The sequence below is a fragment of the Bradyrhizobium sp. MOS003 genome, assembly GCF_003020125.1.
In the GTDB taxonomy this organism is placed as follows: domain Bacteria; phylum Pseudomonadota; class Alphaproteobacteria; order Rhizobiales; family Xanthobacteraceae; genus Bradyrhizobium.
The window spans coordinates 1-54,121 of the sequence record NZ_PYFW01000014.1 but is presented as its reverse complement, the minus strand read 5'-3'; the positions used below and the strand labels follow the sequence as shown (position 1 = coordinate 54,121).

General features: G+C 64.1%; 57 protein-coding genes and 1 pseudogene (1 of these 58 cut by a window edge). 26 read left to right on the top strand and 32 right to left on the bottom strand.

The window, feature by feature from the left end; translation table 11 throughout:
• From C7G42_RS32910 to C7G42_RS32895, 4 genes are all read left to right on the top strand, one after another.
• Window positions 1–661: the 3' portion of a 3-hydroxybutyryl-CoA dehydrogenase gene (locus tag C7G42_RS32910; protein WP_106952993.1), read on the top strand. Its footprint begins 251 nt before the window's first position; 661 of the gene's 912 nt are visible here — the last part of the coding sequence; its start codon lies beyond the left edge, outside the window; its stop codon occupies window positions 659–661.
• A gap of 238 nt (window positions 662–899) precedes the next feature.
• Entirely contained in the window at window positions 900–1,364 is a 465-nt protein-coding gene (locus tag C7G42_RS32905) for a group III truncated hemoglobin (protein WP_106952992.1), read from the top strand.
• 263 nt (window positions 1,365–1,627) lie between these two features.
• Window positions 1,628–2,281: a QcrA and Rieske domain-containing protein gene (locus tag C7G42_RS32900; RefSeq protein ID WP_106953027.1), complete on the top strand. Its 654-nt coding sequence runs from the start codon at window positions 1,628–1,630 to the stop codon at window positions 2,279–2,281.
• A gap of 138 nt (window positions 2,282–2,419) precedes the next feature.
• A complete protein-coding gene (locus C7G42_RS32895; RefSeq protein WP_106952991.1) occupies window positions 2,420–4,144 on the top strand; it encodes a methanol/ethanol family PQQ-dependent dehydrogenase in 1,725 nt (574 codons plus the stop codon).
• Window positions 4,145–4,226: 82 nt separating this feature from the next.
• Here C7G42_RS32895 and C7G42_RS32890 read toward each other — a convergent pair whose 3' ends face one another.
• The 7 genes from C7G42_RS32890 to xoxF5 all read right to left on the bottom strand — a co-directional run bounded on the left by C7G42_RS32890 (window position 4,227) and on the right by xoxF5 (window position 12,181).
• Window positions 4,227–4,487, bottom strand: coding sequence for a hypothetical protein (locus tag C7G42_RS32890; RefSeq protein ID WP_106952990.1), 261 nt, complete (start codon window positions 4,485–4,487; stop codon window positions 4,227–4,229).
• 72 nt (window positions 4,488–4,559) lie between these two features.
• Entirely contained in the window at window positions 4,560–6,887 is a 2,328-nt protein-coding gene (locus C7G42_RS32885; RefSeq protein ID WP_106952989.1) for a xanthine dehydrogenase family protein molybdopterin-binding subunit, read from the bottom strand.
• Window position 6,888: 1 nt separating this feature from the next.
• Window positions 6,889–7,341 (bottom strand): (2Fe-2S)-binding protein, encoded by a 453-nt coding sequence (locus tag C7G42_RS32880; protein WP_094891237.1) that lies wholly within the window; start codon window positions 7,339–7,341, stop codon window positions 6,889–6,891.
• Between the two features lie 669 nt (window positions 7,342–8,010).
• Window positions 8,011–8,574, bottom strand: coding sequence for an S-(hydroxymethyl)glutathione synthase (gene gfa / locus C7G42_RS32870; protein WP_106952988.1), 564 nt, complete (start codon window positions 8,572–8,574; stop codon window positions 8,011–8,013).
• Between the two features lie 32 nt (window positions 8,575–8,606).
• Window positions 8,607–9,716, bottom strand: coding sequence for an S-(hydroxymethyl)glutathione dehydrogenase/class III alcohol dehydrogenase (locus C7G42_RS32865; protein WP_106952987.1), 1,110 nt, complete (start codon window positions 9,714–9,716; stop codon window positions 8,607–8,609).
• A gap of 57 nt (window positions 9,717–9,773) precedes the next feature.
• Window positions 9,774–10,295: a c-type cytochrome, methanol metabolism-related gene (locus C7G42_RS32860; RefSeq protein WP_502694246.1), complete on the bottom strand. Its 522-nt coding sequence runs from the start codon at window positions 10,293–10,295 to the stop codon at window positions 9,774–9,776.
• Window positions 10,296–10,375: 80 nt separating this feature from the next.
• The gene (gene xoxF5, locus C7G42_RS32855; protein ID WP_106952985.1) at window positions 10,376–12,181 is read right to left on the bottom strand and encodes a lanthanide-dependent methanol dehydrogenase XoxF5; all 1,806 of its coding nucleotides are present in this window, start codon (window positions 12,179–12,181) and stop codon (window positions 10,376–10,378) included.
• Between the two features lie 512 nt (window positions 12,182–12,693).
• Between xoxF5 and C7G42_RS32850 the strand changes: the two genes are divergently transcribed.
• Window positions 12,694–13,662 (top strand): helix-turn-helix domain-containing protein, encoded by a 969-nt coding sequence (locus tag C7G42_RS32850; RefSeq protein ID WP_106952984.1) that lies wholly within the window; start codon window positions 12,694–12,696, stop codon window positions 13,660–13,662.
• Between the two features lie 54 nt (window positions 13,663–13,716).
• Here C7G42_RS32850 and C7G42_RS32845 read toward each other — a convergent pair whose 3' ends face one another.
• The 5 genes from C7G42_RS32845 to C7G42_RS32825 all read right to left on the bottom strand — a co-directional run bounded on the left by C7G42_RS32845 (window position 13,717) and on the right by C7G42_RS32825 (window position 18,476).
• A complete protein-coding gene (locus tag C7G42_RS32845) occupies window positions 13,717–14,142 on the bottom strand; it encodes a hypothetical protein (protein ID WP_106952983.1) in 426 nt (141 codons plus the stop codon).
• Between the two features lie 124 nt (window positions 14,143–14,266).
• Entirely contained in the window at window positions 14,267–15,256 is a 990-nt protein-coding gene (locus C7G42_RS32840; RefSeq protein ID WP_106952982.1) for a Bug family tripartite tricarboxylate transporter substrate binding protein, read from the bottom strand.
• Between the two features lie 261 nt (window positions 15,257–15,517).
• Window positions 15,518–16,447 (bottom strand): type 2 periplasmic-binding domain-containing protein, encoded by a 930-nt coding sequence (locus tag C7G42_RS32835; RefSeq protein WP_106952981.1) that lies wholly within the window; start codon window positions 16,445–16,447, stop codon window positions 15,518–15,520.
• A complete protein-coding gene (locus tag C7G42_RS32830) occupies window positions 16,444–16,800 on the bottom strand; it encodes a c-type cytochrome (RefSeq protein WP_106953026.1) in 357 nt (118 codons plus the stop codon). The genes C7G42_RS32835 and C7G42_RS32830 overlap by 4 nt, the downstream gene beginning before the upstream one ends.
• An 11-nt stretch (window positions 16,801–16,811) precedes the next feature.
• Complete coding sequence (locus tag C7G42_RS32825; protein ID WP_106952980.1) at window positions 16,812–18,476, bottom strand: methanol/ethanol family PQQ-dependent dehydrogenase; 1,665 nt, start codon at window positions 18,474–18,476, stop codon at window positions 16,812–16,814.
• 326 nt (window positions 18,477–18,802) lie between these two features.
• Between C7G42_RS32825 and lanM the strand changes: the two genes are divergently transcribed.
• The 4 genes from lanM (at window position 18,803) to C7G42_RS32805 (ending at window position 20,899) form a co-directional block, all read left to right on the top strand.
• On the top strand, window positions 18,803–19,195 hold the full coding sequence (gene lanM / locus C7G42_RS32820; RefSeq protein WP_199581264.1) for a lanmodulin LanM: 393 nt from the start codon (window positions 18,803–18,805) through the stop codon (window positions 19,193–19,195).
• Between the two features lie 214 nt (window positions 19,196–19,409).
• Entirely contained in the window at window positions 19,410–19,490 is an 81-nt protein-coding gene (gene pqqA / locus C7G42_RS32815; protein WP_012029362.1) for a pyrroloquinoline quinone precursor peptide PqqA, read from the top strand.
• Window positions 19,491–19,723: 233 nt separating this feature from the next.
• The gene (locus C7G42_RS32810) at window positions 19,724–20,593 is read left to right on the top strand and encodes a DUF6662 family protein (RefSeq protein ID WP_245428104.1); all 870 of its coding nucleotides are present in this window, start codon (window positions 19,724–19,726) and stop codon (window positions 20,591–20,593) included.
• Window positions 20,594–20,689: 96 nt separating this feature from the next.
• Window positions 20,690–20,899, top strand: coding sequence for a hypothetical protein (locus tag C7G42_RS32805; RefSeq protein ID WP_094891247.1), 210 nt, complete (start codon window positions 20,690–20,692; stop codon window positions 20,897–20,899).
• Between the two features lie 148 nt (window positions 20,900–21,047).
• On the opposite strand, the gene C7G42_RS32800 is transcribed toward C7G42_RS32805, so the two are convergent.
• Genes C7G42_RS32800 through C7G42_RS32785 form a run of 4 tightly spaced genes read right to left on the bottom strand, consistent with a single transcriptional unit; the run spans window position 21,048 to window position 23,883 of the window.
• On the bottom strand, window positions 21,048–21,401 hold the full coding sequence (locus tag C7G42_RS32800; protein ID WP_106952978.1) for a hypothetical protein: 354 nt from the start codon (window positions 21,399–21,401) through the stop codon (window positions 21,048–21,050).
• 44 nt (window positions 21,402–21,445) lie between these two features.
• The gene (locus C7G42_RS32795) at window positions 21,446–22,156 is read right to left on the bottom strand and encodes an ABC transporter ATP-binding protein (RefSeq protein WP_106952977.1); all 711 of its coding nucleotides are present in this window, start codon (window positions 22,154–22,156) and stop codon (window positions 21,446–21,448) included.
• A complete protein-coding gene (locus tag C7G42_RS32790; protein WP_106952976.1) occupies window positions 22,146–22,883 on the bottom strand; it encodes an ABC transporter permease in 738 nt (245 codons plus the stop codon). The genes C7G42_RS32795 and C7G42_RS32790 overlap by 11 nt, the downstream gene beginning before the upstream one ends.
• A 1-nt stretch (window position 22,884) precedes the next feature.
• A complete protein-coding gene (locus C7G42_RS32785) occupies window positions 22,885–23,883 on the bottom strand; it encodes an ABC transporter substrate-binding protein (RefSeq protein ID WP_199581267.1) in 999 nt (332 codons plus the stop codon).
• Window positions 23,884–23,970: 87 nt separating this feature from the next.
• On the opposite strand from C7G42_RS32785, the gene C7G42_RS32780 reads away from it, so the two are divergent.
• Complete coding sequence (locus tag C7G42_RS32780; RefSeq protein ID WP_199581263.1) at window positions 23,971–24,330, top strand: hypothetical protein; 360 nt, start codon at window positions 23,971–23,973, stop codon at window positions 24,328–24,330.
• A 192-nt stretch (window positions 24,331–24,522) separates the two neighbouring features.
• On the opposite strand, the gene C7G42_RS32775 is transcribed toward C7G42_RS32780, so the two are convergent.
• A complete protein-coding gene (locus tag C7G42_RS32775) occupies window positions 24,523–25,341 on the bottom strand; it encodes a quinoprotein dehydrogenase-associated SoxYZ-like carrier (protein WP_199581262.1) in 819 nt (272 codons plus the stop codon).
• Window positions 25,342–25,424: 83 nt separating this feature from the next.
• Complete coding sequence (locus C7G42_RS32770) at window positions 25,425–26,351, bottom strand: quinoprotein relay system zinc metallohydrolase 2 (protein WP_106952973.1); 927 nt, start codon at window positions 26,349–26,351, stop codon at window positions 25,425–25,427.
• Between the two features lie 128 nt (window positions 26,352–26,479).
• On the opposite strand from C7G42_RS32770, the gene C7G42_RS32765 reads away from it, so the two are divergent.
• Together C7G42_RS32765 and C7G42_RS32760 are read left to right on the top strand one after the other, a co-directional pair.
• Window positions 26,480–27,361: a substrate-binding domain-containing protein gene (locus C7G42_RS32765; protein ID WP_106952972.1), complete on the top strand. Its 882-nt coding sequence runs from the start codon at window positions 26,480–26,482 to the stop codon at window positions 27,359–27,361.
• Window positions 27,358–27,915, top strand: a complete 558-nt coding sequence (locus tag C7G42_RS32760; protein WP_106952971.1) for a PQQ-dependent catabolism-associated CXXCW motif protein — start codon at window positions 27,358–27,360, stop codon at window positions 27,913–27,915. Before C7G42_RS32765 ends, C7G42_RS32760 begins: the two co-directional genes overlap by 4 nt.
• 139 nt (window positions 27,916–28,054) lie before the next feature.
• On the opposite strand, the gene C7G42_RS32755 is transcribed toward C7G42_RS32760, so the two are convergent.
• The 6 genes from C7G42_RS32755 to C7G42_RS32730 form a co-directional block, all read right to left on the bottom strand.
• Window positions 28,055–28,354: a copper-binding protein gene (locus C7G42_RS32755; protein WP_106952970.1), complete on the bottom strand. Its 300-nt coding sequence runs from the start codon at window positions 28,352–28,354 to the stop codon at window positions 28,055–28,057.
• Window positions 28,355–28,486: 132 nt separating this feature from the next.
• On the bottom strand, window positions 28,487–29,095 hold the full coding sequence (locus tag C7G42_RS32750) for a BAR domain-containing protein (protein ID WP_106952969.1): 609 nt from the start codon (window positions 29,093–29,095) through the stop codon (window positions 28,487–28,489).
• Window positions 29,092–29,940, bottom strand: a complete 849-nt coding sequence (locus C7G42_RS32745; protein WP_106952968.1) for a lanthanide ABC transporter permease protein PedC — start codon at window positions 29,938–29,940, stop codon at window positions 29,092–29,094. The genes C7G42_RS32750 and C7G42_RS32745 overlap by 4 nt, the downstream gene beginning before the upstream one ends.
• Entirely contained in the window at window positions 29,937–30,743 is an 807-nt protein-coding gene (locus C7G42_RS32740) for a lanthanide ABC transporter ATP-binding protein PedB/LutE (RefSeq protein WP_106952967.1), read from the bottom strand. The genes C7G42_RS32745 and C7G42_RS32740 overlap by 4 nt, the downstream gene beginning before the upstream one ends.
• The gene (locus tag C7G42_RS32735) at window positions 30,740–31,708 is read right to left on the bottom strand and encodes a YVTN family beta-propeller repeat protein (protein ID WP_199581261.1); all 969 of its coding nucleotides are present in this window, start codon (window positions 31,706–31,708) and stop codon (window positions 30,740–30,742) included. Before C7G42_RS32735 ends, C7G42_RS32740 begins: the two co-directional genes overlap by 4 nt.
• Before the next feature lie 8 nt (window positions 31,709–31,716).
• On the bottom strand, window positions 31,717–32,898 hold the full coding sequence (locus C7G42_RS32730) for a lanthanide ABC transporter ABC transporter substrate-binding protein PedA1 (RefSeq protein WP_106952966.1): 1,182 nt from the start codon (window positions 32,896–32,898) through the stop codon (window positions 31,717–31,719).
• Between the two features lie 60 nt (window positions 32,899–32,958).
• On the opposite strand from C7G42_RS32730, the gene C7G42_RS32725 reads away from it, so the two are divergent.
• Window positions 32,959–33,525: a DUF3280 domain-containing protein gene (locus C7G42_RS32725; RefSeq protein ID WP_106952965.1), complete on the top strand. Its 567-nt coding sequence runs from the start codon at window positions 32,959–32,961 to the stop codon at window positions 33,523–33,525.
• A gap of 183 nt (window positions 33,526–33,708) precedes the next feature.
• Here C7G42_RS32725 and fghA read toward each other — a convergent pair whose 3' ends face one another.
• Together fghA and C7G42_RS32715 are read right to left on the bottom strand one after the other, a co-directional pair.
• On the bottom strand, window positions 33,709–34,554 hold the full coding sequence (gene fghA / locus C7G42_RS32720; RefSeq protein ID WP_106952964.1) for an S-formylglutathione hydrolase: 846 nt from the start codon (window positions 34,552–34,554) through the stop codon (window positions 33,709–33,711).
• Between the two features lie 70 nt (window positions 34,555–34,624).
• On the bottom strand, window positions 34,625–35,245 hold the full coding sequence (locus C7G42_RS32715; protein ID WP_094971803.1) for a response regulator: 621 nt from the start codon (window positions 35,243–35,245) through the stop codon (window positions 34,625–34,627).
• Window positions 35,246–35,386: 141 nt separating this feature from the next.
• On the opposite strand from C7G42_RS32715, the gene C7G42_RS32710 reads away from it, so the two are divergent.
• The 5 genes from C7G42_RS32710 (at window position 35,387) to C7G42_RS32695 (ending at window position 40,608) form a co-directional block, all read left to right on the top strand.
• Entirely contained in the window at window positions 35,387–36,745 is a 1,359-nt protein-coding gene (locus C7G42_RS32710; protein WP_106952963.1) for a histidine kinase, read from the top strand.
• 163 nt (window positions 36,746–36,908) lie between these two features.
• Window positions 36,909–39,383, top strand: coding sequence for a TonB-dependent receptor (locus C7G42_RS32705; RefSeq protein WP_199581260.1), 2,475 nt, complete (start codon window positions 36,909–36,911; stop codon window positions 39,381–39,383).
• Window positions 39,384–39,460: 77 nt separating this feature from the next.
• Window positions 39,461–39,823, top strand: a complete 363-nt coding sequence (locus tag C7G42_RS32700; RefSeq protein WP_106953022.1) for a hypothetical protein — start codon at window positions 39,461–39,463, stop codon at window positions 39,821–39,823.
• Between the two features lie 150 nt (window positions 39,824–39,973).
• Complete coding sequence (locus C7G42_RS35585) at window positions 39,974–40,141, top strand: hypothetical protein (RefSeq protein ID WP_199581259.1); 168 nt, start codon at window positions 39,974–39,976, stop codon at window positions 40,139–40,141.
• Window positions 40,142–40,200: 59 nt separating this feature from the next.
• Window positions 40,201–40,608, top strand: a complete 408-nt coding sequence (locus tag C7G42_RS32695) for a hypothetical protein (RefSeq protein WP_106952961.1) — start codon at window positions 40,201–40,203, stop codon at window positions 40,606–40,608.
• Window positions 40,609–40,674: 66 nt separating this feature from the next.
• Here C7G42_RS32695 and C7G42_RS32690 read toward each other — a convergent pair whose 3' ends face one another.
• A complete protein-coding gene (locus tag C7G42_RS32690; RefSeq protein ID WP_106952960.1) occupies window positions 40,675–41,250 on the bottom strand; it encodes a Cif family virulence factor in 576 nt (191 codons plus the stop codon).
• An 82-nt stretch (window positions 41,251–41,332) separates the two neighbouring features.
• Here C7G42_RS32690 and C7G42_RS32685 point away from each other — a divergent pair, with 82 nt between their 5' ends.
• The 4 genes from C7G42_RS32685 (at window position 41,333) to C7G42_RS32670 (ending at window position 46,000) form a co-directional block, all read left to right on the top strand.
• On the top strand, window positions 41,333–42,286 hold the full coding sequence (locus C7G42_RS32685; RefSeq protein ID WP_106952959.1) for a LysR family transcriptional regulator: 954 nt from the start codon (window positions 41,333–41,335) through the stop codon (window positions 42,284–42,286).
• Window positions 42,287–42,399: 113 nt separating this feature from the next.
• A complete protein-coding gene (locus C7G42_RS32680) occupies window positions 42,400–43,863 on the top strand; it encodes a GH1 family beta-glucosidase (protein WP_106952958.1) in 1,464 nt (487 codons plus the stop codon).
• 259 nt (window positions 43,864–44,122) lie between these two features.
• Entirely contained in the window at window positions 44,123–45,358 is a 1,236-nt protein-coding gene (locus tag C7G42_RS32675; RefSeq protein ID WP_106952957.1) for an acetyl-CoA C-acetyltransferase, read from the top strand.
• Between the two features lie 339 nt (window positions 45,359–45,697).
• Window positions 45,698–46,000, top strand: coding sequence for an HU family DNA-binding protein (locus tag C7G42_RS32670; RefSeq protein ID WP_025037698.1), 303 nt, complete (start codon window positions 45,698–45,700; stop codon window positions 45,998–46,000).
• 72 nt (window positions 46,001–46,072) lie between these two features.
• Here the strand turns inward: C7G42_RS32670 and C7G42_RS35580 are convergent, their stop codons facing one another.
• The 4 genes from C7G42_RS35580 to C7G42_RS32655 all read right to left on the bottom strand — a co-directional run bounded on the left by C7G42_RS35580 (window position 46,073) and on the right by C7G42_RS32655 (window position 49,730).
• On the bottom strand, window positions 46,073–46,228 hold the full coding sequence (locus C7G42_RS35580) for a hypothetical protein (protein WP_162859497.1): 156 nt from the start codon (window positions 46,226–46,228) through the stop codon (window positions 46,073–46,075).
• A 5-nt stretch (window positions 46,229–46,233) separates the two neighbouring features.
• Complete coding sequence (gene lon / locus C7G42_RS32665) at window positions 46,234–48,618, bottom strand: endopeptidase La (protein WP_106952956.1); 2,385 nt, start codon at window positions 48,616–48,618, stop codon at window positions 46,234–46,236.
• 8 nt (window positions 48,619–48,626) lie between these two features.
• Window positions 48,627–49,010: an Hsp20/alpha crystallin family protein gene (locus C7G42_RS32660; protein WP_094891270.1), complete on the bottom strand. Its 384-nt coding sequence runs from the start codon at window positions 49,008–49,010 to the stop codon at window positions 48,627–48,629.
• 153 nt (window positions 49,011–49,163) lie between these two features.
• Window positions 49,164–49,730, bottom strand: a complete 567-nt coding sequence (locus C7G42_RS32655) for a YciE/YciF ferroxidase family protein (RefSeq protein ID WP_106952955.1) — start codon at window positions 49,728–49,730, stop codon at window positions 49,164–49,166.
• A 274-nt stretch (window positions 49,731–50,004) separates the two neighbouring features.
• Between C7G42_RS32655 and C7G42_RS32650 the strand changes: the two are divergent.
• The 3 genes and pseudogenes from C7G42_RS32650 to C7G42_RS32640 form a co-directional block, all read left to right on the top strand.
• Window positions 50,005–50,258 (top strand): annotated as a pseudogene (locus C7G42_RS32650) (MarC family protein); the annotation flags it as partial.
• A gap of 129 nt (window positions 50,259–50,387) precedes the next feature.
• Window positions 50,388–51,041, top strand: a complete 654-nt coding sequence (locus tag C7G42_RS32645; RefSeq protein ID WP_199581258.1) for a class II aldolase/adducin family protein — start codon at window positions 50,388–50,390, stop codon at window positions 51,039–51,041.
• 11 nt (window positions 51,042–51,052) lie between these two features.
• The gene (locus C7G42_RS32640; RefSeq protein ID WP_106952954.1) at window positions 51,053–52,840 is read left to right on the top strand and encodes a chloride channel protein; all 1,788 of its coding nucleotides are present in this window, start codon (window positions 51,053–51,055) and stop codon (window positions 52,838–52,840) included.
• Window positions 52,841–52,847: 7 nt separating this feature from the next.
• Here C7G42_RS32640 and C7G42_RS32635 read toward each other — a convergent pair whose 3' ends face one another.
• Window positions 52,848–53,105, bottom strand: a complete 258-nt coding sequence (locus C7G42_RS32635; RefSeq protein ID WP_106952953.1) for a DUF2798 domain-containing protein — start codon at window positions 53,103–53,105, stop codon at window positions 52,848–52,850.
• A 304-nt stretch (window positions 53,106–53,409) separates the two neighbouring features.
• Between C7G42_RS32635 and C7G42_RS32630 the strand changes: the two genes are divergently transcribed.
• Window positions 53,410–53,811 carry a hypothetical protein gene (locus tag C7G42_RS32630; RefSeq protein WP_106952952.1) on the top strand — a complete coding sequence of 134 codons (402 nt, stop codon included), beginning with the start codon at window positions 53,410–53,412 and terminating at the stop codon, window positions 53,809–53,811.
• Window positions 53,812–54,121 lie beyond the last annotated feature (310 nt).

The following is a 54,121-nucleotide window of genomic DNA, read 5'->3' as shown; positions in this document are numbered from 1 at the left end:
GGCGGTGCTCAAGCGCATTACCGGCACGACGGACCGCGCCAGGCTGACCGATTGCGATCTCGTCATCGAGGCCGCGACCGAGAACGAGGAACTCAAGGTCAAAATCCTGAAGGACCTCTGCGCGACGTTGTCGCCGCGCACGCTGCTCGCGACCAATACCTCGTCGATCTCGATCACGAAGCTCGCTGCGGCGACCGATCGTCCCGACCGTTTCATCGGCATGCACTTCTTCAACCCGGTGCCCGTGATGGCGCTGCTGGAGCTGATCCGCGGCCTGCAGACTTCCGACGACACCCACGCCAAGGCACTCGATTTCGCCAAGCGCGTCGGCAAGGTGGCGATCACCGCCAAGAACAGCCCGGGCTTCGCCGTCAACCGCATCCTGTGCCCGATGATCAACGAGGCGATCTTCGCGCTCCAGGAAGGGATCGCGACCGCGGAAGAGATCGACGCCGGCATGAAGCTCGGTTGCAACCACCCGATCGGGCCGCTGGCTCTGGCCGATCTCGTCGGGCTCGACACCATGCTTTCGGTGATGGAGGTCTTTTACAAGGGCTTCAACGACCCCAAATACCGTCCGGCCCCCTTGCTCAGGGAAATGGTCGATGCCGGCCATCTCGGCCGCAAGACGGGGCAGGGCTTTTACGCATACGGTACTTGATCGTCTGCGATTTGTGCCAGGACAAGGACGGTCCCGGCACGTCGGCCCATCATGCGGAGGCGCAGTTCCTTCTCCCCTTGTGGGAGAAGGTGGCGCGAAGCGCCGGATGAGCGTTGTTTCCACTGGCTCCAATGCTTGAAGCGCAAGTGGAGAGATACCCCTCACCCGTCTCGCCGCTCTGCGGCGAGCCACCCTCTCCCACAAGGGGCGAGGGGAAGCAGAACGGACGAAGAAAAATATGTCGGATCGACTGAAGGCCGAGCGCGAAGCTGCGGTCGCACGGCGGAACCTGCTGACCCAGGATGCGATCGAGCGTACCGGGATCACCGAAGATATGATCGGGGAACTCGTCACCCGTTTCTACGGACGCGTGCGCGAGGATGCGCTGCTGGGACCCGTGTTCGCGATTGTGCAGAACTGGGACGAGCATCTCGCCAAGCTCGGGGATTTCTGGTCGTCGGTCGTCCTGATGAGCGGTCGCTATCATGGCTCGCCGATGCGGGCGCATATGCCGCTGAGTCTGGCCGGCGATCATTTCGACCGCTGGCTCGATCTGTTCGAACAGACGGCGCGCGAGGTTTGTCCGCCGCCGGCCGCCGCCCTGTTCATCGACAAGGCGCGGCGCATCGCCGACAGTTTCGAAATGGCATCGGCTACCGTCGCGGGTTCGATCGCCGCGCCGCGCCACGTGCTCAGATCCTGACGACGAACGGCTGCCTCCAAACCATGCAGTGACGTCGCGCTGCGTTTGCGCAGCGCGAAGAATAGCGCGCTGCACCAATTCCGGCATCATCGGTCTGATCTGCAAAATCATCATGCCGCTCGCGCGGCACGACGTTGAAGTTGTGAAAATGCGCTTGAATGCGTTCATCGTCATTCAATCAGCGCGAGCAAAGCCATATTGATGCACTGCGGCGCCAATTCTTCGCCTTGTTTTCGGCAGAGTTCCAGCGCCAGCTTGTGGACATGTCCCGCGCATCCTTCACCACGAATTCCTCATCGTCCGAAAACCCTGGGGAGCCCGAAGCCGACGCGTGCGCCGAGCAGACGCGGCGAACGGTCCTGCTCGGCGCACTTGCCACCACCGCGTGCCTCGGTTGTTCCACACATGCGCGCGCGGACGAAGATCCGCCCGGTTCCGACGAACGGCCCCAGAAGGGCGATGTGCTCGTCTTCTCCGAAGGCGACAAGGAGGGAAAGCTGATCACCGCGGCCGACCTGCCTGCCGGCGGACCGCCGGTGCATGCCTGGCCGAAGGATCCCAAGACATCGGTGGTGCGCAGCGCCTCGCGTCTCAACGAGATCCTGGTCATCCGGCTCGATCCGGCCGAGCTCGATGACAAGACGCGCGAGCGCGCCGTCGACGGCATCATCGCCTATTCGGCGATCTGCTCGCATGCCGGCTGTCCCGTCACCGCCTGGGTGAAGAGCGATGTCGGCGACAAAGAGGTGTTCAAGTGCATGTGCCACAACTCCGAATACGATCCCCGCGCAGGTGCGCAGGTCGTTTTCGGGCCGGCGCCGCGGCGGCTCGCGACGCTGCCGATTGCGCTGGCTGACGGCGCGGTCAGCGTGGCCGGCAATTTCATCGGAAAGGTGGGAGGCGTGCAGCCAGGATGATGGACGGTGCGGGACATGCCCGCGTCACGAGAGGCCGCATCCGCCGAGGGGCGGACGACGGGACGACAAGAATTCAAAACAACAATTCAAAACAAGAATTCAAAACAAGATTCAAACGGATGAAAAAGGGGAACGTCCATGACCAAAAAGCAATGGTACCTGTCCGGCTTCGTCGCCTTCACCTGTCTCGTCTCGACCGCCGCGAGCGCTGGCCCGATCGAGAATTATTCTCCGGTGACCCAACAGCGCCTGGAGAATCCGGAACCCAGCAACTGGATGCTCTATCGGCGCACCTATGACGGGCAGGGCTATAGTCCGCTCGACCAGATCAACACCTCGAACGTGAAGACTCTCACGCCGGTTTGGACGTTTGCCACCGGTGTGGTCGAGGGCCACGAGGCGCCGCCGCTCGTCAACAACGGCGTGATGTTCGTGACGACTCCGATGGGACAGGTGATCGCGATCAACGCCAGGACCGGCGACGAATATTGGCGCTACAAGCGGCAGCTCCCCGACGATCTGTTCCAGTTGCATCCGACCAATCGCGGCGTCGGCCTGTGGGAGGACAAGCTCTATCTCGCCACCACCGACGACCATGTCGTCGCGCTCGACGCCAAGACCGGCAAGGTCCTGTGGGACACCAAGGTGCAGGACTACAGGAAGGGTCAGTATATGACCCTGATGCCGCTGATTATCGAGGGCAAGGTCATCGTCGGCGGCTCCGGTGGCGAGCTCGGCGTGCGCGGTTACGTCGCCGCGTTCGATGCCAAGGACGGCAAGGAGCTGTGGCGCACTTTCACCATTCCCGGCGAGGGCGAGCCCGGTCACGACACCTGGCAGGGCGACGATTGGAAGACCGGCGGCGGTTCTGCCTGGATGACCGGCAATTACGACAAGGATACGAAGACGATCTATTGGGGCGTTGGTAACGCCGCGCCGTGGCCGGGCGAGACGCATCCCGGCGACAATCTCTACACTTCCTCGGTGCTCGCGCTTGATCCGAACAACGGCAAGATCAAAACCTATCACCAGTACCACCAGAACGATTCCTGGGATTGGGACGAGGTCGATGCACCCATGCTGATCGACCTGCAACGCGATGGCCGTACCATCAAGAGCCTGATCCATCCCGGCCGCGACGCGATCTTCTGGGTGCTGGAGCGCACCCCGACCAAGATCAACTACGTCGCCGGATGGCCGTTCGTCGCAACCGACGTCTGGAAGGGCATCGACGAGACCGGCAAGCCGATCGTCGATCCCGCGCACAAGCCGGTGATCGGCAAGCGCGTTGAGTTCTGTCCGTCATTGTGGGGCGGCAAGGATTGGCCGTCGGCGGCCTACAGCCAGAAGACCGGGCTCGTCTATGTGCCGGCCAACGAGAATTTCTGCGGCGGCTTCACCGGCGAGAAGGTTCCGCTCAAGGCGGGTGAGCTCTGGCTCGGCACCAAGCCTGAGGACATCGGCCTGAAGACAAAGCCGGGCGCCGATCATTTCGGCGAACTCCAGGCCTGGGATCCCGCCACCGGCAAGAAGGTGTGGCAGCACAACTTCCCGAAGTCGCAGTTGTTCGGCTCGGTGACGGCGACTGCCGGCGATCTCGTCTTCGTCGGCGGCACCAATGACCGCAATTTCCGTGCCTTCAACGCCAAGACCGGCGAATTGCTGTGGGAGCAGAAGACCAACTCCGGCATCATGGGCATGCCGGTGTCCTACGAGATCGACGGCACCCAGTACATCGCGATCCAGTCGGGATGGGGTGTCGACGCGCAACGCATCCAGGATGCGCTGGTGACCAACAACATCGGCATCGAAGCCAATGTGCCGCAAGGCGGCGTCGTCTGGGTGTTCGCGCTGAAGAAGTAGCTCCGCGGGCGGATCGAAAGAAGCGGAGCAGCAGGGGGGCAAATGCGGCGGACGGCAACGTCCGCCGCATTCTTGCGTGTTCCTACTTTCCCGTCCGCTCGACCTTGTCCTTTTCCTTCTGGTTCATTTCCTGAACCTTGGGATCCGGATTGTGCTGTCCGGTGGTCTGTGTGGTCGAGGCGGGCGGAGCGTTGGCGTTGGGCAGCGAGTTCTGGTCCGGCGCGGAGGGGCGCGTCGCGGTGGCTGGTGGGGCGGTGTTGCCTTGGGCGAATGCGCCGGAGGCCGTCAAAAGAAAAGCGCCCGACAGCAATGAGACTGCGAGCGCCCTTGGGATGTTGGTCATCGATCTGCTCCTGTCAGGTCGATGGAAACGGCGCGAGACGGCTTGTGTTCCCTCTCGCGCCGTTGTTTAGGCTCACGCCTCCAATTGCTTGCCGAGCGGCAGGCTGCGGATGCGTTTTCCCGTCGCGGCGAAGATCGCGTTCATCAGTGCCGGCGCAAACGGCGGGACGCCGGGCTCGCCGACGCCGCTCGGTGGGGTGTCCGGTCCGGGCGGCACGATGTAGACATTGGTCAGCGCAGGCGACTCGTCGATCCTGACGACCTGGAAGTCGTCAAAATTCTTCTGCTGCACCTTGCCGTCCTTGAAGCTGATCTCGCCGTATTTGGCGAGGCTCAGCCCCATGATCGCCGCGCCCTCGATCTGCGAGGCGATGCGTTCGGGGTTGACATAGGTGCCGCAGTCGATGGCTGTGTCGACCCGTGGCACCGTCAGCTTGCCCTTGTCGTCGACGGCGACCTCGACGATCGTCGCGATGTAGCTGACAAAGCTGCGGTGCACGGCGATGCCGAGACCATGGCCCTTCGGGACCTGCCGGCCCCATTCGCCCTTCTCGGCCACCAGCTCGACCACCTTGCGCAGGCGCGCGGTGTCGATCGGGTAGCTGTCCTGGGGCTCGCCGTAGTTCCACATGTCCTTTACCGCGGGCTTGACGATGCGCGGGCTGCCGATCAGCGCGAGCAGCGTCTCTTTCTGGTCGCGCCCGGTTGCAGCTGCGATCTCGCCGACCATCGATTGCACCGCAAACGCACGCGGAATGTTCGAGACCGAGCGGAACCAGCCGATGCGGGTGAATGCCGCGGCCTCCGGGTTCTCGCAGGAGATGTTGGCGATTTCGAACGGCATGTCGACGAGTCCCATGCCGAGCTCGAAGGGCGCCGCGTGCTTGGCGCCCGCCGCGAAGGTCGAGGCGATGGTCGGAGCGACGCTGCGATGGCGCCACGCGATCACCTTGCCGCTCTTGTCCAGGCCCGCCTCGATGCGCTCCACCGAGACAGTGTGCAGGAAGTCGTGGTGCACGTCGTCCTCGCGCGTCCACTGCACTTTCACGGGCGCACCGAGCTCCTTCGACAGCAGCGCGGCCTCGAGCGCGAAGTCGCATTTCGACTTGCGGCCGAAACCGCCGCCGAGCAGCGTCACGTTGACGGTGACATTGCCCTCGGGGATACCGAGCGTCTTGGCGACGTCTTCGCGGGTGCCGCCGGGGCTCTGCACCGGCGCCCAGATCTCCGCCTTGTCGCCCTTGACGTCGGCAACCGCGACCGGCGGCTCCATGCTGGCATGGGCGAGGTGGGGCAGGTAATATTCGCCGACGACGACCTTGTCGGCGGTCTTGAGTGCGGCGTCGGCATCACCCTCGGCGCGCACGACGAGGCCGGGCTTGCGCGAGGCCTCCTCGAGTTCCTTGCGATAGGCGACCGAGTCGTATTTGCCGTTGGCGCCATCGTCCCAGGTCAGCTTCAGGGCGTCGCGGCCCTTGATCGCAGCGCCGGTATTACGGGCGATCACCGCGACACCGCCGAGCGGCTGGAACTTCGACGGCCAGGGCCAGCCCTGAACCTTCATCACCTTCTCGACGCCGGGAATCTTCAGCGCCGTATCAGGATCGAAGGAAACCAGCTTGCCCCCTGTGACCGGCGGACGCGCGATCACGGCATATTTCATGCCGGGCAACCGCACATCGGCGCCGTAAAGCGCCTTGCCGGTAGTGATGTCGTGGAGATCGACGATCCCGACCTGGCCCTTGCCGAGATAGCGGAAATCCTTGGGATCCTTCAGCTTGAGGCCTTCGATGCTGGGCATCGATTCCTTGGCGGCATCGGCGGCGAGTTCGCCGAAACCGAGCTTGCGCCCGCTGGCGCTGTGGACGACCTCGTGATTGACGGCCTTGACTTCGGTCGCCGGCACGCCCCAGCGCTTCGCCGCGGCCTGCTCCAGCATGGTGCGGGCGGCGGCGCCGATCTGGCGCATCGGAATCAGATAATGCCGCGTGCTGCGCGAGCCGTCGGTATCCTGGTTGCCGAACTTGACCTCGTCGCCGTGGGCCTGCTTCACCTTGACCCTGGACCAATCGGCTTCCATCTCCTCGGCCACGATCAGCGGCAGGCTGGTGCGGACGCCTGTGCCCATCTCGGAACGGTGGGCGAGGATGGTGACGATGCCGTCGGGCCCGACCGCGACGAACACGCGCGGGTCGACCACGACGCCATGCGGCATTTTGCCCGCGCCGGTCTCATAGGCGAACGCCTGTCGCGACATCACCGGTGCGGCCAGCACGAAGCCGCCGGTGATGCCAAGGCCCTTCAGGATGCTGCGGCGCGAGACCTTCTCGATCTTGATGTTCTTTTCGAAGCCAGTTTTTTCAAAGCCATGGAGCTTGCCGGGATTGTCGATGAAATTCATGTCACACTCCCGTCGATGCGAGATGGACCGCGTTCTCGATGCGCTGGTAGCAGCCGCAGCGGCAGATGTTGCCGGACATCGCCTCGCGGATCTGGTCATGCGAAGGCTTCGGGTTGTCCATCAGAAGCGCGGCGGCCTGCATGATCTGGCCGGCCTGGCAGAAGCCGCATTGGGGCACGTTGACCTGGCGCCAAGCCTTCTGCACCGGATGATCGCCGTTCGGATGCAGCCCCTCGATCGTGGTGACCTCACGTCCGGCGACGTCGTTGATCGACGTAATGCAGGAGCGCACCGCTTCCTTGTCGACGATGACGGTGCAGCTGCCGCACAGGGCCTGGCCGCAGCCGAACTTGGTGCCGGTGAGCCCGGCTTCGTCACGCAGGAACCAGAGTAACGGGAGATCCGGGTCGCCGTCCCAGCTCTGTTCCTGGCCGTTGATCTTCACCTTGATCATGATCTTCCCTCGCTCTTCATAAGCATGCCAAATTCAAAATTCGCCGACATTGGTCGGCGACGGTTGATGCCTCGTCTCGCCACATCCCGCCGTCGTCCCGCGCGGGCAAATCCCGGAGGGAGGCAGAAGTGCCGATGGAGATGTCTGGATGTGCTCGATACCTCCCGTTTTTGTTCTTGATTGTTGAACGTCGTGCGGCATCGTGACGGCGCGACCATAGCAGAGACCACGCAGGCCCGGCGTTCACAGCCGGGTGTTCTCACCGGGAAAAGATTGCATCGAGGATTTGTCAAAAGCAGGGCGCGTCATCGCGCCGCGTAGACCGCGCGTTCGCAAACAGGGGTTGCGATGAAAAAAAGCTTCGTCCGCCAGAAAGACTGCGCGGACGAAGCAAGGTGCCTCAGTCGAGGGAGGGAGAAACGCAGGGACCGGGAACTTCAAGACGAAGTTGGGGTGCTGCGCAGTCATTCAGAGACCAGGACTGAGGAGCCAATGACCGAGGGAGCCAATCGCCCTCGCATACGCGTAATTTGCAGAGGCGGCGGCCTCGCCGCGATCGTTCCGGGGCAAGGCCCGTCCGGCTCGCTGGGCTGATCGAGGCCAGCGAGCCGATGGGGATTGGCGAACGTCCGACCGCCTTGCGCAGGCGGCTGTGTCAGGCGGCCTTGCTCAGGCGGCTTTGGCTTTGGCGACGTGGGTCGCGATCGCGTCCATCAGAGCCGGTGACAGGCAATCATAGGGCTCGAGCCCGATTTCCTTCAGCCGCGAACGGATGCCGGCCATCTGCTCCGGCTTCACGCCCGCTTCGATCACCGAGGAGACGAAGGCGGCGAATTGCGGCGCCTGCGAACCCTGCTCCTGGAACAGCTCGGGATGGATGAAGTCGAGGCCGTAGAACGGATGGTTCTTGTTCTCGATGCGGCCGTACATGTGGGTGCCGCAGGCCTTGCAGGCGTGGCGCTGGATCACCGCGGAGGGATCGACGATCTGGAGCTTGTCGCCGTTCTCGAGCACGGTGACGTTCTGGCGCGGCACCACGGCGACGACGGAGAACGTCGCGCCCTGCGGCTTCCAGCACTTGGTGCAGCCGCAGGCGTGGTTGTGGGCGACGTCGCCCTTGACGCCGACCTTGACCTGGTGGTCCTTGCATTTGCAGGCCAGCGTGCCGCCGGCAAAGCTGCCGCTGCCTTGTTTGAGGCCGTTGTCGATCGAGGGATGGAGTGCAACAGTCATGGGTCGATCCTCCTTGGGGTGACTCTTTCGAGTTAGTACACGACGACTGAACGGATGGATTTGCCCTCGTGCATCAGGTCAAAGCCCTTGTTGATCTCCTCGAGCTTGAGCACGTGGGTGATCATCGGATCGATCTGGATCTTTCCGTTCATGTACCAGTCGACGATCTTCGGCACGTCGGTACGGCCGCGCGCGCCGCCGAAGGCGGTGCCGCGCCAGTTGCGCCCGGTGACGAGCTGGAACGGGCGGGTGGCGATCTCCTTGCCGGATTCGGCAACGCCGATGATGATCGAGGTGCCCCAGCCGCGATGGCAGGCCTCCAGCGCCTGGCGCATCACCGTGGTGTTGCCGGTGCAATCGAAAGTGTAGTCCGCGCCGCCGTCGGTGAGGCCGACGAGGTGCTGGACGATGTCGCCGGTGATCTTCTTGGGGTTGACGAACTCGGTCATGCCGAACCGGCGGCCCCAATCCTCCTTGGAGTCGTTGATGTCGACACCGATGATCTTGTCGGCGCCGGCCATCTTGGCGCCCTGGATCACGTTGAGGCCGATGCCGCCGAGGCCGAACACGACCACGTTGGAGCCCGGCTCGACCTTGGCGGTGTTGACGACGGCGCCGACGCCGGTGGTGACGCCGCAGCCGATGTAGCAGCTCTTGTCGAAGGGGGCGTCCTCGCGGATCTTGGCGACCGCGATCTCCGGCAGCACGGTGAAGTTCGAGAAGGTCGAGCAGCCCATGTAGTGGTAGACCGGCTTGCCCTTGTAGGAAAAGCGGCTGGTGCCGTCGGGCATCACGCCCTTGCCTTGCGTCGCACGGATCGCGGTGCAGAGATTGGTCTTCTGGCTGAGGCAGCTTTTGCACTGCCGGCATTCCGGCGTGTAGAGCGGGATGACGTGGTCGCCCGGCTTCACCGAGGTCACGCCGGGGCCGATCTCGCGGATGATGCCGGCGCCCTCATGGCCCAGGACCGACGGGAAGATTCCCTCGCTGTCGAAGCCGTCGAGCGTATAGGCGTCGGTATGGCAGATGCCCGTCGCCTTGATCTCGACCAGGACTTCGCCGGCCTTGGGGCCTTCCAGATCGAGTTCGACGATTTCGAGCGGCTTCTTGGCTTCGAAAGCGACGGCGGCACGTGTCTTCATTGGTAGCTCCTCAAATTCTCACAGGATGCCCAGTAGTCTCGGCAGTCCTCGTAACGTTCACTTGTGGCCCATGCAGGCGTCTTCTGCCTTGGTGTAGACCTCGTTCTTCTCGTCCTTCTTGGCGGGACGCTGCCGGCCCCACGCTTCGGTGGAGCGGGCGCGCAGATAGACGTAGAGATCGTCCATGTAGCAGGCGACGTTCGGGTTGTCGCCGAAGGCCGGCATGACGTTCTCCTGCGCGGTCGAGACGTTCTTGCGACCGGAGGCGACAACGCCGAGGAAGTCGCCATAGCTCATCGTCTTCACGGAATCCTTGAGCGCCGGCGCGTAGGTCGAGCCCATGCCGTCGGGGCCGTGGCAGACGTGGCAGTCGGAGTGATAGCGGCGGTATCCGGAATAGGTGAACCAATCCACGGTGCCGTCGGCCGAGATCTTGTAGGTCGGAGTTCCTTCCTTATCGAGCCACTTTCCGTCGTCTTCCTTCTTCACGGCGGTCGGGTCGCCCGGACCGTCCGCGACCGCAATTCCTCCGGACGCAACCAAGATCGTCGCAGCAATGACAGAGCAGATTTTACGCAAGAGATTTTCCTCGGAAGGCGTTCAGTGGAGACGAGCCGGCGCGTGGAGTTGATCCACGCGCCGGAGCGATGCTGATGAGCCTAGTTCGGCAGCGCGAACACGGTCAGCGTACCGCCGAGCGCCGTGTAGTTGCTGAGGGCCGCGTAGCCACCGACTGCGCCGAGACCTGCGGTCGGATCGGTCAGGCCTGCCGCCAGACCGATGCCGGCCCAGCCGCCGACGCCGGAGAGCACCGCGACATACTGCTTGCCGCCGTTCTCATAGGTGGTGACGTTGCCGATGATGCCGGAGGGAGTCTTGAACTTGTAGAGCTCCTTGCCGGTCTTGGCGTCGACCGCCTTCAGATAGCCTTCAAGCGTGCCGTAGAACACCACGTTGCCGGCGGTTGCGAGCGCACCCGACCAGACCGAGAACTGCTCCTTGTTCGACCAGACGATCTTGCCGGTCTTGCCGTCCCAGGCGATGAAGTTGCCCATGTGGCTTTCGCCCTGCGGCGGATACATCGAGAGCGTCGCACCCACATAGGGCTGGCCCGCGGTGTAGCTCACCTTGAACGGCTCGTAGTCCATGCAGACGTGGTTGGTCGGAACGTAGAACAGCTGCGTGTCCGGCGAGTAGGCTGCCGGCTGCTCGTCCTTGGTGCCGAGCGCGGCCGGGCAGATGCCCTTCACGTTGACGTCCTCGCCCGCCTTGTCGGTCGAAGCTGCGTCGAGCACCTTCGGACGGCCGTAGGTCGGCGAGTTCTTGTCCATGTCGACGCCGGAGGTCCAGTTCACCTTCGGATCGTACTTTTCGGCGACCAGCAGTTCGCCGTTGGTGCGGTCCATGGTGTAGGCGAGGCCGTTACGGTCGAAGTGCGTCAGCAGCTTGCGCGGCTGGCCGTTGATCGACTGGTCCGAGAGGATCATCTCGTTGACGCCGTCATAGTCCCACTCGTCGTGGGGCGTCATCTGATAGACCCACTTGGCCATGCCGGTATCGGGGTTACGTGCCCAGATCGTCATCGACCATTTGTTGTCGCCGGGACGCTGCTTCGGATTCCAGGTCGAGGGATTGCCCGATCCGTAGTAGACGAGGTTCAGTTCGGGATCGTAGGAGATCCAGCCCCACGTGGCACCGCCACCGATCTTCCACTGATCGCCTTGCCAGGTCTTGAGGCTGGAGTCCTTGCCGATCGGCTTGCCGAGCGCGGTGGTCTTCTCGGCATCGACCAGGAGCTGGTTGTCCGGCCCTTCCGAATAGCCGCGCCATGCCAGCTTGCCGGTCTTGATGTCGTAGGCGGACATATGGGCCTGGACGCCGAACTCGCCGCCGGAGATGCCGATCAGCACCTTGTCTTTGACGACTAGCGGCGCCGACGTGCCGGTCTCGCCTTTGCCCGGATCGCCATTCTTCGCACTCCATGCGACCTGACCAGTCTTGGCATCGAGCGCGACCAGGGTGGTGTCAGCCTGATGCAGGAAGATCTTGCCGTCACCGAAGGCCAAGCCGCGGTTAACCGTATCGCAGCACATCACCGGGATGACGTTCGGATCCTGCTTCGGCTCGTACTTCCAGACGATCTTGTTCTCCTGCGAAAGGTCAATGGCGTAGACCTTGTTCGGGAACGGCGTGTGGACGTACATCATGTTGCCGATGATCAGCGGGCCGCCCTCGTGGCCACGCAGCACGCCGGTCGAGAAGGTCCAGGCGACCTGGAGCTTGCCCACGTTTTGTGCGTTGATCTGGTTGAGCTTGGAATAACGGGTATTGGCATAGTCGCCAGCCGGCATCACCCAGTCTTTCGGGTTCTGCGACATCTTGTGGACCTCGTCATTGGCTGAGGCGCCCCCGACGGCGAGAGCCGCCGCGGAGCCAAGAAAGGTCGCCAGTAGCACCTTGCGCATAGTCATTCCTCCGTTGGTATCGTTTATTGTTTCCGAAGCAAAAATGATTCACCGGGCTTCTCGTCCGGCGTCTGCTCGTGCAGGGCGGTCACGATTGGGACCAGAAACGATGCTGGGCTGTTTCCTCCTCCTGATGAGAGCCACGGGTCCACGTGCAGGAGCGGCCCGTTCTTATTGTTCCTCTCTCAATCCCTAACGACTCCGTCATCGGGAAACTTGCCCAAGAGAGAAGCCGGTTTGCTTGACAGCGCACGGATGCGAACATTTTGATTTTGCAGTAGCGAATTCAGCGGCTTCTGCGCGACTGCGCGACCGCACTCAACGCTCAGGTTCCCCTTGACGGCGCTGCAACTAAGGCGGAGGATTAACTTTCAAGGGTGGCAAGGGAACGGTGGCGCTCGTTCCAAAAGATCGCCCAAATTTGAGGTAAACGTCACGCAATCAAAGGTCAGGGCTCCGCAGCACTGGTCGCAATTCGCGTCGAATCCCGGGTAACACCAGTGGCTGGATTAATGTCCGACACCATTCACACGCTCTCGACGACCGGCATGACGCCGAAGCGCCAGATCCAGAGCTGGGTCGACGGGCTGACGAGCCTGTGCGGGCATTTCGACGTCGATCCGCTGGAGGCATCCTCGCTCGAGGGCCGCATCGACTACACCAGCGTCTCGCGCCTGAAGCTCTGCCAGATCGAAGTGAGTCAGCATCGCATCGCCCACACGCTGGCGCGCGCCAAGGCGAACGAGCATCCGTACATCAAGATTCACTTCCAGACCTACGGCGTGTCCTATTTCGAACAGGAAGGCCGCCACATCGAAATCAACCCGGGCGACATCATCGCCTATGACGTCTCCTGCCCGCATTCGATCATCAGCCCGGCCTTCACGCGTCACGACGTGGTGATCGTGCCCAAGGCGCTGCTGCGCGACCGTGGATTCCCGTCGCAGCGGATGCCCGCCTGCAAGCTCTCGTCGAAGACGGGGACGGGGCGGATCGCCCACGATTTCGTTCATGCGACCTTCGACGAGGCGGCGAAGCTGTCGGCAAACAGCGCGGTCGGCGTCGCCGATTCGCTGATCGACCTGCTGCTGCTGCCGCTGCGCGAAGCCGACACGATGTTCGACCGTGTCGGGCCCGAAGCGATGTATGTGCGCGCGCAGTTCTTCATCCGCGAGCACCTGCGCGATCCGGATCTGTGCATCGACCAGATCTCGACAGAGCTCGGCTGCTCCAAGCGCTATCTGCACATGCTGTTCTCGGAGCGCGGTACCACGGTGAGCGACTACATCTGGCAGGCCCGCCTGCAGAACTGCCGCCAGGAGCTCGAGGCCCACGCCGGCAAGACAATCACCGACGTCGCGTTCTCCTGGGGCTTCTCCAGCTCATCGCATTTCAGCCGCGTGTTCCGGAAATATTTCGGCGTGGTGCCGTCTTCGATCCACAAGGCGCAGCAGGCCACAGCGAGTTCGGGCGAGCATTAGGCGCTTTCGAGCGCTGGCGTTGGGAAGCGATGGTCGCGTCGCCGCGGCAAATTTTCACGCGGACGTGGCAATGTAGGGAATGCCGGCGAGGAGCGCTGCGAGCAGCACCGCATTGGCCAGCATTCCGCTCCAATGCAGTCGCCGCAGCCGGCGCGGGGCATCGGCATCGCCGGCGTCCCTCGCGCTGAGCTGGTCATCGACCCTTTGCATGAACCAGGGGCGTCCCCAGATCGCCAGCACTGCGATCAGGCCAACGCCCAGCGCGGCAAGCAGGCGGCCGTCCAGGAGGAGTGCCGCGGTCCCGATCAGGGCGGCGACGCGCATCACGAGAAAATGGGCGTTGAACATTCCGCGCAGCAACTGGGCGACGGGCTGAATATCGAGCTTCACCAGCAGGAAGGCCGGCGAGGCGAGCGTGAAATAACCCATCGGAAAGAGCAGGATGATCATAACAGCGACAGCGACTGCATCCGGTGTCATGCGATCGGCCCTTCTGGTCCGCAGCGGCACGCAATCATAGCGGGAGAATGCGCTTCCGACACTAGGCTTTGGTCGGACTCCGGGGCGAGACGGCGCAACCGGCGCGCCGGCTCCGGCTCGAAGCCTAGGCCGGCTCGAGGCCGAGTGACTTCGCGCTCTCGATCCAGATCGGCAGTTCGCGCTGGTACAGCGCATTGGTCTCCTTGAAGCCGATGGCGGGTTCGAGCACGAAGGTCGCGAGCACTTCCTTCACCTTCGGATCGTTGTTGGCGGCCACGCACAACTCCGCCAGTCGGTCGACGACCGCCTGCGGCGTCGCCTTCGGCACCGCCCAGCCGGAGAAGCCGCTCACGGTGAAGAATTTCGAGGTCGGGCCTTGCTCCGGGAGGGTCTTGATAGCGGGGATCGCGTCGACCTTCTTCGAATGCACCGCGAACACGGTGCCACGGTCGCTTTGCAGGACCGACTGCGCCGCCGTGTAGCTGCCCATTGCAGCATCCAGCGTGCCTTCGAGCATCCCCGTCCACATCGGGGCCTCGCCGCGGTAATGGATCGGCTCGATCGACAGGCCATACTGCTTGTTGAGCTCGTTGATCGTCATGTGCGGGGCCGATCCCGCGCTGTAGGTGCCGAAGTTCACCTTGCCGCTCTTGCGTGCGAACGCGACGAAATCCTCCAGCGTCTTGACCCCGGTCCTGGGATTGGCGACCAGCAGGAGGCCGGCGCCCGGAATGACGCTGACCAGCGTCAAATCCTTGTCCATGTCGTAGCCGGGATTCTTCATCACCACCCGGTTCATGATGTAGGTGGTCGAGATCGAGCACAGCATGGTGTGGCCGTCGGGCTCGGCGCGGGCCACCTCGGCGGTGCCGATTGCGCCGGAGGCGCCGGGCTTGTTCTCGACGACGACGGTCTTGCCGACCTGCTTGGAGATGAATTCAGCGTACGCGCGCGCGAGCAGGTCGGTTTGCCCGCCGGCGGGATAGCTGCAAATCATGCGAATCTGCCGCGCGGGCCACGTGCCTTGCGCCGATGCGCTGCGCACGACGAAGGGCATCGCAAGTGCGGTGCTACCGGCCGCGACGAAGCGGCGGCGATCGATTGTCTTGGACATGATTCTCTCCCGGTTCCCTGAAGGGTACCGCACCGGGCTGGCCCTGCCATCGGCATCAAGCGAGACAGATTGGCGCATTCCGTCTGATCACATGTAGCACATGCTGGGCGAAGTTCGTGCCCCGGACCTAGCGCAACGCTCCTCAGCGGTGCGATTCAGAGCCGGGGTCCATGATGCAGCCACCCGGCCTTCCAGGTCCCGGCTCTGCGCCGCAACGCTAAGAGGCGCTGCAGCGCGTCCGGGACACCCGAGCCTTTCCAATCACCGCTGGATGATCTTCGTCCAGACATCGCCGAGGATCGCAGGCTCGCGCGGCGGCAGATAGGTGAGCCCGGCCTGCTTGCCGAATTCGGCGATCTTGCCCTCGGCGGCGAGCCCCGTCAGCGCCTTGTTGACGGCGTCGATCAGCGCGCCATCGCTGGCCAGTCCGACATAGCCGCGATTGGCGCCGATCGGATAGTAATAGCCGGACGCCGTGATCGCCGTGTCCGGGTGCGCGGCGCGATGGGCGTCGAAGCGGGCAAGATCGATCAGTGTCGCGTCATGCTCGCCGCGCTGGAGCGTGCCCAGCAGATCGTCGCGGCCGGGGACGAGATGGGTGATGCTGTCGATCAGCCGCCCCTTGTCGAAGCTCATCAGGATGGCGTCGCCGAGCGAGCCGCTATCGATGACGAGACGAAGCCCTGCGAGATCGCCGATGTCGCCGATCTTGCGGCCGCTTGCCTTCGGTCCGAGCACGACCGTCATCGGCGAATAGACGTAAGGCTGGCTCGGCGCGAGCACGCCAAGTGCAACGCGGCGCCGCCGATCGTCGCGTGTGGCCCCGGCGAAGTCAGGCAAGCGCGCCGTCTTCATCCCGGGGACGACGAGCGAGTCCTGCGTCAGCGCGTAGCCGCCGACCAGCGAGCAGCGGCCATCCGAGAGCAGCGCATTGGCCTCGAGCTGGGGGCTCGAATCCTCGTCCAGCTTGCTCTCGAACCACTGGATCGCGAGCTTCCGTCCGAGCCGCTCCGCGATCGCCTGCGCCAGCAGCACGTCGAAGCCTGCATCCGGCTTGCCGCGGTGGTGCATCGAGAGCGGCGGCCGGTCCTCGTCAAGGCAGACCTTCAGAGGATCGTCGGCAGCAAGAGCGACCGACGCCATCGTCGAAAGCAACGCCGCAAGGCTCCATGCGGCACAACGACCCCTCATGGCTTCCTCCGGCTGGAGATGAAGGCCCAGAGAGAGCCGATCTCCTCGTCGTTGAGGATATCGCCCCAGGGCGGCATCCTGTTGTTCTTGCCGTTCTTCACCGTGGTGACGAAGCGGGTCTTGTCGTCGGGGAAGGCACGCAGGTCCGGCGTGATGGTGCCGGAGTTCATCAGATTGGGGCCATGGCAGTGCGAGCATTTCGAAGCATAGGTCGACTTGCCGTGGTCGATCTGTGCCTGCATGGGATTGCCGGTTGCGTCGTCCGCGGCGCGAACGGTCGCCGCAAGCGCGACCGTCAGCCCCGCGACGGCGGCGAGGATCGCCGCCGTCTTGTGAGAGAGCCTTCTCAGCATCATGCCGTGGATTACTGCTTGACCGCAAAGACCCACAGCGAGCCGCCGGGCGGCACTTTGGCAAGCCGCTCGTCGCCCGAGAACAGCGAGTAGACGCCGCCATAGCCTGATGTCACCGCGACATATTGCACGCCGTCCTGCTGCCAGGTCACCGGTTGGCCCTCGATGCCGGACCCGGTCTGGAACTGCCAGAGCTTCTTGCCGGTATCCGCGTCGAAAGCCTCAAACTCGCCGGTCAGTGCGCCCGAGAACACGACGCCGCCCGCGGTCGACAGCACGCCCGAGAAGCGTGGAATGTCGCTCGGTGCTTCCCATTTCGACTTGCCGGTCATGGGATCGATCGCCTTGAGGTGACCGCGCGGCCCGTCCCCGAACTCCCAGGGGTCGGTCAGGTCCATGCCGAGATACCATTCACCCTGCTTGAAGGTGACGGGCTCGGCCTTGTACTTGCCGCCGAAGTTGAGCGTGTTGGCGTAGGCGAGGCCGGTCTGCGGGTTGAACGACATCGGCTCCCAGTTCTTGCCGCCGAGGATCGACGGATAGACCGTGACCTTCTTGCCCTCGCGCGCATCCTTGGCGACGTCGGTCTCGATCGGCTTGCCGGTCTTCATGTCGATGCCGGTTGCCCAATTGACCTTCACGTAAGGATTGGCCGCGAGCAGCTTCCCGTTGGTGCGGTCGAGCACGTAGAAGAAGCCGTTGCGGTTGGCATTCATCAGCGCCTTGGTCGGCTTGCCCTCGACGTTCACATCCGCAAGCACCATCTCGGCGACGGCGTCGTAGTCGAACGGATTGTTCGGCGAGAACTGGTAATGCCACTTGATCTTGCCGGTCTTGGGATCCATAGCCAGCACGGAGCAGGTGTAGAGATTGTCGCCGGGACGCACCGCCGAATTGAACGGGCCGGGATTTCCGATGCCCCAATACACGGTGTTCAGCTCGGGATCGTAGGAGCCCGTGATCCAGGTCGAGCCGCCGCCGAGTTTCCAGGTGTCGCCCTTCCAGGTGTCGCCGCCGGGCTCGTCCGGCGAGGGGATCGAATGGGTGCGCCACAGATGCTTGCCCGTCGCCGGGTCCCAGCCGTCGATGAAGCCGCGCGTGCCGAATTCGGCGCCGGAGATACCGGTAATGACGACACCGTCGGCGACCAGCGGGGCCACCGTCATCGAATAGCCTTCCTTGATGTCGGCAGCCTTCTGACGCCACAGCTCCTTGCCGTTCTTGGCGTCAATCGCAATCACGTTGGCATCGAGCGTCGTACGGAACAATTTGCCTTCGTGGATTGCGACACCGCGATTGATGATGCCGCAGCAGACGATTCGGGGCGTCTCGGCCGGATATTCGACCTTGCTCTTCCAGATCTGCTTGCCGGTTTTGGCGTCGACCGCCATGGTCGCATTGTGCGAGGTCACATAGATCACGCCCTGATAGACTATGGGCTGCGATTCCTCGCTGCGATCGTCGTTGAAGGAGTAGTTCCAGACCGGGACGAGGTTCTTGACGCTGTCCTTGTTGATCTGGTTGAGCGTCGAGAAGCGCTGCAGATTGTAGCCCATCCCGTAATTGAGAACGTTCGATGTATCAGTGCCGCCCTTGACCAGTTGCTCGGTGGTCTGTGCGCTTGCACAAGTCGATGCAAGCATGACGAGGCTCGCGGCCATCGCAAAGCGTTTCATCCGTTTCTCCCAATATGCGCGCCTTTTGACGCTGCGGGAGCAACACTCCGTCGGAAAACAAAACGCGTCAATACGAAAGTCGTAAGTGTCGTGTCGATATCGTTGAAGGTGCCGGTCACCTTACGGAAACCTGACGAAAGCGCACGCTCACTTGCGTGGAGACGCTGCAAAAATTCCGCGACGCGAAGTTGCTCCGGTCGGCGGTCGTGCCAGCGTTCCCGGGGGTGTCGCGCGCGTAAGTTGCAATCCGGGCTTGAACCGGGGCTCGCTTGCGGATTTATGTTGTGTATCGCGCCCAAACCGGGCTCTTCATCTGGGAGGTCTTGATGATTTCGTGTCGCTCAGTTGCGCTTGCGCTCACCATTGCATTGCTGTCCGGTCCGGCATGGTCGGCTTCCGGCAACGCGGTCAAGTTGTTCGACACCGACAATGACGGCACGCTCGATCTTGCCGAGGTGAAGAAAGCGGCCGCCGCAACCTTCGCAAAGCTCGATCCCGATCATGACGGCACGCTCGATGCGCGCGAATTGCGCGGGCGGTTGTCGGCGAAGGAGCTCACGGCCGCCGATCCAGATCGCGACGGGACGCTGACGCTCGACGAATATCTGTCCGTGGTCGAGCAGCGCTTCAACGCAGCCAATCCCGACAAGGACGGAACGCTGGATGCGAAGGAGCTGAACTCGCGCGCCGGCCGGAACCTGGTGCGATTGTTGCGGTGATTCCGCTGGATCGACGCGCGGTGCGCCGCACAAGCCGGCGTCTCGCGGATCACGTTTGACCAAGAGAGAACTGGCTTTGTCCGAGAGAGAAATCCAGCCGCGAAGAATCGACACAGACATGCGTGGTCGTCGAATCGAGGCTTGAACTGCACCTGACGCAGCCCTAGGTTTTGCGCCGCGCGATGTCGCGCTCAATACCTTGGGGAGACCCCGAATGGCTTGGAAAGCTCCGAAGATCGTGGAAGTGCCGGTCGGCATGGAAATCAACATGTACGCCTGCGCTGCGCGCAAGTAAGACTGACGACCTGCCGCGGCCTCGACGGTGAACGCCGTCGAAGCCGTGGCAGTGTCGGATCTCGAGCTTGGCATCGTTGTGCTCTGTGCTTCGCCATCGACGCGATGACACGCCCGCGCTGGCTTCAATCATCTTCCATCAAAATCTCGACCATGCTCTTGCGCAGTGTGATACGCTGATGCCCGGTCAGCGCTGCTGCCGCGTCAATGCGGCGTGCGCCATCGGGGCAGGGGATGCGCGGCAGGACTGGCAGATGTCTGATGGTGATGGCCTGCGCGGTCGCGCTGGCACCGACGTATGGGCACGCCGAGGAGGGCTTCGATACCGAGCACATTTTCGGCTTCATGATCGGCAGCGATGTCGGCAATCCCGGCGAACGCGAATTCCAGAGCCAGACCACGGGGCGCTTCGGCAAGGGCGGCGGGACCTATCGCGCGCTTGAGAAGGAGGTCGAGATCGAGGTCGTGCCGCTGCCGAACTTCCGCATCGAGCTCGGCGCCGCCGCCAGCTTGCACGATATCACCGGCGTCCCCGACATCGACGACCGTCGCCAGCTCAATTTTCAGGGCGCCTCGCTCGACATGCGTTATCGCCTGCTCGGCCGCGAGCACGCCCCGTTCGGCCTCACCATCGCCGCCGAACTCCACGGCGACCGTATCGACGAGACCAGCGGCGCGAAAGGGCGGATGTACGGCACGGAATTCACCCTCGCTATCGACCGCGAGCTCATTCCAAACTTTGCCATCGGCGCCCTCAACCTGATCTATCAGCCGGAGTGGGCGCGCTTCGAAGTGACGGGGCAGTCCGATAAGAGTTCGACGATCGGTGCGGCCCTTGCCGGCCTGGTGCGGGTGCGGCCGAACGTGTTGCTCGGCGGCGAGCTGCGCTACTTCCGGCAATATGAGGGCATCGGGCTCGGGGAGTTCTCGGGTCAGGCCCTGTTTGTCGGCCCGACGGCCTATTTCCAGCTCTCCGAGCGCTCGCGGCTGACCTTGAGCTGGAGCATGCAGGCCTGGGGGCGCCCGGCCGGATCGGGCGGCAATCTCGACCTCGTCAATTTCGAGCGCCACCAGGCCCGGATGGTGTTTGGGGTAAACTTCTAGAGTTGGCTCTGTTCCTCACGCCGGATTGAAACTTCCGGCCCCATGCGACGTATTTTCTTGTGCTAACCTCTGTTGTTCCCGTGAGAGGATCCCGGCATGAACCCGATTGACCTGGTGGTGACCGTGTGTGCGGTGCTCTCGCCTGCGACCTGCGAAGAGCAACACCTGATCTTCAATTATGCGGGGTCGCCCCGCCAATGCGTGATGGCCGCGCCCCCCTATATCGCGCAATGGGTCGGCGACCATCCAAAGTGGCAGGCGGTGCGGTGGCGCTGCGAATATCCGCACCCGAACGACAAGGCGTAAGCTGCCCGCGCAACTCCAAGCCCTTATGGTGAGGAGCGCGGAGCGCGCGTCTTGAACCATGGAGGCCCGGCTTTCGCCCTGTGGCCATCCTTCGAGACGCCCGCTTCGCGGGCTCCTCAGGATGAGGGCAGGGCACTTGAAGCTCGCGCTATTTGCTGCAGTCCTTCAGATCCTTGTCGGCGATCGAGAACACCGCATCTGCCCTGATCTCGATGTCGCGAACGACGCACTGCCGCGCATTGGGATAGCTGACCTTGGCATCGTAGCGGCCCGGCTCGACGCCGGCGATGCGCAGCCGCTCGTCGTGGTCGACCTCCTTGTCCTTGTCGTTCAAGCACTGGTTCGGGCCCCACTCGGTCTTGCCGGCGGGCGAGAGCTGGAATCCGGAGATCGTCTCGCTCGTCAGGTTCCAGAGCCTGATGCCCTTGCCCTTGGTCTGCGCCAGCGCCACGCCCGGCACCGCAACCAAGAGGATGCCGATCGCAATCAGCGTACGCCGCATTGGTGAACCTCCCTCGACAGATTGGTCCAGTTGACCACGAGTTTTCATTTCGATTCAAGCTGCAAGGCCGCGAGCTCTGCCCTGATCCCAGTGAGTGCGGCTTCGCTACGCATCGCGCGGGGGATGGCGATCGGGACTTCCTGCACGATATGCGCGGGACGCGGCGACAGGAAGAACAGACGGTCGCCGAGCCGAACCGCGTCATCGAGACTGTGGGTGACGAGCAGCGTCATCACCGGACGGCTCGCCACCAGCGCCGCGATCTCGTCGCGCAAACGGCCGGCGAGCGCGTCGTCGAGCGAGGCGAGGGGCTCGTCGAGCACCAGCAGATCGGGCTCGACTGCGAAAGCGCGAGCGAGCGAGACGCGCCGGGCGAGGCCGAGCGACAACTCGCCGGGAAAGTGGCTGCGATGGGCCTCCAGCTCCAGAATTCTGAACAGCTCGGACAGCTTGGCATCGGTCACGTCGGGCGCAGCCAACCGCACATTCTGTTCGACCGAACGCCACGGCAACAGCCGCGGCTCCTGGAACACCATGCCGATCCGCGCTTGCGGCGGACGCGCGACGTGGCCCCTGAAATCTGCGTCGAGCCCGAGGATGATGCGCAGCATCGTGCTCTTGCCGCAGCCGGACGGGCCGATCAGCACGCCGACCTCGCCGGATTGAAGCGCGAATTTGAGCGGCGCGAGCACCTCGTGGGTCCTGCCCGCGGCACTCCTGAACGTCTTGCCCGTGATCTCGACCTCAAGCCGCACGGGGCCGCCACCGTGTTGCGCGGGCTTCGAACGGCTGCACCAGCAAGGTTTCGATGACGAACACGACCGCGGCGAATGTCAGCGAATAGGCCAGCAGCCGCGGCGTGTCGAACAGCTGGAAGGCGACGCCGATCTCGAAGCCGACGCCGTTCGGCCGTCCCAGCAGCTCGGCGACCAGGACGATCTTCCACACCAGCGACAGTCCGGAGCGGGCGGAGGCTGCGATATAGGGCGCAAGCTGCGGCAGCACCACATGGCGGAACGCGCGCCAGCGCGGCATCGCGAACACGCTCGCCATCTCGTCCAGCGAGCGGTCGAGCGCGCGGGTACCCTCGCGCAGAGTGACGACCGCGGTCGGCAGCTTGTTGATGGCGATCGCGGCGATCGCGGCGGCCTCGGTGAGACCAGCCCAGATATAGGCCAGCACGATCACGACCAGCGCCGGCAGATTGAGCAGCAGGATCAGCCAGGGATCGCCGAGCTTGTCCGCGAGCCTGACCCGTCCCATCAAATAGCCGATGGCGCTGCCGAGCGACATCGCCAGCACGAAGGCGAGGATCACGCGCGCCAGCGTGGCGCCGAGATGCAGGAACAGCGCGCCGGATGAGGCCTCCGCGATCATTACCTCGAGCACGGCCGGCGGGGAGGGCAGCTTAGCGCCCCCGACGAACAGCGCGGCAATCCACCAGATCAGAAGAAACAGGGCGAACGACAGAAGACGCAGCACCTCAATCTCCGGGGGCTGCGTGATAGAAGGTGCCCGGATCGAGCTCGGTCGCCGGGCCGACGAGGTCCCGGCCGCCGGTCTGGGCCAGCACGCGGTAGAGCACGCGCGCGTCCTGTTCCTCGTCAGCGACGCTCCGGCGTGGAATGCCGTCGCGATAGCGCTCGCGATAGGTCTTGAGCAGGGTGGCATCGGCCGTCCCGGTGAGCGGCGCGATCTTGTCCCAGGCCGCATCGGAGGTCACCAGTAGCTCTTTGGCCTTGCGGGTCATCGCGATGAAGCGCGCCACCGCGTCCTTGTGGCTCGCCGCCCAGCTTTCGTCGAAGACATAGCCGACGGCAGAGACCGCACCTTTGGCGCCGAGCTTCGGCAGAATGTCCTCGATGCCGGCGAGGCGGCGAAACCCCTTGGCCTCGAGCTGGGCGCAGAAATTCCAGAAATTGAGGCTCGCATCCATCTCGCCGTCGAGCGTCTTGGCCGCGATCAGGGGCGGGGCGCCATAGACGATGGTCGCCTCCGACTTCAGGTCGATGCCGTCCTGCTTCATGCTCGCCTGGAGCAGCAGCCAGCTCTTGTCGATCGCCCCGCCGGCGACCGCGAGCTTGCGGCCCTTGAGGTCGGCGAGCGTCTTGATCGGCGAGGATGCGGGTACCATCACCGCGCCGAGCGCACTGGAATAGGGATAGAAGGTGAGCTTGGCGCCGAGCGCACGCTCGCGCGACACCCACAGCCAGTCGGACAGGATGATGTCGGCACTGCCGGCGCGCAGCGCGATCTTGCCGGCCTCGGTGCTTGCGAGCTCGGTGACATCAAGCGAAAGGTCCGCCTGCTTGTCGAGGCCGCTGGCGCGGATCGCAGCCAGCTCCCAGGAAAATGTCCCGGTCTTCTGCACCGCAAGGCGGATCGTATCCCCGGCGCGGCCGGGTGCGACCAGTGTCAGCACCAGCATCGTGGCGAGCGCCAATGTCCGACCAAGTGCCCTTATCACGCCAAGTGCTCTCATCACCTTGTGAGCCGTTTCCTCTGTCAGAGTGCTTTTCAGGACAATACGCATAGCATAGCTTTGCTCGCAACCCGCGGGAGGATGCGCATGAAACTGGCCGGACAGCTACGACTGATTGTCGCCGCACTGACGGTGTGGACTGCGACCGCGTGCGTGGCGCGGGCCGAGGAGGCCAATGATTATCCGACCTCGGCGCGCGCGGAGTACGTCTATGGCTGCATGAAGGCGAATGGCGAGAGCCGGCAGTCGATCGAGCAATGTTCCTGCTCGATCGACGTGGTGGCCTCGATCGTCTCTTATGAGCGCTATGTGACCGCGGAGACCGCGCTCAGCATGTCCCAGGTTCGTGGCAATCTCGGCGTCCAGTTCCGCACCTCGGAGCAGGCGAACACGGCAGTGAATGATCTGCGCCGCGCGCAAGCGGAAGCCGAGGTGAGGTGTTTTTAGTTATAGCCGCGGACACGGTGCGATCCTTCTCCCCTTGCGGGAGAAGGTGGCGCGAAGCGCCGGATGAGGGGTATTCACCGCGCACTCATCTGAGGAGAGAGACCCCTCACCCGTCTCGTCGTTAGGCGGCGAGCCACCCTCTCCCACAAGGGGCCCACAAGGGGAGAGGGGAATGAGCGCCAGCGGTGCCAGCTACGTCCCCGGCTTCTCCACATCCCACTCATTGCGGAACACATGCCCATCCGTGTCCTTGGCTTCCGCGCGGAAACGCTTGGCGCCGTTGGAGACGTAGGTGAAGCGCAGATTGGGATCTTCCGAGATCGAGATGCCGCCTTCCATCGACAGCACGGGGCTGTCGTCCTGCGTCAACGTCAACTGGTTGACGAAGAAGGCGGGAATGTAGAGCTGGGTGACCTGATCCATCTGCAGCCCGGAATTGTTGGGATGACCGATCATGATCTGGGCCTCGCGGATGCGGCTCGCCGGCGCTTCCTCGCGCGCGAATTGCCGGTAGCGCATCTTGCCGAGCCGGCTTTGCGCCTCCTCGACGTTCTTTCCTGCAGGGGCCGAGCAGCCGCCCGAAGCCTTCACATAAACTTTCGAGACATAGAGATGGCCGTCGCTGAGCTCGGCAACCGCGTGCACATCGGTGTAATTGTTGACACGCACGCGCGTCGAGATCTCCGTGACATTGGCATCGGCGCCGAGCTCGAACTTCGCCGCCATTGGCGCCGGGTTACGGTCGATCACGAGCGTGATCGAACGGATACGGCGGCCATCTGCGGGCGACAGCTTGCTGCGCAGAGTGACCGGCACGATCGCCGCGTCCTCTGCGCGATACGGCATCTCGATGCCGATCACGGCGCTGCCGTCGTTCATGGCACGGTTGTTGAAGATGTCCTGCACAAGACCCGGCCAGGGATCGTCGGCCTCTTCAGCCTGCGCCGGCACGGCGAAGGCGATGCCGAGCAGTGCGGCGATCAAGGGCAGGCGGCGTGTCCATCTGGTCATGGTCATCATCCTCCGAGTCAGCGAAGCTGATCTCGTCCCGGAGTCAGCGAAGCTGATCTCTCGCGACTATCGTAGCGCGCCTGCTACTCCCATTCAATTTCCGAAAATGCTGCAGTTGCGTTCCGGGCGTTGTAATCGCCGAACAGTTCCCAGCGCGGTCGCTCCTCCGCGGCCGCCTTCTCGGCGGCGGCCCGGATCGGCTCGCCGTTCTTGTTCAGCGCGCGCACGTCGGACAGCAGCGTTGACAGGTAACGTCGCTCATCGGCCAGCGCGGCAGGCCAGTCGCTCACAGGTCCGTGACCGGGAATGACGCGTTGCGCCGGGATGGTCTCCAATTCCTTCAAGGTGTCGAGCCAGCCGCGGATGCTGCCATCCATGACCGGAATGTGGCGGAGAAAGACGAGGTCGCCTGCGAACAGGGTTTTCGTCGCCTCGTCGTACACGGTCACATCGCAGTCGCTGTGCCCGGCCCGCCATGCGCGCAAGACGAGACGGCGCGATCCGAGATCGAGCGTCATCGTGTCCGAGACCTGGAGGGTCGGGGCAATGATCTTCACGGGATCGATCAGCTCGCCGCCCATGATGCGACGAAAATTGTCGAGATAGTAAGGCCCGCGCGTCGCCAGCGCCTGCGGCAGCTTGCTGTGGCCAACGAAGCTGGTGCCGCCGGCGGCGAAGGCGGCATTGCCGAAAACGTGGTCGGGGTGGCCGTGGGTGTTGATCACATAGCGGATCGGCTTGTTGGTGCGGGCGCGCACAGCGGCGAGCAGGGCCTCGCCTTCACGGAGGCTGCCGCCGGTGTCGATGACGGCCACGGCATCATCGCCCACGATGAAGCCGACATTGGCAATGTCGCCCTCGTTCTCGCGGGTCATCAGGGCAATGGCTCCGGAGTGTACGAAGATTCCGGTCGCGACTTCGCTCACAGGCAATTCGGCCGCCTCGGCCCGTGCTAGCGTTACCGTCCCCAGCAGGGACAAGGCTGCGATCACTCGAGCGATGCGAGACACTTTTCCGCCTCAGTTCAAAGGATTGACTGCATTGCACTGCAACAAAGCAAAAGCCAGCGGAGTCTGGCGAAACTTGGCGCATCATGCGTTGCATGGATAGCATTCAAACAAAACGAGGAGGAAGCGGGATGACGGAGGCCGGACCACATCGTCGCTGGTTGTTTTCACTGTGGGTCCTGGTTGCGTGCTGTGCATTCGGCGATCGCGCCATCGCGCAGACCAATGACAGCGGCGACCTCTCCTTCGAGCTGGTCGACCCGAACGTGCTCCGCGTCTGCGCCGATCCGCGCAATCTGCCGTTCTCGAACGAAAAGGGCGAGGGGCTGGAGAACAAGCTGGCCGAGCTGTTTGCCGACAAGCTCAAGAAGAAACTCGACTACGTCTTCTTCCCGCAGGCCACCGGCTTTGTGCGGATGACGCTGGGCGCGCACCGCTGCGACGTCATCATGGGCTTTCCGCAAGGCGATGACGTCGTGCAGGGCACCAATCCCTATTACCGCACGAGCTATGCGCTGGTCGCCAAGGCCGGCAGCGGGCTCGAGGACGTCGACACGCTCGAGGACGCGAAGTTGAAGGGCAAGCATGTCGGCATCGTCGCCGGCACGCCGCCGGCGACGAACATGGCCGTCGCCGGCCTGATGGGCGACGCGAAGCCTTATCCGCTGATGGTCGACACGCGCTACGACAATTCGGCGCAAGCGATGATCGACGATCTCGCCTCCGGCAAGATCGACGCCGGGGTGCTGTGGGGACCGATGGCCGGCTACTACGCGAAGAAGGTCGGCTCGCTTCACGTCACGCCGCTGGTGAAGGAAACCACGGGGCCGAAGCTGGTCTATCGCATCGGCATGGGCGTGCGTCCCGCCGACCAGAACTGGAAGCGACAGCTCAACAAGCTGATCCAGGAGAACCAGGGCGAGATCAACAAGATCCTGGTCGACTTCGGCGTTCCGCTGCTCGACGAGAACAACAAGCCGCTCGGCGCGGAGACGGCCAAGACATCGCCATGAGGCGGTGTCTTGCCGCCGCGCTCGTCGTTGCCGCGTTCGCGGTGCCGGCATTCGCGCAGCAGCAGGAGCCGTTCGAGCCCGAGGGGTTCCGCGCCGACAATTATCGCGCACCGGTGCCGGCGACGCTGGCGGGCGCGCGCGTGCTCAATACGGTGGAGGCCGAAGCGATCTGGCGCGCCAGGAGCGGCGCGTTCGTCGACGTGCTGCCGCGGCCGCCGAAGCCGAAGAATCTTCCCGCAGGCACGGTGTGGCGTGATGCGCCGCGCAAGAACATTCCTGGCAGCATCTGGCTGCCGGATACCGGCTACGGCGCCTTGCCGCCGGCGATGGACGATTATCTCCAGCGCGGCCTGGCCCAGGCCTCGCGTGGCGACAAGTCCGCGCTGCTGGTGATCTATTGCCTCGCAGATTGCTGGATGTCCTGGAACGCCGCCAAGCGCGCGCTGACGTATGGCTACTCCAACATCGCCTGGTACCCCGACGGCACCGACGGCTGGGAGCGGGCGAAGCTTCCGACCGACGAGGCGCAGCCTGAGCCGCGTCCCGAGCAGTAGGTGTATCGATTAGACGCGAGCAATTATCCTCCTCGTCATTGCGAGGAGCGCAGCGACGACGCAATCCAGACTCCCTCAAGCGGAAAGGTTCTGGATTGCTTCGCTGCGCTCGCTATTACGACGCAGATGGAGCTTTGCGTTACTGCTTCTGCAACTTCGTCAGCGTGCCGGTGCCGTTATTGTCGGTCGCCGAATACGTCACCCGGTCACCGGCATGGACGGCGTCGAGCATCGCGGCGTCCTTGGTCTTGTACTCCTGGAGTGCGCCGGCGCCGCCTGCGCTGCCGCCGACCGTTCCCTTCTGCGTTTCCTGGATCGAGATCGTGCTGTTAAGGCGATCAATCCGCGTGACCATTCCGGTCATGTCGTCGGCAAAAGCGCTGGATGCGAGCATGCTGATGGCTGCAGCGCCTGCGAGGATAAGTTTTGCTGTTCCCATCGGGGCCTCCCGGCATTCAAGATCAACATGGATAAGACATCTGGGCGCGAATTGGTTCCCTCAGACGGCGCGTCAAAGGTTGCCGATCATGGTGATCTCGTGGAACTCTCGAGAAGCCGGCAGCAAGCCTGGTTATTCCATTTCCTGCTGAATCACGCGCCCGAGCGCGAACAGGCGCTGGTCGATCGTGGTGGGAACCTCGCAGACGAACCGCACGACCTTGTTGCGGTCCTCGAAAATGCGGGTCTTCCAGATCAGCTCGTTACCGAGCGCCTCGACCTTGGCCTCGTCGCGCGGCGTGGCGCCCTGCAGCGCCTGGAGCTGAATCGTCTCCTCGCGAATCTTGTCGGCGGCCTCGCGTTGCTTGCGGCTGACGCGCTCGAGCCCGTTCATCACCTGGGAGCGCTGTGCGTTGAGCGTGTCGAACAGGCCGGCGAACAGCAGTTTTGCGTTGTTGGTCTTGTCGGTGGACGAGGCGGCCAAAAAGTCTTTCACCGACTTCTCGGCCTCGTCGATCGACGTCTTGCGCGCCGACAGTTTCGCGACCAGCGCGGTGATCTTCGCATCGTTCTTCCACCTGGTCTCGGCGTCGTCGAGCGCAGGACCGGCCCAGACGGCGGCGAGCGAAATCTCCGGCACCTTGGCTTGCGTGCAGGGCCAGTTGGGGTGGCGCGGATCGGCCGCGCGGGCGGCCGTGCCCGACAGCGCGAGCGCCACAACAGCCATGGCCAGAAACTTCATCCTTCGCCTCCTGCGGGCCCCCGTCGCGCCAGCCCACGCGAGGGATCATAGGCCCAAATCGCGCCGATCATGAAGACGATTGTGCATGCCCCGACCACCGCCAGCGAGATCCAGTTGATTTGGCCATAGAGCGCAAAACGTATCAGCTCGACCGCATGGGTGAAGGGATTGGCCTCGCAGAGATAGTACAGATAAGGGCTGCCCTCCTGCACCCGCCACAGCGGGTAGAGCGCCGAAGAAGCAAAGAACATCGGGAAGATGACGAAGTTCATGACCCCGGCGAAGTTTTCCAGCTGCTTGATGCCGGAGGAGATCAGCATGCCGAGCGAGCCCAGCATCAGCCCGGACAGGATCAGTGCCGGCAGCACGGTGAGATAGCCCTGGGATGGCGGGGTGATGTCCCAGAACCAGGCGATCAGCAGGAACGCGTAGACCTGGAGCAGGGAGACGGCGGTGCCCGCCAGCAGCTTGCAGAACAGCAGGAAGCCGCGCGGCAGCGGGCTCACCAGCAGCGTGCGCATGTTGCCCATCTCGCGGTCGTAGACCATCGACAGCGAGGATTGCATGCCGTTGAACAGCTGGATCATCGCCATCAGCCCGGGCGCGATATAGACCTCGTAGAGGATGTAGGTCTCGTAGGGCGGGATGATGGAGATGCCGAGCACCTGGCGGAAGCCGGCGGCGAAGATGAACAGCCACACCAGCGGTCGCACCAGTGCCGAGACGAAGCGTTCGCGCTGATGCAGGAAGCGCAGGCCTTCGCGCCAGACGATGCCGGTGAGGCAGGTCATATATTCGGCGAACGAGAAGCCGCGCGGTGTATCGCGGGTGGTGATGCTGCTCACGCGCCGCCTCCCGGCATGGTCTGCGCGCCCGTCAGCCGCATGAAGGCGGTGTTGACGTCCTGCGCGCCAGCTTCAGTAACGACACGGCTCATCGGCCCCTTCGCCAGCACCTTGCCCTGGTGCAGCACGACGAGGTCGTCACTGGGCATGATCTCGTCGAACAGATGCGTGGCCCAGAGCACACCGATGCCTTGTTCGGTCACGAGTTGGCGCACCTGGCTGATGATGTCGGCGCGCGCCTTGACGTCGAGGCCGACGGTCGGCTCGTCGAGTAGCAGCAGCCGCGGCCGGTGCAACAGCGCCCGCGCGATCTCCAGCCGCCGCATCTGCCCACCCGAGAGATCGCGCACCTTGCTGCCGGCGCGGTCGGCGAGCCCGATGCGGCCGAGCAGCTCAGCACTACGCGTTGCAGCCTCGCTTCGGCTGATGCCGTGCAGCGCGGCGTGGTAGAGCAGGTTCTGCGTCAGCGACAGGTCGAGATCGAGCGTGCGCGGCTGGAACACGACGCCGAGCAGCCGCAGCGCCTCGCCGGGGCTCTTGCCGATGTCGTGGCCGAAAATGCCGACCCGGCCGGACTGGATGCCGAACAGGCGCGTGATCAGCGAAAACAGCGTGCTCTTGCCGGCGCCGTTGAGGCCGAGCAGGGCGGTGAAGCTCGCCGGCTGCACGTTGAAGGAGACGTCGATCAACGCCCGCCGCGGCCCATAGGCATGGCTGACGCCGTCGATCGACAGCGCCGGCACCGTCGCCGTATCTGGCTTCGGCGCCTCCTGTGGTTCGGGGATCGGAGCAGGGTTGGTCATGGCGCGATTGCGATACCCCAGGGCAGTTCGCCCACCTGAATGGTCTTGATCACCTTTTGCGCGGCGACGTCGATGACGGAGACGTCGTTCGACACGCCATTGGTGGTGAGCAAATATTTCTCGTCCGGCGTGAACGCCATGTGCCAGACCCGCTGACCCACCAGCAGATATTTCGTCACCTTGCGCGCGGCCACGTCGACCACGGCGATGCGATTGGCCGGGCCGAGCGCGACGAACGCGGTCTTGTCGTCCTTGGTCATGCCGATGCCGACCGGCTGGATCGCTTCTTTCCGCAGGCCCGGAATCTCGAACGTGACCTTGCCGATCACTTCGTGCTTTTTCGGGTCGATGATCGAGACGGTGCCGCCGATCTCGGACGAGACCCAAAGTTCGGAAGCATCGTGCTTGAACTCGGCAAAGCGCGGCCGCGCATCCACCAGCACGTTGGCGACGATCTGGCGCGACGACGTGTCGATGAAATGCGCCATGTTGGTCGTTTCGGACGTGTTGATCAGCGTCTTGCCGTCCGGGCTGATGGTCATGCCCTCGGGCTCGACGCCGACCTGGATATCGCCGAGCCGGGCACGCTTCTCGAGGTCGATCACGGTCACCGTATTGTCGTTCTCGTTGGCGACATAGAGGATCTTGCCGGCGGCATCCTGGGCGAACAGTTCCGGGTCGGGTCCGGAGGGAAGGCTGTCCACCACGGCTTGCGTCTTGGAGTCGATCATCTGGATGGTGTCGTCGTCGCCGACCGCGACCATCACGAACTTGCCGTCGCGCGTGAAATCGATGCCGCGCGGGCGCTGGCCGACCTTGATGGTCTTGGTCACCGTCCAGCTGTCGGTGTCGATCACCGTCACCGTATTGCTCTTCTCGTTTGAGACATAGGCGATGAAGGCATGCGCGGGCGCCGCCGCCAGCGCCAGTCCGGACAACAACCCGACACGCCACATGCGCGACATCTGTGTTCTCACTTCAGCTTGCATTTGCTCTCCGGACGATCATAGCCGAGCGTGTCGAGCTCGGAGACCTGGTGCAGAAATCCTTCCTGCGGCGACACCGACACGACCATGCGACCGTCGACCAGCAGGATCGGCTGGCGCAGCTGCAGGTTCCAGTCACGCAGGGTCAGCCGTGTGCCCTTGAAGGCGGCGACCGAGAAGTCCGGACCCTTGATGAAATCAGTCACTTTCTTGACGTCGCCGGAATTGGTGCGCGAGGTGGCCTCTCCAATCATGCGGGCCGCGGTCCAGGCCTGCATGTCGACCGCCGACATGCGCCGTGAATTCAGCTTCATGAAGCGGTTCTGCATCTGGATCGCGCCCCACTGGTCCTGCGATGCGTCCCAGCTGCGCGGCACGAGACCTGCCGAGCCCGCGACGGGCCGGGGATCCCAGGTGCGATAGGGCAGGTAGGCGCCGAACACCTCGCTTTCGTCGGCGGCGACCAGCACGTCATAGGCGGGCGCCTGCTGCGTGAAGACCGGCATCTGGCGCTGGATCAGCGTCACGCCGCTGTCGGTGCGTCGTGCGCCGCCCTTGTCCTCGAAAGTGCGCTCCTGCACGATCTTGGCGCCGAACCGTGTGGCGGTGCGCCGGAGCGCATCCGCGAACAGCTTGTCCTCGTCATGCGAGCCGACCACGAGCAGCCAGCGCGACCACTTCTTCCAGACGAGATATTGACCGAGCGCGTCCGCCAGCATCGCCCGCGTCGGCGCGGTGTGGATCACATTGGCGCGGCAATCAGCCTCGCGCAACCGCTCGTCGATCGCGCCGGTGTTGAACAGCAGCGTGCCGCGCTCGCGCAGGGCGTCCGAGACTTTCAGCAGCGCATCGGCGGGCAGGTCGGCAATGATGAAGCCATTCTTCTCCGCGAGCGCGATCGCGGCCCGGACGACGTCCTCGCCTTCCCTGATGCGGCGCTCTTCCAGCACGAACCGCTGGCCCAAAAATTTCCCGGTGGTGTTGTTGTCCTCGATCGCGAGCCGCGCGCCGGCGATGCCGTCATTCTCCGCGGGCTGCTCGACCAGCGACAGCGTCGATCGGGTCGCGGCGACGCCGAGATAGCCGACGCCGATCAGGGCAGGCTCCGCCGCGAGCGCACTCGTCACAGCAAGAGCAAAGCCGATCAGACCGGCCAACCATCGGATCATGTTTCCTCCGAGCGATCCCCCCGGCTTGACCGCAGGTGGAGAATTGTCTCTGCTTCAAGCATGACCAATTTGTCAGGGCATGCAACCCCACATTTCGTCCCCGCGCCCGGCGGCATCACGATCATGCGAGCATTGATGGTGATCGCCGCTTTGCTGTTGACGCCGTCGCTCGCGCGCGCCGATCCACCCAAGCTCGCCGTGTTCGATTTCGAGCTGATCGATACCAGCTTGCCGGGCGAGTTTTACGGCTCCAAGCCCGAAGAGGCGCGGCTCGTACTCGTCAGCGAGCAACTGCGCAAGGAACTGACGGAGTCCGGCCGGTTCCAGGTGCTCGACATCGCGCCGGTCAGGGATGCCGCCCGTCACGCGAACTTGCAGGCCTGCGGCGGCTGCGACCTCAAGCTTGCCGGCGAATTGGGCGCTGACCTCGAGATCACCGGCATGGTGCAAAAGGTCTCGAACCTGATCATCAATCTCAACGTCTATTTGCGTGACGTGAAGACCGGCCAAATGATCATGGCGGCGAGCGCCGACATGCGCGGCAACACGGATGAAGCCTGGACCCGCACGATGAGCTACCTCATCCGCAACCGGCTATTGGCGCCGAATTACGGCAGGCGGGAGTAGGGGCGGGAATGCTTCACCGCGACGGCGGTGCACCCTCGCCCCCTGCGGGAGAGGGTGGATTCGCGAAGCGAAGCCGGGTGAGGGGTTCTCTCCGCGAGTCCAACTCTCACAGAATTTGCGGATAAATACCCCTCATCCGGCGCTTCGCGCCACCTTCTCCCACAGGGGGAGAAGGAAGAAAGATCAACCCTTCAGCTTCTCAGCATGCCAGTGGAGATGATCGCCCATGAAGGTCGAGATGAAATAATAGCTGTGGTCGTAGCCCGGCTGACGCCGCAGCGTCAGCGGGATGTTCGCCTTGCTGCAGGCGGCTTCGAGCAGCTCAGGCTTCAGCTGTTCCTTCAGGAAATTGTCGGCCCCGCCGACGTCGACCAGGAAGCCGGAAAACTTCGCGCCGTCCTCGATCAGCGCCACCGTGTCGTGGCCGCGCCAGGCGTCCTTGTTCGGTCCGAGATAGCCGGTCAGCGCCTTGGTGCCCCACGGCACCTGCGAAGGCGCCACGATCGGCGCGAACGCGCTCGCGGCGCGATAGCGGTGCGGGTTGCGCAGCGCTACCGTCAGCGCGCCATGACCGCCCATCGAATGGCCCATCACCGATTGCCGCTTGGCATCGACGGGAAAATTTCCCGCCACGAGCTTGGGCAGTTCTTCCGTGACATAGCTCCACATACGATAGTTACGTGCGAACGGCGCCTCGGTCGCGTCGACATAGAAGCCGGCGCCCAAGCCGAAATCATAGGCGTTGTTGGCATCGCCCGGCACGTCGGGGCCGCGCGGCGAGGTGTCGGGCGCGACGAAGATCAGGCCGAGTTCGGCGCAGGCCTTGCGGAATTCGCCCTTCTCGGTGACGTTGGCATGGGTGCAGGTGAGCCCGGACAGGTACCAGACCACGGGCAGCCTCGCGCCGTCGGCATGCGGGGGAACATAGACCGAGAACACCATGTCGGTTCCGGTCGCCTGGCTGGCATGGCGATACACGCCCTGCACGCCGCCGTAGGATTTGTTGGTCGAGACAGTCTGAATCGTCATGCCTTGGAGCTCCGTGGCATCTCACCACATCGAGATTGCAACGCTTATGTGACCGAAATTTGTGGCGTCGTCAGGCGACACCGCTGTCGATCGCAAGCCGCACCAGCTCGACCGAGGTCTTCACCCCGAGCTTCTGGCGCATGATGGACGAGGTGTTGGCGACCGTCTTGTAGGACGATTGCACCAGCCAGGCGATCTCGGACAGGCTCTTGCCCGCGCTGAGCAGCCGCAGGATCTCCATCTCGCGCGGGTTCAGCTTGGACAGCGGGCTTTGCGCCAGCGTCGGCCCGGCGAAGGCGATGCTGCGCGCGATCGCGCTCGGCAAATACGTGCCGCCGCCGCCGACGGCGCGGATCGCCTCGACGAGGTCGTCGGGGTCGCCGGTCTTGGAGACGTAACCCTTGGCGCCGCATTCGATCGCGCGCGCGGCAAAGGCCGGATCGTCGTTCATGCTGAACATGATGATGCGGGCATCAGCCGCGCGCTCGAGGATGCGGCGCGCCAGCTCGAATCCGGAGACGGTCGGCAAATTGATGTCGATGATGCAGAGGTCGGGGCGTTCGACGATGAAGACGCACTCGCCGTCCTCGGCGTCGGCGGCCTCCAAAATCTCGATCTCGCCCTCGTCGGCCAGCACGGCACGGCAGCCGGAGGCGACAATGGGATGATCGTCGACGATCAGAATGCGCATAGGCGTTTCCTTGTGACAGCGTCGGCCTGTTTCGCGCCCGGCCGGGATTGCTGTACGCTTCCGATTAGATATCCCCAGCTTCCCCGCTGTCAACGTCATCGGACCGGGGCGGGCGAGGCTTCGCGAGGCACGGGCGACACAATGTGGCAAAATCTATCCTTGCGCGGGCGCATCAACCTCTTGCTGGCGCTGCTGCTGGCGCTGGGGCTCGCCGTCAATATCGGCCGCCAGGTCGCGGAGGCAGGTCCGCGCGTGCAGGCCGAGGACCAGAGCGTGATCCGGCTCGCGCGCGAATTCATCGAGATGATCGTTGCCGATCTCAACGAGGCGCCCGATCCGGATGCCAGGCTGAACCAGATCGCGCGCGACCTCAGCCGTTTGCGCCATGTCAGCATCACGCTTCGGGATGCCGTGGGCAATCCGCAGACGACGCCCCGGCTTGACACTGACGCCGACACGCGCGGGCCGCCGGCCTGGTTCGTCAGCCTTGTTCATCCCGAGCAGACCGCGGTGAGCGTGCCGGTCTCGATCCATGGCAAGCCCGGCTCGCTCCTGATCACCTCGCATCCCGACGACGAGATCGCGGAGATCTGGGACGGCATCGTGACCCAGCTCGAGGTCGGCTCGGCGATCGCGCTGGCGCTGTTCTTATTGATGAAGACCGTGGTCGGCCGGGCGCTGGCGCCGCTGCAGTCGCTGGCGGAGGCAATGGGAAAGCTGGAAGACGGACATTACGAGGCCCGTGTCACGCCGGGCGGCGCGCCGGAGCTCGCCGTGATCTGCACCAAGCTCAACCACCTCGCCGCAACGCTGGGTGAGGCCGTCGAGGACAAGCGGCGTCTCGCCGAGCGAGCGGTGTCGCTCCAGGACATCGAGCGCAAGGAGATCGCGCGCGAGCTTCACGATGAATTCGGGCCGTACCTGTTCTCGCTGCGGGCGCATGCCGGCGCGCTGGCGAAGCAGGCGGACGGACGGGTTCCCAGCGCCGAGGCCGTGCGAAAACATGGCAGCGCCATGCTGGAGCAGATCAACGCGCTGCAGCAGTTCAATCGCCGCGTGCTGGAGCGCCTGCGCCCCGTCGGCCTCGCCGAACTCGGCCTGCGCCAGGCGCTGGAATCGCTGTCGCGGCTGTGGCGGGAATCGCATCCGGATGTCGCGATCGAGACGTCGATCTCACCCGCGCTGGGCGCAACCGGCGAGACCGCCGACCTCACCATCTACCGCATCGTGCAGGAGGCGCTCACCAACGTGTTCCGCCACGCCGGCGCGACCTCGGTCAATGTCGTGATCGAGCCGGCGGAGCAGATGGCGCAGGACGGCCGCGTCTGCGCCCGGGTGCGGGTCATCGACAATGGCCGCGGCATGGAGTCGGACCAGAAGCTCGGCTTCGGCCTCGTCGGCATGCGGGAGCGGATCCTGGCGCTGGGCGGCACGCTCAACGTCGTCTCCGGCGATCGCGGATTGACGGTGGAGGCACTGGTTCCGACTGCCGCTGGCTGACCGCTCCCGAAGGGATCGGGAAAAATTCCCGATTTGGTCGGGAAAACGGGAGCCGATATTGCCCGACCTTTTGTGGCTGGCGGGATTGCGACTGCCGAATACACTCGTCTCAACCAAACGGCGAAAATCAAAACAGCCGGTGGTCACGGATGGGAAGGCGGGGATGGGCAAGGTTCTTTCGTTCAAGCGTCGTTTGTTGCTGGCCTCGGTGTCATCAGGTCTGGTGTCCGGGGTGGTTTTCGCGAGCCCCGCTTTGGCCGCGCAGGACGAGGAGACCAACGTCCAGAATCTGCCGCCGGTCGAGGTGGCGGCGCCGCCGCCGTCGGTGGCCAGGCGCACCGCGCCGACGCGGCCGGTCGCGCGCATCGGGGCGCCGTCGTCCGCCGCTCCGAAGACGCGGCTTTACGTCTACCCGACCGCGCCGGGCACGGGCCGAGGCCTCGACGTCGATAAAGTGCCGTCGGCGATCAACGCCGTCGACGCCAGCCAGATCAAGCGCACCGGATCGCTGAACGTCACAGACGCGCTGCGCGACAACATCGCCGGTGTCAACATCACCGAAGTCACCGGCAATCCGTTCCAGCCGGATGTTGAATTCCGCGGCTTCGTCGCATCGCCCGTGGTGGGCACGCCGCAGGGCCTTGCGGTGTATCAGAACGGCGTCCGCATCAACGAAGCGTTCTCGGATGCCGTCAATTGGGACCTGATCCCGACCGCCGCCATCAGGTCGGTCACGTTGGTGACAAACAACCCGGCCTTCGGCCTCAACGCGCTGGGCGGCGCCATCAACCTGCAAATGAAGGACGGCTTCACCTATCAGGGCGCCGAGGTCGACGTGATGGGCGGTTCGTTCGGCCGCATCCAGGGCTCGGCGCAGTGGGGCAAGACCGTCGACAAGAACTACGGCGTCTATGCCGCACTCGAAGGCGTGCGCGACAACGGCTTCCGCAATTTCTCGCAATCGACCGTTCGGCGCTTCTACGGTGACGTCGGCTACAAGGCCGGCGACAGCGAATTCCACGCCAATATGGGCGTCGCCAAGAACGATTTCGGCGCCAGCGCCACCGTTCCGGCCGAGCTGCTCGACAAATATTGGGGCGCGACCTACACCACACCTCAGACCACCTCCAATCGCGTCGGCTATCTCAACCTGACCGGAAAGGTCGATGCGACGCCGACCTGGACCTTCGAAGGCACCGCCCGTGTGCGCAAGTTCGAGCAGAAGATCGTCGACGGCAATCCGACGGACGCGCAGGAATGCGGTGCGGATCCGGCGCTGCTGTGCTTTGGCGACGACACCACGGCCGCGAACGGCGCAGGCGGCGTGCAGCTCGCCAATCCCTTTGCGCCGGGGACGATCCTCGGCGAGATCGATCGGGGCTCGATCCGTTCGACCACGTTCGGTGTGTCGGGACAGGCCACCAACACCGATCAGCTGTTCGGGCACGACAACCGCTTCGTGATGGGTACGAGCTACGACGCCAGCGTCACCCGCTACAACGCGACCGCCGAAATCGGCTCGATGGGCGAGAATTACGTCGTGAGCGGCAGCGGCGTCTTCCTCGGCCCGACGCCGACGGTCGATCCCGTGGCCGGCCCCGTCTCGCTGCGGACCGTCAATCAGTACAATGGCCTGTACGCGATGGACACGTTCAACGTCACCGATGCCTTCGCCGTCACCGGCGGCGGCCGCTTCAACGTGGCGCGCATCAGCCTGGAAGACCAGCTCGGCTCCGCCCTCAACGGCGACCACACGTTCACCCGTTTCAATCCGGTGATCGGCGGCACCTACAAGATCACGCAGGAGCTGACTGCCTATGCCGGTTACTCCGAGGCCAACCGCGTGCCGACGCCGCTCGAGCTAGGCTGCGCTGATCCGGCCCGGCCCTGTCTCATCGCGGCCTTCCTCGTCTCGGACCCGCCGCTGAAGCAGGTGGTTTCCAAGACCGTCGAGGCCGGCCTCCGCGGCACCAAGGAGCTGAACATCGGCTCGCTCGGATGGAAGGTCGGCGCGTTCCGCGCGACCAATTACGACGACATCGTCGCTGTGCCCGCAGTTGGGCGGACCGGGTTCGGCTATTTCAGCAATGTCGGCCGGACCAGGCGCCAAGGGCTCGAGGCCGAGGTCAGCATCAAGTCTCCCACGCTTCAGTTCCAGGCAAGCTACGCCTTCGTCGACGCGCGCTACCTCGATGCGTTCGAACTCGGTTCCGAAAGCCCGTTCAGGGATCCCGTGACTGAGACCATCCAGGTTTCGCCCGGCAACCAGCTTCCCGCGATCCCGCGTCACCGCGTCAAGGTCGGCATCGACTACGCCGTGACCGACGTCTGGAAGGTCGGCGGCAACGCACTGTTCGTTTCTAGCCAGTATTTCGTCGGCGACGAGTCCAACCAATATTCCAAGTTGCCATCCTACACGGTGTTCAACCTCCACACCTCCTACCAGGTGGCGAAGAACATCCAGCTTTACGGCCGCGTCGACAACGTCTTCGACAGGCGCTACGCGACTTACGGACAGTTCTTCGACCGCGAGGCCTTGCCCAACTTCACCAACGGCGGCAACGACTTCACCGACCCGCGCTCGCTGAGCCCGGCGAGGCCGCGCGCGTTCTACGCGGGGATGCGGGTGACGTTCTAGGAACGGCCGCAGCGAGAGGCAGTGCCTCCTGTTCCGCGATGGCGCACACTGAGCTTGCAGAATATGCCGCCTCCGGCATGATGGCTCCGGAGGCTCGCTGTGCTGTGGCGTTGAAGAATCCGGATGCCGTCGCTGCCATCGTTACAGCGCTTCGGCACGTCTACGGTGACGAGATCGCGCGACTTTTGCTCGTCGAGGGCATGAGCCTCGCCGACCTCATCGATGCGATGTTTTCTGCGCCCCTGACACATCGTGAGGCCGTTCGCGATATCACCGACGGATTGGAAGATTTTGTCATCTCGCCGGACCTGGGCCTGATGTGGCACCTCAGGTACATCTATGCTGACGAGCCCGGCTCTCTTCACGTCGTGGACATGGAGATCGCCACGCCGAACGGCACGCTGGCAAGCCGGGACATCTGGCTTCGTCTGCCCTCCTAGCGGGAAGGCCGCCCTCGGGAATACTTGGCCGGCGCGGCCGAAGTTCCGTGCAGCGCGGGCTTCACCAACCGGAAACCATGTCAAATGATCTGAAAACTTTAACGAAACTGTCCGGCTCTTCGTGCGTCAATTCGCCGGAGGGTTCATCTGATGACAGAGCGCCAAGTGAGAGAGCAGGAATGCCAGATCGCGCGTTATCGGCGCCTGGAGCGGGAGGTGACGGATCCGCTCGCCGCATGTTTGCTCCACGGCATCGTCGAGGATCTCGAAGCCGAGCTGCGCAGGGACAGGCCAGACTGGCACGATCAGCGCGATTAACGCTTTCTTAGCGCTATTCATGCGGATTGTTGCGCGGGACTGCCAGGGAGACTGCTCCCATGCTGAAGGACGGCACATACGCGGCGTGGTACGAGACGCCGCTCGACCAGGGGACTGGGATCGTTCATGTCGCGGACGGGCAGATCTGGGGTCGTGACAGCCTGATGACGTATCACGGCTCGTGCCGGGTCGATGGAGATCGCTTCACCGCCACCGTAACGACGAAGCGTCATACCGACGGACGTGTCACGGTGTTCGGCGTGGATGACGACCTCACTTTGGATATCGAGGGAAACTGTCCCGGCAAGATCGCGACCTATACTGCGACGACACGACAGGTGCCCGGAATGATCCTCAAGGGCACGCTCATCCTGACCGAACAGCAGCCGCCGGCACCGGGGCGAACCGAGCAGTTCCCGGCGTTCAATCCCGACAAGCTGCCAAAGCTGCCGAAGCGCTCGCGCTGAAAATTTCGTATCGCGATGCGTGACGTCACGAGCCAGCTGACCGGCTGATCCGCGAGGCGAAGGAAATCATTTATCCTCCGGCCAGCCTCGGGCGAGTGTCGCGGCTTGTTGCAAGGTGATGCTTCGCACCAGAGGATCCGCATGACGGTGCACGAGGTGCCAATCCGTGCCATCCTTGCGGTAGGCCTCCGTCACGCGCAATGACCAGTCTTGGGCCGGCAATCCGCCGACTTCAGCCCGCTGGTGTTCGATCATTGCGAGAACGACGAGCGCTTCCGATGCATAGGTCTGCAAGACCTCGAGCTCGGTTTCGCCTTCCCTGAAGTATCGCGATAGGTGGGCCAGGCGTTTGGGGCTCGCGTCGAATCCGCGACTGGCAGGCCCGCCGAAGGGCTGCATCAACGTGAAATCCGGCGCGATGCGGACGAGCTGGAGCCAGCGACCCATGTCGCCACGCATGAAGGCGGCATTCTTCGCGCGAGCGCGTTCGACGAGGCCGGCGATAGCGTCGTTCCCGGCGACCGCATCGGCCGAAAGCTGAAAGGACAGCGGAATTGCAGCCGCGGAGGCCATCATCGAGCGCCGCGACATCTTCCCCGGCAGGTCTGGCCAATTGTGCACACCGGACGGTCTCCTGGTCATTTCATGTCTCCTGATTGAACGACGAACGACCCAATCCATGGGACCTTGATCTTGATGAATCCAGCGATATGATTTCAGCGACATGCTGAACCAAATTGATCTGTCCAGGATCGATCTGAACCTCCTCGTACTCTTCCGCGTGGTTTTGGAAGAGCGTCATGTCGCGCGTGCCGCAGCCAGGCTGAGCTTGACGCCGTCGGCTGTCAGTCATGCGCTTGGCCGGCTCCGTCTCCTGCTGAATGACCCGCTGTTTCTGCGGACGCCGAAGGGCGTCGTTCCGACGGCGCGGGCTCTTGAGCTCGAGGAGCCCGTGACGGAGATCATCGCGCGCATCGAACAGTTGATCGGCTCGGCCGCACCGTTTGACCCCGCGAAGAGCCGCCGCCGGTTCACGATTGGCGCGCCCGATGCCGTACTGGTCTCGACATCCGTTCAGCTCCTGCGATTGATCGCGACCGCGGCCCCCCATATCGACCTCGCCCTGATCCACCTCATGCCTGCGCCGCGCGGCGGCGCGATCGGGGGACCCTGGCACCAAAGCCTCGACATGCTCGAACGACGCGAGCTCGACGTCGCAATGCTGCCGCTGCCGGCGGTATCGCCGCGATTCGAGGCGCGCAGGCTCTACGACGAGGATTTCGTGCTGGCCATGCGCAAGGGACATCCCCTCGCAAAAGCGCCAACCCGTGCTGCATTCTCGCAGTCACAGCACCTGCTGGTGTCTCTCAGCGGCGAGGCGCGCGGTTTTCTCGATGAGATGTTGGCAAAGCGCGGCCTCGAGCGCCGCATCGCCCTGACCGTCCCGAATTTCATGATGGCGCTTGTCCAACTTTCAGGGTCTGATCTGATCGCAGCATTGCCGCGCCGATTGGTGCAGCAGCACGCCAGCCGTTTCGGGTTGGTGTTCGTCGAGCTGCCTTTCGCGCGCAAACCGGATGCGATCCGGGCGATCGCAACCAAGGCGGCGATGAGAGACGCCGGCATCGCGTGGCTGATGCAGGTCGTGGTCAGCGCAGTCGGAGCAGGTCAGCCCTAAAGCCGCCACTCTGAAGCCGAAAGGTAATTCGGCCGACGCCAGACGCGCTTCTCAAATGGCCTCGAACTGTTCATTGTACGGGGCCGAAAACCAAGGATAGCGGAGAAGCATCAATGTCCGACAAGGTCTCGCGCCGCCGGTTTGCGAAACTCGCGGGGCTGTCGACAGCCGGCTTGACCGGTTCGCTGGGCGCGGCCGAAGCCCGGCCGGCAGCGCCGCCGCGCGCCGGCGGCGGCTTTCCGGCTGGCTTCGTCTGGGGCACGGCGACCTCGTCCTATCAAGTCGAGGGCGCGGTCAACGAGGACGGGCGAGGGGCCTCGATCTGGGACAAGTTCGTGCGCATCCCCGGCAAGATCGAGGACGGCACCACCGGCGACCGCGCCAATGGGCACTATCACCGCTACAAGGAAGACATCGCGCTCATCAAGGCGCTCGGCTGCAAGGCCTATCGCTTCTCGGTGGCCTGGCCGCGGCTGTTTCCGGACGGCGACGGCAAGCCCAACCCAAAGGGACTCGACTTCTACAACCGGCTCATTGACGAACTCCTGAAGAACGGCATCGAGCCGTGGCTGACGCTTTATCATTGGGACCTGCCGCAATCGCTGCAGGATCGCTTCGGTGGCTGGCGCTCGACGGAGACATGCAAGATCTTCGGCGACTACGCTGCCTACGTCGCCGAGCACCTGACCGACCGCGTCAGGAACGTGTTCACGCTGAACGAGAGCGGCCGCTTCGTCTATTTCGGTTACGGCATCGGCATCGACGCGCCGGGCGTGACGCTGCCGCAGGCCGAGGTCAATCAGATCAGGCACAACAGCGCGCTGGCGCACGGGCTCGCGGTGCAGGCGGTGCGCGCCCATGGCCGCCGCGGCACCAGGGTGGGGCCGGCCGAGAACGTCGATGCCTGCGCGCCCGCCATCGACACGCCGGAGAACGTTCGCGCCGCCGAGATCGCGCTGCGCGAGATGAACGCTGGCTATCTCAACGTCATCATGACGGGCAAGTATACCGACGCCTTCCTGAAGTTCGCGGGACCCAACGCGCCCAAATTCACCGATGCGGAGCTGAAGATCATCTCTTCGCCGGTCGATTTTCTCGGCCTCAACATCTACGCGCCGCAGAATTATGTGGTGGCCTCCGACCAGGGCGCGGGCTTCATGCCGCTGCCGATCCCGAAATCGTTCCCGCACATGAACTCGGACTGGCTGCGCGTCGGGCCGGAGACGCTCTATTGGGTGCCGAAGCTTGCGGCGAAGATCTGGAAGACGGACGCGATCTACATCAGCGAGAACGGCGCCTCCGGCGACGATGCCGTCACGCCGGACGGCAAGATCTACGACACCGACCGCATCATGTATCTGCGCAACTATCTCGCCCAGCTGCAGCGCGCCACCAGCGAAGGTGTGCCGGTGCGCGGCTATTTCCTCTGGAGCCTGATGGACAATTTCGAGTGGGTGTACGGGTTGAACAAGCGCTTCGGGCTGTACCACGTCAATTTCGACACCCAGGTCCGTACGCCCAAACTCAGCGCCAGTTTCTACCGCAACGTGATCGAGAAGAACGCGGCGGGGGCGTAGCGGCCCTCTCGGTGTTTTCGCCTCTCCCCGCGTGCGGGGAGAGGCCGGAATTTGCCATAGCAAATTCCGGGTGGGGAGACTGTCCGCGAGTCCGTCTTCCACTATCCTTGCAGAAGTTCACCTCACCCGGATTTTCCGCTGCGCGTAAAATCCGACCTCTCCCCGCAAGCGGGGCGAGGTGAAGGGGGCGCCCGCATTGACTCCCCTCTCTCCGTGATTCAAAACCGGCTCCAACACTCATAACAAGAGGACAACGCCAATGGCTGACGCGCTGATCATCGATGCCTGCCGGACCCCGCGCGGCGTCGGCAAGGCCGGCAAGGGAGCACTCTCCGGCATTCATCCGCAGCAGCTCGGTGCCACCGTGCTGCGCGCGCTCGCAGAGCGCACCGGCATCGACACCGCCGACGTCGACGACATCGTCTGGGGCTGCAGCGCGCAGGTCGCGACCCAAAGCGGCGATCTCGGCCGGATGTCGGCGCTCGATGCCGGCTACGACGTGCGGGCCAGCGCCGTGACGCTGGATCGTTTTTGTGGTTCCGGCATCACCAGCGTCAACATGGCGGCATCCTCTATCATGGCGGGCGCGGAAGACCTCGTCATCGCCGGCGGCTGCGAGATGATGTCGATGGAAGGACGCCGCGGCGGCAGCGGTCCGATGATGATGGATAGCGGCAATCTGCGCCTGCGCGCGCGGCATCCGCAATCGCATCAGGGCGTCTGCGCGGATGCGATCGCGACGCTCGAAGGCATCACGCGGCGGGACGTCGACGCACTCGGGCTCGAGAGCCAGAAGCGTGCCGCGCAAGCAATTGCCGGTGGCCACTTCAAGAAGAGCCTCGTGCCGGTCCATCGCGAGGACGGCAGCCTTGCGCTCGACCATGAAGAATATCCGCGGCCGCAGACCACGATGGAAGGCCTCAGCGCACTGAAGCCGGCCTTCCCGGCGATCGCCGACTATGCGATCGACGACAAGGGCACCACCTATCGCGGTCTCATCCTCCAGAAATATCCGGATCTCGACATCGACTTCATGCATCACGCCGGCAACTCCTCCGGCGTCGTCGACGGTGCCGCTGCGATCCTGCTGGCCTCGCCCGCGTACGCCAAGGCGCATGGTCTTAAAGCCCGGGCCCGTGTCGTCGCGATGGCGAACATGGGGGACTCCCCGACGCTGATGCTGAACGCGCCGGTGCCGGCCACGCGCAAGGTGCTTGCAAAGGCGGGACTGACCGTCGACGACATCGACCTGTTCGAGATCAATGAGGCCTTTGCGGTGGTTGCGGAAAAATATATCCGCGACCTCAAGCTCGATCGCGCCAAGGTCAACGTCAACGGCGGCTCGATTGCGCTCGGCCATCCCATCGGCGCCACCGGCTCGATCCTGATCGGCACCGTGCTCGACGAAATCGAACGGCGCGATCTCAAGCGTGGTCTCGTTACGATGTGCGCCGCAGGCGGCATGGCTCCGGCCATCATCATCGAGCGCGTCTGACCGATCGCCCACTTTCTCCTTGTTTTACGGGGAGGAAGACGGGCGACATGCGCTCCGACCCTTATTTTTCAGGGTGAAACACGACCGTCCTTTCACAAAGAGGCCGATCGACGCTTGTCGAAAGCGGCGAATCAGTTCTAGCAAGATGTCGTGCGGGCCTTTGAAACAAGGCAAAACCCGCTGCTCGAGGCTTCTCCCGCACCGGAAGTGGCTAAAATGCAGGGTTTTTTGCCACAGAAGGCCAAAAATGCCCGTAAAACCGCGACAAAACTGTGCAGAAGGCTATAGGCCTTCGCAGGTTCGTCTAATATGCAGCCGTCACGAATCAGAGGAGACACGATGGCAACCCAAATGTCCAAATCGCAGCTGATCGAAAAGATTGCGACCGCTACCGAGCTTTCCAAGCGCGACGTCAAGAACGTCATGGAGACGCTGACCGACGTCGGTCACAAGGAGCTCAAGAAGAACGGCCTGTTCCTGGTGCCGGGCTTCGCCAAGTTCGTGGTCATCAAGAAGCCCGCGACCAAGGCTCGCAAGGGCACCAACCCGTTCACGGGTGAAGAGATGATGTTCAAGGCCAAGCCGGCCCGCAAGATCGTCCGCGCCCGCCCGGTCAAGGCGGCCAAGGACGCCGTGGGCTAACAACGCAAAGGCCCCCTCGGGTAGGAGGGGGCCTTTTGATTGGGGCAGCTGCGAGGGCCTGAGACGGAGGGCTCAACCCTTGCGGCGCTTCACCCGGACCGGGATCGGCTGAAGCCGCGGTTCGGGCCCTGCAAGCGCATCGCGCACCCGGTCGATGGCACGATCCAGCAATTGGCGCAGCTTCTGCGTCTTCCGCGATCGCTTCGCGTTTTCCAGCAGTTTCTTCATCGTACTCACTCCGCCGCTGCACCGATTTGAGCTTCGACCGGCTCGAGCGCGGCGGCGATGGCTTCGTCGACGCGCTCCAGCCAGATGAATTCGAGGTTGTCCCGCGCGCTCTTCGGGATGTCGTCATAGTCCCGCTTGTTGCGCGCCGGCAGCATCACCCGCTTCAGGCCGGCAGCGGCCGCAGCCACCACCTTCTCCTTGATGCCACCGACCGGCAGCACCAGGCCGCGCAGCGAGATCTCGCCGGTCATGGCGGTGTCGCTGCGCACCGTGCGGTTGGTGAGCAGGGACGTCAGCGCCGTGAACATCGCAACGCCCGCGCTCGGTCCGTCCTTCGGGGTTGCGCCCGCCGGAACGTGAACGTGGATGTCGCTCTTCTCGAACACCGACTGATCGATGCCGAGCTGCGTGGCCTTGCTCTTCACCAGCGTCAGCGCAGCCTGCACGCTCTCGCGCATGACCTCGCCGAGCTGACCGGTCAGGATCATGCCGCCCCGGCCCGGGACGCGCGAGGCCTCGATGAACAGGATGTCGCCGCCGACAGGCGTCCAGGCAAGGCCGGTGGCCACGCCCGGAACGCTGGTGCGCTGCGCGATCTCGCCCTCGAAGCGCGGCTGGCCGAGCACGGTGGCGATGTCCTTCACTCCCACCACGACCTTGGCAGCCGAGCCCTCGGCGACCTGCACCGCGGCATGGCGGAACAGCTTGCCGATTTCGCGCTCGAGGTTACGCACGCCGGCCTCGCGGGTGTAGCCCTTGACCACCAGCTTCAGCGCCTCCGGCTCGATCTCGGCCTGCTCGGCCGTCAAGCCGTTGGCCTCAAGCTGCCGCCGCACCAGATAGCGCTTAGCGATCTCCAGCTTCTCCTCTTCGGTGTAGCCGGCGAGGCTGATCAGCTCCATGCGGTCCAGCAGCGGGCCCGGGATCTGGTCCAGCATGTTGGCGGTCGCGATGAACACCACGCGCGAGAGGTCGAAGGGCACGGCCAGGTAATTGTCCCGGAACGTCCCGTTCTGCTCGGGGTCGAGCACCTCCAGCATGGCGGCCGAGGGATCGCCCTGCACGCCACGGCCCATCTTGTCGATCTCGTCCAGCATCATGACGCAGTTGCGGCTGCCGGCCTTCTTGATGCCCTGGATGATGTTGCCAGGAAGCGCGCCGATATAGGTGCGGCGGTGACCGCGGATCTCGGCCTCGTCATGCACGCCGCCCAGGCTGACGCGCACGAAGGGGCGATCCATCGCGCGTGCGATGGACTGGCCGAGCGAGGTCTTGCCGACGCCGGGCGGACCGACGAAGCACAGGATCGGCGCCTTGCCCTGCGGGGCCAGCTTGCGCACCGCCAGATATTCGATGATCCGGCCCTTGATCTTCTCGAGGCCGAAATGATCGGCATCCAGGATGGCCCGTGCCGCCTTGATGTCGATCGGCTTCTCCTCGGGCAGCGCCCAAGGCAGCTCGATCAGCCAGTCGAGGTACGTGCGGACCATGCCGGCTTCGCCGGCGGCCTCGGGCATGCGCTCGTAGCGGCGCAGCTCCTTCTTCGCGTGCGCGTCCGCCTCGGGCGGCATGTTGGCCTTGGCGATGGCAGCCGTCAGCTCGGCGACCTCGGCCGCCTTGCCGTCGCCTTCGCCCAGCTGGCGCTGGATCGTCGCCATCTGCTCGCGCAGGATCGCCTCGCGCTGCCGCTCGTCGAAGCTGGCGCGGGTCTTCTGGCCGATTTCATTGCTGATGCGCAGCACCTCCAGCCGCTCGGCCAGATGCTTCGACACCTTCTCGACCCGCAAGGCGAGGTCGATGGTCTCCAGCACCTCCTGCTTGTCCTGCGGCTTGATGTCCATGAACGAGGTCGCCAGGTCCGCCAGCGCGCCGGGCGCAGTGGTGCCCTGGAACATCGCGGCCAGCTCGGGCGGTGCCTGTGGCAGCAGCTCGATCGCCTCGATCGCCTGGCGCTGCAGGTTCAGCGCGCGCGCCTCGATCTCGGGCGAGGTCGTGGTCGGCTCCGGGATCTGCTGGATCCGCGCGGCCGGGAACGGGGTGCCCGGCAGGAAGTCGAGGATGCGTGCGCGCTGCACGCCCTGGCAGACGATGTGATGCGTGCCGTCGGGTGCCGTGATGTAGCGCACGATGTTGGCGATGGTCGCGACGCGATAGAGATCGTCCGGGCCCGGCTCCTCGGTCTCGGGACTGCGCTGCAGGACGATGCCGATCGGCCGCTGCTCGCGCAGCGCCTGCTGCGCGGCGGCAACCGACTTCGGCCGCGCGATCGCGATCGGCGCGATGGCGCCGGGGAACAGCACCATCTCGCGCACGGGGATGATGATCAGCGCGTCGTCGGGGATCTTCACGTCGTTATTGGTCTGTTCGTTGTTCATCTGTTCGGTGGCCATGATCGACCTCAGGATTTGGCGAGACGCAGCGCGACGCAGCCGTCCATCACGAAACGGCTGATGGCGTAGCGGCCGACGGGAAGCGCGATGCGTCGCTCGAAGCGGCCCTGCGGCAGCTCGAGCCGGTGGATGCGGGCCTTGCGAAGCTCCGGCGGAAGCGTGCGCTGGCCGGAGACGACGAGCACGCCGTCATGAATGACCGTCTCGACATTGTCAGGATTGACGCCCGGAAGCGCGACCAGGATCAGCAGCTCGTGCTCGGTTTCGAGCACGTCGATCGGCGGCTCCCAGCAGGCTTCCTGACGGCCGAACTGCTGGCGCAGCCGATCGGCGCGCGTCAGCTGGTCCAGGGCTTCGGACAGCATCCAGTCGAGGGGATTCTTCGGTTGCATGATGCGGGCTCAGGGATGGGAAAGCCTGCATATGGGGCTGGTTCCCGGGAAGTCCAGTGCCGTGGCGCTGACGTGCCATGCGCCGCCGTGCGATCGCACAAACAAACGCCGCGGCAGGTGCCGCGGCGTTCTGTCATCGTAAGGGGGCGCGGGTCAGGCCGCGTCGCGGTACTCTTGTTCGGCTTCGAGGTTGATCACGGACGTCGCAAGCTCGGTCAGCGCATGGTCGGTCGCCTCTTCCTCGTCCAGCGTCGCCTGAAGCAGCCTTGCCGCGTCCTGCATGCCGAGCTCCTCGGCCCAGGTGCGCAGCGTGCCATAGCGGGAGATCTCGTAATGCTCGACCGCCTGCGCGGCCGCGAGCAGGCCCGCATCGAGCGCCGGGGCGCCCTTGAAGTCCTTCATGATCTCGGCGCCCTCGTCGGTGATGCCGTTGATGGCCTCGCAGGGCTTGCCGCGCGCCGGCTTGCCCAGCATCTTGAAGATCTGCTCCAGACGCTTGACCTGACCCTGGGTCTCACGCAGATGCTTGTTGAAGGCCGCAGCGAGCTGCTTCGAGTTTGCGGCCTTGGCCATCTTGGGCAGGGTCTTGAGGATCTTGTTCTCGGCGAAATAGATGTCCTTCAGCGTCTCCAGGAATAGGTCGCTGAGCATCTTGGGAGCCTGGCGCGGTCGTCGCGCGGCGGTTTTCTTGGTGGTGCGCTTCTTTGCTTGTTTAGCCATACGTCCTCCTCTTGAGGTCACACGGGAAGGCGTCGCCTTCCTCAATCCTCGGGCGATCAAAGCCGTTTGATGAATGAAAGTTCCAAACTGCAACCGGCGAGCGCAGAGATCGCTCAGGTCGGGCGCTTGTAGGGATCTTCCTGGCGGTGTAGCGCCTCGGTGTTGCGATCGAGCTGCGCCGCACTCGCCGGGCTAAGTCAGCCCGCCAGCCATCGTTCCCGCGCCCGAAGGATCTTGCCGGCACACGCTCTATTTCGCCCTGTCTGCTTTCGTCACGCTGCTGCTGTCGGGCGACGCCCGGCTATGGGGCGAGGCTCGCGATGATCATCGCGGTCGTCCTCTCGGTCTGCCTGCTTTGCATGATGTGCTTCGTCTCGGCGCTACTGATCGTCAAGACCCTCGGGCGCGCCGGAAATGCCGTGCTCTCGCGCGTCCTCGGCATGCTGCTCGCGGCCTATCGTGCAATGCGTGATCAACGGGATTGCGGCCATCCGGACCAGCCTGCCAAAGGGCTGCGACAATCCGTGAATTCGTCGATTTTGCCGTCCATTTCGTGATTTGGCAGGAAGGGCGACGAGGTGGCGGCCGCTTTCGCTTGCGCTGCCATATTGCTTTGACGTACTTCGGGTCTGACAAGACGATCGTCAGGAAATCGGGATGTCGATGACAGCGGACGAGCCCGCCAAGAGACAGGCCATCATCGATGCCTGCCGGCGCATGAACGCGCTCGGCATCAACCAGGGCACATCGGGCAATATCTCCGTCCGGCATGTGGACGGGCTCCTGGTCACGCCGACCAGCGTGCCCTATGAGGCCATGACCCCGGACCAGATCGTCTTCATGACCATGGACGGCGCGCACGCGCCCGATCAGAAGCCGTCGAGCGAATGGCGCTTTCATCGCGACATCCTGAAGTCGCGGGATGACGTCAACGCCGTCGTGCATGCGCATCCGACCTATTGCACCATCCTGGCGATCATGGGCATGGACATTCCTCCGGTGCACTACATGATCGCGGCGGCCGGCGGCGACAGCATCCGCTGCGCGCCCTATGCGACGTTCGGAACCGTGGAGCTGTCCGAACATGCGGTGCGGGCGCTGGACGGGCGGCTTGCCTGCCTGCTGGACCATCACGGCATGATCGCGATCGGCAAGACGCTGGACAAGGCGATGTGGCTCGCCGTCGAGGTCGAAACGTTGGCGCGGCAATATCACGGCTGCCTCCAGATCGGACAACCGCCGCTGCTCGCCAGCGCCGAGATCGAGCGGGTCCGCCAGCGCATGGCCGGCTACGGCCTGTCGGAAGGGTAGGGCGGCAGAAGGTGTTGCTGCGGATCAAGCATTTTATGGATGGCAAAGGGACGAACCGCACCATGGTTCGGCTGCGCGCCCTCCTGCGCAGCAACGAGTTCTACCTGATCCCGCTGTCGCTGGTGATCGGCACGCTGGCGGGCGCGGTGGTGACGCTGATGGCGCACATCGCCCAGATCGCGCATGTGGTGATCTATGGAATTCCCGTCGATGTCCACTTGTCGGCCCACGCGAGCGTCAGTCCGTGGGCCGCGCTGATCGCACCCGCGCTCGGCGGGCTGGCGCTCGGCATCATGGAATGGTCGCGGCGGCGGATGAAGATTTCGAACGCGGTCGATCCGATCGAGGCCAACGCGCTGCGCGGCGGCAATCTGTCGATGCGCGACAGTGTCATCGTGTCGAGCCAGACGCTGATCTCCAACGGCTGCGGCGCCTCGGTCGGTCTCGAGGCGGGCTATACCCAGATCGGCTCGGGGATCGCCTCGCTGTTCGGCAAGTTCTTCAATCTGCGCCGCAACGATCTGCGCCTGATGGTCGGATGCGGCGCTGCAGCGGCGATCGCGGCGGCGTTCGGCGCGCCGATCACCGGCGCCTTCTATGCCTGTGAGTTGATCGTCGGCGTCTACTCGGTCGGCAGCGCGGCCCCGATCCTGGCAGCCTCGCTTGCCGGCGCCTTGACCGCGCAATGGCTCGGTGGCGCGCCATACTCGCTGGAGATCCCCAAGGTCAGCGCCGTCGGCGTCGAGCAATATCTGGCGCTGATCGGGCTTGCGCTCATCACCAGCGGCGTCGGCATCGCCGTGATGCGCTCCTCGCCGATGTTCGAGCGGCTGTTCGCCTGGTTGCCGGTCTGGCTCCGCCCGGTGGCCGGGGGGCTCATCGTCGGCGGCTTTGCCATCATTACCCCGCAGGTGCTGGCGGCCGGCCATGGCGCCATGGTGCTCGATCTGTTTCACGACATGACGATCGGCCTGATCGCGCTGATCATCGCCCTGAAGGTGACGGCCTGCCTGATCTCGCTCGCCTCGGGCTTCCGCGGCGGCCTGTTCTTCGCGTCGCTGTTCGTCGGCAGCCTGATCGGCAAGTTCTTTGCCGCGGTGCTACTCCTGATCAGCCCGAACTTCGCCATCGATCCGCTGGTCGCGATGCTGACGGGCATGGCGACGCTCGGTGTCGCCATCGTCGGCGGCCCCCTGACCATGTCGTTCCTGGTGCTCGAGATGACCCGCAACGTCGACGTCACCGCCGTGGTGCTCGCCGGCTGCATCGTCACCTCGATCTGCGTCCGCTTCATGTTCGGCCATTCCTTCTCGACCTGGCGCCTGCATCTGCGCGGCGAGACCATCCGCAGCGCCAACGACGTCGGCTGGCTGCGCAATCTCACCGTCGAGCGGCTGATGCGCTCCGACGTCGGCAAGGTGCCCTCGACGACGACGATCGCCGCGGTGCGCCGCGAGTTCGTGCTGGGATCGCGGCCCGGTATCGTCATCGTCAACAATTCGGACGAATATGTCGGTCTCGTCATGCTGCCCGATTTGTTCTCCAGCGATCTCGACACCATCGCCGACGAGATCCAGGTGATCGAGCTCGCCCGCCTGACCGACATCGTGCTGATCCCGGAAATGAACGTGAAGTCGGCCATGGCGGTGTTCGACGAGGCCGAAGCCGAGATGCTGGCGGTGGTCGATTCCACCGACAGCCGCAAGGTGGTCGGCTTCCTCACCGAGACCTTTGCCCGCCGCCGCTATGTCGAAGAGATCGACAAGGCGACGCGCGGGGTGTTGGGCGCGTTGTCGTAGGCGCCTTCTATCGGCCTGGTTGAGGCGGGGCCGCGACGACCAGCGTCACGATCCGCCGGACCAGCGGCAGCACCAGCAGCAGCGTCGGAAAGGCCACCAGCCAGGACAGTGCCCAGGCGCCGGGCCAGGTCGCGAGGAACGCCGGCGTCGCTCCCAGGCTCCGAAGCGTCGCAATGACCGACACCACGGCCGTCATGAGGATGGAGAGCACGAACGGCATCACGATCGGCGCATAGCGCGCCGGCAGTTTGCGAACCACAATCATCTGATTTCTCTTGGAAAAGGACGCGTCAGTCACGGTGAACCCTGAAAATGGCATCGATCCCGACGGCGTCGGTTGATGCGTTGGTTCACGTAAAACGCTTACGGCGACCGAAAAACGGTGCGGCTGTTCATTATCCGCTCAGGTTCGGTGGTTCAAGCTGGGATTCGACCGTTTGGTTTATAATCGTTCAAAGCGTGGCGTATTGCCGCGAGCATGAAACTATCTCGACGGGTTGCGCATTGAATCAGGTTTGCAGATCCCTACCTTTGGCAAGAGCATCGGCAAGATTTTAGGAAGGTCAAAAATGACTATTGGACCCGTGATTCCCGCAGCCGGCCGCAAGATGGTCCTGGCCGCGTTCGCAAGCCTGGCATTGGTTGCGACCTCCGTATCGCCCTCGGCTGCGGCGTCCCCCGGGGCGGTGTCGGCGCAGCCCGTCACGGCAGGCCAGGGCTCTTCCGACGTCACCGATTTCAGCGCGGCCCGTCGTCGGCACTATTATCGGCGCGGGTCGAACGCCGCAGGTCTCGCCTTCATGGGCGCAGCGGCGGGTATCATCGGCGGAGTGATCGCCGAGCAACGGCGCCGCGACTATTACGAGAACCGCTATTATGCTCCGCGCCCCTACTACGGCGGTCAGGGCTATTATGGCGGACAGGGTTATTACGGCGGCGGCAGTCCGTTCTATTACGATCCGGGCTACTGAGCGGCTGTCTCCGACGCGGCCGCGATTGGTTGCACGAAAAGGGCGGTGCTTGGCGCCGCCCTTTTTTGATGCGTCGATACCCTACGAGACTGCGCCTGTGTCGCCCTCTGTCAATCCGTACGCGCGAAAATATTCCACTTTACCGAAATTCGGTTTCGGCGTATGTGTCGCCCATCCCGGCTCACCCAAGAGGGGCGACTTGAGGTCGTCTTGTTCGCGAGCCGGGCTTGCGGTGGACGCGGCAGCGTCGGCATGAGAGGTGCGGGCAGGGCGGGTAGTCCCTGTGAGCCCGAGGCTTCGTGCGGACGAC

Coding starts and splice junctions, on each gene's coding strand:
- C7G42_RS32905 (WP_106952992.1), top strand. CDS start 900: ATGTCGGATCGACTGAAGGCCGAGCGCGAAGCTGCGGTCGCACGGCGG.
- C7G42_RS32900 (WP_106953027.1), top strand. CDS start 1,628: ATGTCCCGCGCATCCTTCACCACGAATTCCTCATCGTCCGAAAACCCT.
- C7G42_RS32895 (WP_106952991.1), top strand. CDS start 2,420: ATGACCAAAAAGCAATGGTACCTGTCCGGCTTCGTCGCCTTCACCTGT.
- C7G42_RS32890 (WP_106952990.1), bottom strand. CDS start 4,487: ATGACCAACATCCCAAGGGCGCTCGCAGTCTCATTGCTGTCGGGCGCT.
- C7G42_RS32885 (WP_106952989.1), bottom strand. CDS start 6,887: ATGAATTTCATCGACAATCCCGGCAAGCTCCATGGCTTTGAAAAAACT.
- C7G42_RS32880 (WP_094891237.1), bottom strand. CDS start 7,341: ATGATCAAGGTGAAGATCAACGGCCAGGAACAGAGCTGGGACGGCGAC.
- gfa (WP_106952988.1), bottom strand. CDS start 8,574: ATGACTGTTGCACTCCATCCCTCGATCGACAACGGCCTCAAACAAGGC.
- C7G42_RS32865 (WP_106952987.1), bottom strand. CDS start 9,716: ATGAAGACACGTGCCGCCGTCGCTTTCGAAGCCAAGAAGCCGCTCGAA.
- xoxF5 (WP_106952985.1), bottom strand. CDS start 12,181: ATGCGCAAGGTGCTACTGGCGACCTTTCTTGGCTCCGCGGCGGCTCTC.
- C7G42_RS32850 (WP_106952984.1), top strand. CDS start 12,694: ATGTCCGACACCATTCACACGCTCTCGACGACCGGCATGACGCCGAAG.
- C7G42_RS32845 (WP_106952983.1), bottom strand. CDS start 14,142: ATGACACCGGATGCAGTCGCTGTCGCTGTTATGATCATCCTGCTCTTT.
- C7G42_RS32840 (WP_106952982.1), bottom strand. CDS start 15,256: ATGTCCAAGACAATCGATCGCCGCCGCTTCGTCGCGGCCGGTAGCACC.
- C7G42_RS32835 (WP_106952981.1), bottom strand. CDS start 16,447: ATGAGGGGTCGTTGTGCCGCATGGAGCCTTGCGGCGTTGCTTTCGACG.
- C7G42_RS32830 (WP_106953026.1), bottom strand. CDS start 16,800: ATGCTGAGAAGGCTCTCTCACAAGACGGCGGCGATCCTCGCCGCCGTC.
- C7G42_RS32825 (WP_106952980.1), bottom strand. CDS start 18,476: ATGAAACGCTTTGCGATGGCCGCGAGCCTCGTCATGCTTGCATCGACT.
- lanM (WP_199581264.1), top strand. CDS start 18,803: ATGATTTCGTGTCGCTCAGTTGCGCTTGCGCTCACCATTGCATTGCTG.
- pqqA (WP_012029362.1), top strand. CDS start 19,410: ATGGCTTGGAAAGCTCCGAAGATCGTGGAAGTGCCGGTCGGCATGGAA.
- C7G42_RS32810 (WP_245428104.1), top strand. CDS start 19,724: ATGCGCGGCAGGACTGGCAGATGTCTGATGGTGATGGCCTGCGCGGTC.
- C7G42_RS32805 (WP_094891247.1), top strand. CDS start 20,690: ATGAACCCGATTGACCTGGTGGTGACCGTGTGTGCGGTGCTCTCGCCT.
- C7G42_RS32800 (WP_106952978.1), bottom strand. CDS start 21,401: ATGCGGCGTACGCTGATTGCGATCGGCATCCTCTTGGTTGCGGTGCCG.
- C7G42_RS32785 (WP_199581267.1), bottom strand. CDS start 23,883: ATGAGAGCACTTGGCGTGATAAGGGCACTTGGTCGGACATTGGCGCTC.
- C7G42_RS32780 (WP_199581263.1), top strand. CDS start 23,971: ATGAAACTGGCCGGACAGCTACGACTGATTGTCGCCGCACTGACGGTG.
- C7G42_RS32775 (WP_199581262.1), bottom strand. CDS start 25,341: ATGACCAGATGGACACGCCGCCTGCCCTTGATCGCCGCACTGCTCGGC.
- C7G42_RS32765 (WP_106952972.1), top strand. CDS start 26,480: ATGACGGAGGCCGGACCACATCGTCGCTGGTTGTTTTCACTGTGGGTC.
- C7G42_RS32760 (WP_106952971.1), top strand. CDS start 27,358: ATGAGGCGGTGTCTTGCCGCCGCGCTCGTCGTTGCCGCGTTCGCGGTG.
- C7G42_RS32755 (WP_106952970.1), bottom strand. CDS start 28,354: ATGGGAACAGCAAAACTTATCCTCGCAGGCGCTGCAGCCATCAGCATG.
- C7G42_RS32750 (WP_106952969.1), bottom strand. CDS start 29,095: ATGAAGTTTCTGGCCATGGCTGTTGTGGCGCTCGCGCTGTCGGGCACG.
- C7G42_RS32740 (WP_106952967.1), bottom strand. CDS start 30,743: ATGACCAACCCTGCTCCGATCCCCGAACCACAGGAGGCGCCGAAGCCA.
- C7G42_RS32735 (WP_199581261.1), bottom strand. CDS start 31,708: ATGTCGCGCATGTGGCGTGTCGGGTTGTTGTCCGGACTGGCGCTGGCG.
- C7G42_RS32730 (WP_106952966.1), bottom strand. CDS start 32,898: ATGATCCGATGGTTGGCCGGTCTGATCGGCTTTGCTCTTGCTGTGACG.
- C7G42_RS32725 (WP_106952965.1), top strand. CDS start 32,959: ATGACCAATTTGTCAGGGCATGCAACCCCACATTTCGTCCCCGCGCCC.
- fghA (WP_106952964.1), bottom strand. CDS start 34,554: ATGACGATTCAGACTGTCTCGACCAACAAATCCTACGGCGGCGTGCAG.
- C7G42_RS32715 (WP_094971803.1), bottom strand. CDS start 35,245: ATGCGCATTCTGATCGTCGACGATCATCCCATTGTCGCCTCCGGCTGC.
- C7G42_RS32710 (WP_106952963.1), top strand. CDS start 35,387: ATGTGGCAAAATCTATCCTTGCGCGGGCGCATCAACCTCTTGCTGGCG.
- C7G42_RS32705 (WP_199581260.1), top strand. CDS start 36,909: ATGGGCAAGGTTCTTTCGTTCAAGCGTCGTTTGTTGCTGGCCTCGGTG.
- C7G42_RS32700 (WP_106953022.1), top strand. CDS start 39,461: ATGATGGCTCCGGAGGCTCGCTGTGCTGTGGCGTTGAAGAATCCGGAT.
- C7G42_RS35585 (WP_199581259.1), top strand. CDS start 39,974: ATGACAGAGCGCCAAGTGAGAGAGCAGGAATGCCAGATCGCGCGTTAT.
- C7G42_RS32695 (WP_106952961.1), top strand. CDS start 40,201: ATGCTGAAGGACGGCACATACGCGGCGTGGTACGAGACGCCGCTCGAC.
- C7G42_RS32690 (WP_106952960.1), bottom strand. CDS start 41,250: ATGACCAGGAGACCGTCCGGTGTGCACAATTGGCCAGACCTGCCGGGG.
- C7G42_RS32685 (WP_106952959.1), top strand. CDS start 41,333: ATGCTGAACCAAATTGATCTGTCCAGGATCGATCTGAACCTCCTCGTA.
- C7G42_RS32680 (WP_106952958.1), top strand. CDS start 42,400: ATGTCCGACAAGGTCTCGCGCCGCCGGTTTGCGAAACTCGCGGGGCTG.
- C7G42_RS32675 (WP_106952957.1), top strand. CDS start 44,123: ATGGCTGACGCGCTGATCATCGATGCCTGCCGGACCCCGCGCGGCGTC.
- C7G42_RS32670 (WP_025037698.1), top strand. CDS start 45,698: ATGGCAACCCAAATGTCCAAATCGCAGCTGATCGAAAAGATTGCGACC.
- C7G42_RS35580 (WP_162859497.1), bottom strand. CDS start 46,228: ATGAAGAAACTGCTGGAAAACGCGAAGCGATCGCGGAAGACGCAGAAG.
- lon (WP_106952956.1), bottom strand. CDS start 48,618: ATGGCCACCGAACAGATGAACAACGAACAGACCAATAACGACGTGAAG.
- C7G42_RS32660 (WP_094891270.1), bottom strand. CDS start 49,010: ATGCAACCGAAGAATCCCCTCGACTGGATGCTGTCCGAAGCCCTGGAC.
- C7G42_RS32655 (WP_106952955.1), bottom strand. CDS start 49,730: ATGGCTAAACAAGCAAAGAAGCGCACCACCAAGAAAACCGCCGCGCGA.
- C7G42_RS32645 (WP_199581258.1), top strand. CDS start 50,388: ATGTCGATGACAGCGGACGAGCCCGCCAAGAGACAGGCCATCATCGAT.
- C7G42_RS32635 (WP_106952953.1), bottom strand. CDS start 53,105: ATGATTGTGGTTCGCAAACTGCCGGCGCGCTATGCGCCGATCGTGATG.
- C7G42_RS32630 (WP_106952952.1), top strand. CDS start 53,410: ATGACTATTGGACCCGTGATTCCCGCAGCCGGCCGCAAGATGGTCCTG.